Source organism: Plantactinospora sp. BC1, assembly GCF_003030345.1.
Taxonomy (GTDB): domain Bacteria; phylum Actinomycetota; class Actinomycetes; order Mycobacteriales; family Micromonosporaceae; genus Plantactinospora.
The window spans coordinates 1605714-1661723 of the sequence record NZ_CP028158.1; the positions used below are offsets into that span (position 1 = coordinate 1605714).

Annotated in this window: 55 protein-coding genes and 1 pseudogene (1 of these 56 cut by a window edge); 25 read left to right on the forward strand and 31 right to left on the reverse strand. The window is 73.1% G+C overall.

Translation table 11 applies throughout. From position 1 onward, the window contains the following. The 3 genes in view from C6361_RS06810 to C6361_RS06820 are tightly spaced (at most 33 nt apart) and all read left to right on the forward strand, a layout consistent with a single transcriptional unit that may run on beyond the window. Positions 1 to 314: the 3' portion of a cupin domain-containing protein gene (locus tag C6361_RS06810; RefSeq protein WP_107267154.1), read on the forward strand. The gene continues 439 nt to the left of window position 1, outside the view; only the last 314 of its 753 coding nucleotides appear in the window; its start codon lies beyond the left edge, outside the window; the stop codon is at positions 312 to 314. A gap of 33 nt (positions 315 to 347) precedes the next feature. Next, a complete protein-coding gene (locus C6361_RS06815) occupies positions 348 to 1427 on the forward strand; it encodes a Gfo/Idh/MocA family protein (protein ID WP_107267155.1) in 1080 nt (359 codons plus the stop codon). Then, positions 1421 to 2500: a PmoA family protein gene (locus C6361_RS06820; RefSeq protein WP_107267156.1), complete on the forward strand. Its 1080-nt coding sequence runs from the start codon at positions 1421 to 1423 to the stop codon at positions 2498 to 2500. Before C6361_RS06815 ends, C6361_RS06820 begins: the two co-directional genes overlap by 7 nt. A 24-nt stretch (positions 2501 to 2524) precedes the next feature. On the opposite strand, the gene C6361_RS06825 is transcribed toward C6361_RS06820, so the two are convergent. Next, positions 2525 to 2998: a nitroreductase family deazaflavin-dependent oxidoreductase gene (locus C6361_RS06825; RefSeq protein ID WP_107256437.1), complete on the reverse strand. Its 474-nt coding sequence runs from the start codon at positions 2996 to 2998 to the stop codon at positions 2525 to 2527. 252 nt (positions 2999 to 3250) lie between these two features. Further along, the gene (locus C6361_RS06830; RefSeq protein WP_159079218.1) at positions 3251 to 3778 is read right to left on the reverse strand and encodes a DUF5994 family protein; all 528 of its coding nucleotides are present in this window, start codon (positions 3776 to 3778) and stop codon (positions 3251 to 3253) included. A gap of 938 nt (positions 3779 to 4716) precedes the next feature. Between C6361_RS06830 and C6361_RS37540 the strand changes: the two genes are divergently transcribed. Together C6361_RS37540 and C6361_RS06835 are read left to right on the forward strand one after the other, a co-directional pair. Continuing rightward, the gene (locus C6361_RS37540) at positions 4717 to 4890 is read left to right on the forward strand and encodes a hypothetical protein (protein WP_199853276.1); all 174 of its coding nucleotides are present in this window, start codon (positions 4717 to 4719) and stop codon (positions 4888 to 4890) included. Between the two features lie 81 nt (positions 4891 to 4971). Beyond that, a complete protein-coding gene (locus tag C6361_RS06835; protein ID WP_107267158.1) occupies positions 4972 to 5643 on the forward strand; it encodes a sulfotransferase family protein in 672 nt (223 codons plus the stop codon). Positions 5644 to 5647: 4 nt separating this feature from the next. On the opposite strand, the gene iolC is transcribed toward C6361_RS06835, so the two are convergent. From iolC to C6361_RS06895, 12 genes are all read right to left on the reverse strand, one after another. Then, positions 5648 to 6604, reverse strand: coding sequence for a 5-dehydro-2-deoxygluconokinase (iolC, locus tag C6361_RS06840; protein ID WP_234359374.1), 957 nt, complete (start codon positions 6602 to 6604; stop codon positions 5648 to 5650). A 121-nt stretch (positions 6605 to 6725) separates the two neighbouring features. Then, positions 6726 to 7472 carry a cyclopropane-fatty-acyl-phospholipid synthase family protein gene (locus tag C6361_RS06845; protein ID WP_107267159.1) on the reverse strand — a complete coding sequence of 249 codons (747 nt, stop codon included), beginning with the start codon at positions 7470 to 7472 and terminating at the stop codon, positions 6726 to 6728. A 169-nt stretch (positions 7473 to 7641) separates the two neighbouring features. Beyond that, a complete protein-coding gene (locus C6361_RS06850) occupies positions 7642 to 8073 on the reverse strand; it encodes a VOC family protein (RefSeq protein ID WP_107256444.1) in 432 nt (143 codons plus the stop codon). Positions 8074 to 8163: 90 nt separating this feature from the next. Beyond that, positions 8164 to 9060 carry a biotin-dependent carboxyltransferase family protein gene (locus C6361_RS06855; RefSeq protein ID WP_107267160.1) on the reverse strand — a complete coding sequence of 299 codons (897 nt, stop codon included), beginning with the start codon at positions 9058 to 9060 and terminating at the stop codon, positions 8164 to 8166. Beyond that, positions 9057 to 9803 (reverse strand): 5-oxoprolinase subunit PxpB, encoded by a 747-nt coding sequence (gene pxpB / locus C6361_RS06860; RefSeq protein WP_107270785.1) that lies wholly within the window; start codon positions 9801 to 9803, stop codon positions 9057 to 9059. Before pxpB ends, C6361_RS06855 begins: the two co-directional genes overlap by 4 nt. Positions 9804 to 9829: 26 nt before the next feature. Further along, the gene (locus tag C6361_RS06865; protein WP_107256448.1) at positions 9830 to 10531 is read right to left on the reverse strand and encodes an ABC transporter ATP-binding protein; all 702 of its coding nucleotides are present in this window, start codon (positions 10529 to 10531) and stop codon (positions 9830 to 9832) included. Continuing rightward, positions 10532 to 11254 (reverse strand): ABC transporter ATP-binding protein, encoded by a 723-nt coding sequence (locus tag C6361_RS06870; protein WP_107256450.1) that lies wholly within the window; start codon positions 11252 to 11254, stop codon positions 10532 to 10534. It lies immediately after the preceding gene. A 19-nt stretch (positions 11255 to 11273) separates the two neighbouring features. Then, positions 11274 to 12359, reverse strand: coding sequence for a branched-chain amino acid ABC transporter permease (locus C6361_RS06875; protein WP_107267161.1), 1086 nt, complete (start codon positions 12357 to 12359; stop codon positions 11274 to 11276). A gap of 22 nt (positions 12360 to 12381) precedes the next feature. After that, entirely contained in the window at positions 12382 to 13242 is an 861-nt protein-coding gene (locus tag C6361_RS06880) for a branched-chain amino acid ABC transporter permease (protein WP_107267162.1), read from the reverse strand. A 37-nt stretch (positions 13243 to 13279) separates the two neighbouring features. Further along, the gene (locus C6361_RS06885) at positions 13280 to 14545 is read right to left on the reverse strand and encodes an ABC transporter substrate-binding protein (protein ID WP_107267163.1); all 1266 of its coding nucleotides are present in this window, start codon (positions 14543 to 14545) and stop codon (positions 13280 to 13282) included. 129 nt (positions 14546 to 14674) lie between these two features. Beyond that, positions 14675 to 16006, reverse strand: a complete 1332-nt coding sequence (locus C6361_RS06890) for a hypothetical protein (RefSeq protein ID WP_159079219.1) — start codon at positions 16004 to 16006, stop codon at positions 14675 to 14677. 226 nt (positions 16007 to 16232) lie between these two features. Continuing rightward, positions 16233 to 16994 carry a LamB/YcsF family protein gene (locus C6361_RS06895; protein WP_107267165.1) on the reverse strand — a complete coding sequence of 254 codons (762 nt, stop codon included), beginning with the start codon at positions 16992 to 16994 and terminating at the stop codon, positions 16233 to 16235. Positions 16995 to 17142: 148 nt separating this feature from the next. Between C6361_RS06895 and C6361_RS06900 the strand changes: the two genes are divergently transcribed. Beyond that, complete coding sequence (locus C6361_RS06900) at positions 17143 to 17850, forward strand: GntR family transcriptional regulator (protein WP_199853277.1); 708 nt, start codon at positions 17143 to 17145, stop codon at positions 17848 to 17850. 28 nt (positions 17851 to 17878) lie between these two features. On the opposite strand, the gene C6361_RS38105 is transcribed toward C6361_RS06900, so the two are convergent. From C6361_RS38105 to C6361_RS06915, 3 genes and pseudogenes are all read right to left on the reverse strand, one after another. Beyond that, the gene (locus C6361_RS38105; protein ID WP_234359375.1) at positions 17879 to 19378 is read right to left on the reverse strand and encodes a hypothetical protein; all 1500 of its coding nucleotides are present in this window, start codon (positions 19376 to 19378) and stop codon (positions 17879 to 17881) included. 142 nt (positions 19379 to 19520) lie between these two features. Next, positions 19521 to 19721 (reverse strand): annotated as a pseudogene (locus C6361_RS39160) (VOC family protein); the annotation flags it as partial. After that, the gene (locus C6361_RS06915; protein ID WP_107267167.1) at positions 19655 to 20842 is read right to left on the reverse strand and encodes a metallophosphoesterase; all 1188 of its coding nucleotides are present in this window, start codon (positions 20840 to 20842) and stop codon (positions 19655 to 19657) included. The gene C6361_RS06915 and the pseudogene C6361_RS39160, both read right to left, overlap by 67 nt. A 208-nt stretch (positions 20843 to 21050) precedes the next feature. On the opposite strand from C6361_RS06915, the gene C6361_RS06920 reads away from it, so the two are divergent. From C6361_RS06920 to C6361_RS06965, 10 genes are all read left to right on the forward strand, one after another. Further along, a complete protein-coding gene (locus C6361_RS06920) occupies positions 21051 to 21437 on the forward strand; it encodes a DUF1992 domain-containing protein (RefSeq protein WP_107267168.1) in 387 nt (128 codons plus the stop codon). A 627-nt stretch (positions 21438 to 22064) separates the two neighbouring features. Continuing rightward, positions 22065 to 23354 carry an ABC transporter substrate-binding protein gene (locus C6361_RS06925; RefSeq protein ID WP_107256470.1) on the forward strand — a complete coding sequence of 430 codons (1290 nt, stop codon included), beginning with the start codon at positions 22065 to 22067 and terminating at the stop codon, positions 23352 to 23354. A gap of 120 nt (positions 23355 to 23474) precedes the next feature. Next, the gene (locus tag C6361_RS06930) at positions 23475 to 24440 is read left to right on the forward strand and encodes a carbohydrate ABC transporter permease (protein WP_107267169.1); all 966 of its coding nucleotides are present in this window, start codon (positions 23475 to 23477) and stop codon (positions 24438 to 24440) included. Beyond that, a complete protein-coding gene (locus C6361_RS06935) occupies positions 24437 to 25336 on the forward strand; it encodes a carbohydrate ABC transporter permease (protein WP_107267170.1) in 900 nt (299 codons plus the stop codon). The genes C6361_RS06930 and C6361_RS06935 overlap by 4 nt, the downstream gene beginning before the upstream one ends. A gap of 95 nt (positions 25337 to 25431) precedes the next feature. After that, positions 25432 to 26253, forward strand: coding sequence for an RNA methyltransferase (locus tag C6361_RS06940; RefSeq protein WP_107270786.1), 822 nt, complete (start codon positions 25432 to 25434; stop codon positions 26251 to 26253). A gap of 91 nt (positions 26254 to 26344) precedes the next feature. Further along, entirely contained in the window at positions 26345 to 26872 is a 528-nt protein-coding gene (locus C6361_RS06945; protein WP_107267171.1) for a MauE/DoxX family redox-associated membrane protein, read from the forward strand. A 146-nt stretch (positions 26873 to 27018) separates the two neighbouring features. Continuing rightward, the gene (locus C6361_RS06950; RefSeq protein WP_107267172.1) at positions 27019 to 28323 is read left to right on the forward strand and encodes a sensor domain-containing protein; all 1305 of its coding nucleotides are present in this window, start codon (positions 27019 to 27021) and stop codon (positions 28321 to 28323) included. Beyond that, positions 28275 to 28919, forward strand: coding sequence for a response regulator transcription factor (locus tag C6361_RS06955; RefSeq protein WP_107256481.1), 645 nt, complete (start codon positions 28275 to 28277; stop codon positions 28917 to 28919). The genes C6361_RS06950 and C6361_RS06955 overlap by 49 nt, the downstream gene beginning before the upstream one ends. A 156-nt stretch (positions 28920 to 29075) precedes the next feature. Continuing rightward, positions 29076 to 30281 (forward strand): cytochrome P450, encoded by a 1206-nt coding sequence (locus tag C6361_RS06960; RefSeq protein WP_199853445.1) that lies wholly within the window; start codon positions 29076 to 29078, stop codon positions 30279 to 30281. Continuing rightward, positions 30278 to 30505: a ferredoxin gene (locus C6361_RS06965; RefSeq protein ID WP_107256485.1), complete on the forward strand. Its 228-nt coding sequence runs from the start codon at positions 30278 to 30280 to the stop codon at positions 30503 to 30505. Before C6361_RS06960 ends, C6361_RS06965 begins: the two co-directional genes overlap by 4 nt. Positions 30506 to 30612: 107 nt before the next feature. On the opposite strand, the gene C6361_RS06970 is transcribed toward C6361_RS06965, so the two are convergent. After that, positions 30613 to 31464 carry an alpha/beta fold hydrolase gene (locus C6361_RS06970; protein WP_107256487.1) on the reverse strand — a complete coding sequence of 284 codons (852 nt, stop codon included), beginning with the start codon at positions 31462 to 31464 and terminating at the stop codon, positions 30613 to 30615. Positions 31465 to 31699: 235 nt separating this feature from the next. Between C6361_RS06970 and C6361_RS06975 the strand changes: the two genes are divergently transcribed. Together C6361_RS06975 and C6361_RS06980 are read left to right on the forward strand one after the other, a co-directional pair. Then, positions 31700 to 32464: an alpha/beta fold hydrolase gene (locus C6361_RS06975; protein WP_107267174.1), complete on the forward strand. Its 765-nt coding sequence runs from the start codon at positions 31700 to 31702 to the stop codon at positions 32462 to 32464. Positions 32465 to 32484: 20 nt separating this feature from the next. Next, positions 32485 to 33375 carry a class I SAM-dependent methyltransferase gene (locus C6361_RS06980; protein ID WP_107270787.1) on the forward strand — a complete coding sequence of 297 codons (891 nt, stop codon included), beginning with the start codon at positions 32485 to 32487 and terminating at the stop codon, positions 33373 to 33375. A gap of 198 nt (positions 33376 to 33573) precedes the next feature. On the opposite strand, the gene C6361_RS06985 is transcribed toward C6361_RS06980, so the two are convergent. Beyond that, on the reverse strand, positions 33574 to 34971 hold the full coding sequence (locus C6361_RS06985; protein ID WP_107267175.1) for a PLP-dependent aminotransferase family protein: 1398 nt from the start codon (positions 34969 to 34971) through the stop codon (positions 33574 to 33576). On the opposite strand from C6361_RS06985, the gene C6361_RS06990 reads away from it, so the two are divergent. Next, positions 34970 to 35902, forward strand: a complete 933-nt coding sequence (locus C6361_RS06990; protein ID WP_107267176.1) for a DMT family transporter — start codon at positions 34970 to 34972, stop codon at positions 35900 to 35902. The genes C6361_RS06985 and C6361_RS06990 overlap by 2 nt on opposite strands. A 45-nt stretch (positions 35903 to 35947) precedes the next feature. On the opposite strand, the gene C6361_RS06995 is transcribed toward C6361_RS06990, so the two are convergent. Further along, entirely contained in the window at positions 35948 to 36214 is a 267-nt protein-coding gene (locus tag C6361_RS06995) for a GlsB/YeaQ/YmgE family stress response membrane protein (protein WP_107256494.1), read from the reverse strand. A 185-nt stretch (positions 36215 to 36399) separates the two neighbouring features. Between C6361_RS06995 and C6361_RS07000 the strand changes: the two genes are divergently transcribed. Both C6361_RS07000 and C6361_RS07005 read left to right on the forward strand, forming a co-directional pair. Further along, positions 36400 to 36837 carry an RpiB/LacA/LacB family sugar-phosphate isomerase gene (locus C6361_RS07000; protein WP_107267177.1) on the forward strand — a complete coding sequence of 146 codons (438 nt, stop codon included), beginning with the start codon at positions 36400 to 36402 and terminating at the stop codon, positions 36835 to 36837. 61 nt (positions 36838 to 36898) lie between these two features. Next, positions 36899 to 38146, forward strand: a complete 1248-nt coding sequence (locus C6361_RS07005; RefSeq protein WP_107267178.1) for an NAD(P)/FAD-dependent oxidoreductase — start codon at positions 36899 to 36901, stop codon at positions 38144 to 38146. Between the two features lie 12 nt (positions 38147 to 38158). On the opposite strand, the gene C6361_RS07010 is transcribed toward C6361_RS07005, so the two are convergent. From C6361_RS07010 to C6361_RS07025, 4 genes are read right to left on the reverse strand one after another with little or no spacing between them, the layout of a single operon-like run. Beyond that, a complete protein-coding gene (locus tag C6361_RS07010; protein WP_107267179.1) occupies positions 38159 to 39946 on the reverse strand; it encodes an ABC transporter ATP-binding protein in 1788 nt (595 codons plus the stop codon). After that, entirely contained in the window at positions 39946 to 41904 is a 1959-nt protein-coding gene (locus C6361_RS07015; protein WP_107267180.1) for an ABC transporter ATP-binding protein, read from the reverse strand. The genes C6361_RS07010 and C6361_RS07015 overlap by 1 nt, the downstream gene beginning before the upstream one ends. Next, positions 41901 to 44117 carry a hypothetical protein gene (locus C6361_RS07020; RefSeq protein ID WP_107267181.1) on the reverse strand — a complete coding sequence of 739 codons (2217 nt, stop codon included), beginning with the start codon at positions 44115 to 44117 and terminating at the stop codon, positions 41901 to 41903. Before C6361_RS07020 ends, C6361_RS07015 begins: the two co-directional genes overlap by 4 nt. After that, positions 44114 to 45154: a hypothetical protein gene (locus tag C6361_RS07025; RefSeq protein ID WP_107267182.1), complete on the reverse strand. Its 1041-nt coding sequence runs from the start codon at positions 45152 to 45154 to the stop codon at positions 44114 to 44116. The genes C6361_RS07020 and C6361_RS07025 overlap by 4 nt, the downstream gene beginning before the upstream one ends. Positions 45155 to 45320: 166 nt before the next feature. Here C6361_RS07025 and C6361_RS07030 point away from each other — a divergent pair, with 166 nt between their 5' ends. Beyond that, positions 45321 to 46466 (forward strand): hypothetical protein, encoded by a 1146-nt coding sequence (locus C6361_RS07030; RefSeq protein ID WP_107267183.1) that lies wholly within the window; start codon positions 45321 to 45323, stop codon positions 46464 to 46466. A 109-nt stretch (positions 46467 to 46575) separates the two neighbouring features. Here C6361_RS07030 and C6361_RS37545 read toward each other — a convergent pair whose 3' ends face one another. The 4 genes from C6361_RS37545 to C6361_RS07045 all read right to left on the reverse strand — a co-directional run bounded on the left by C6361_RS37545 (position 46576) and on the right by C6361_RS07045 (position 47974). After that, entirely contained in the window at positions 46576 to 46740 is a 165-nt protein-coding gene (locus C6361_RS37545) for a hypothetical protein (protein WP_199853278.1), read from the reverse strand. Between the two features lie 112 nt (positions 46741 to 46852). Further along, positions 46853 to 47059 (reverse strand): helix-turn-helix transcriptional regulator, encoded by a 207-nt coding sequence (locus C6361_RS07035; RefSeq protein ID WP_107256509.1) that lies wholly within the window; start codon positions 47057 to 47059, stop codon positions 46853 to 46855. After that, positions 47059 to 47493: a DUF2975 domain-containing protein gene (locus tag C6361_RS07040; RefSeq protein ID WP_234359376.1), complete on the reverse strand. Its 435-nt coding sequence runs from the start codon at positions 47491 to 47493 to the stop codon at positions 47059 to 47061. Before C6361_RS07040 ends, C6361_RS07035 begins: the two co-directional genes overlap by 1 nt. Before the next feature lie 76 nt (positions 47494 to 47569). Beyond that, entirely contained in the window at positions 47570 to 47974 is a 405-nt protein-coding gene (locus C6361_RS07045; RefSeq protein ID WP_107267185.1) for an ATP-binding protein, read from the reverse strand. A gap of 207 nt (positions 47975 to 48181) precedes the next feature. On the opposite strand from C6361_RS07045, the gene C6361_RS07050 reads away from it, so the two are divergent. Beyond that, complete coding sequence (locus tag C6361_RS07050) at positions 48182 to 48547, forward strand: STAS domain-containing protein (RefSeq protein WP_107256515.1); 366 nt, start codon at positions 48182 to 48184, stop codon at positions 48545 to 48547. A 116-nt stretch (positions 48548 to 48663) separates the two neighbouring features. Here C6361_RS07050 and C6361_RS07055 read toward each other — a convergent pair whose 3' ends face one another. Both C6361_RS07055 and C6361_RS07060 read right to left on the reverse strand, forming a co-directional pair. After that, a complete protein-coding gene (locus C6361_RS07055) occupies positions 48664 to 49920 on the reverse strand; it encodes a PP2C family protein-serine/threonine phosphatase (protein ID WP_234359377.1) in 1257 nt (418 codons plus the stop codon). Between the two features lie 9 nt (positions 49921 to 49929). After that, the gene (locus tag C6361_RS07060) at positions 49930 to 51207 is read right to left on the reverse strand and encodes a glycosyltransferase family 1 protein (protein ID WP_107267186.1); all 1278 of its coding nucleotides are present in this window, start codon (positions 51205 to 51207) and stop codon (positions 49930 to 49932) included. Positions 51208 to 51283: 76 nt separating this feature from the next. Between C6361_RS07060 and C6361_RS07065 the strand changes: the two genes are divergently transcribed. Continuing rightward, positions 51284 to 53944 carry a hypothetical protein gene (locus C6361_RS07065; protein WP_107267187.1) on the forward strand — a complete coding sequence of 887 codons (2661 nt, stop codon included), beginning with the start codon at positions 51284 to 51286 and terminating at the stop codon, positions 53942 to 53944. Between the two features lie 148 nt (positions 53945 to 54092). Beyond that, on the forward strand, positions 54093 to 55007 hold the full coding sequence (locus tag C6361_RS07070) for a phosphotransferase (protein ID WP_107267188.1): 915 nt from the start codon (positions 54093 to 54095) through the stop codon (positions 55005 to 55007). Here the strand turns inward: C6361_RS07070 and C6361_RS07075 are convergent. Further along, positions 54889 to 55992: an NAD(P)-dependent oxidoreductase gene (locus C6361_RS07075; protein ID WP_159079220.1), complete on the reverse strand. Its 1104-nt coding sequence runs from the start codon at positions 55990 to 55992 to the stop codon at positions 54889 to 54891. The two genes, C6361_RS07070 and C6361_RS07075, sit on opposite strands and share 119 nt — an antisense overlap. Between the last annotated feature and the right edge of the window lie 18 nt (positions 55993 to 56010).

The window sequence follows — 56010 nt, forward strand, 5'->3', positions numbered from 1 at the left end:
GCGACCTGGCCATCGAGGGCTTCGCCGAACTCCGCCGCCGCTGCGCGGCCGGGGACACCGCCGCGCTCGACGACTTCTACACGGCCGCCGCCGCCCTGGTACGCCCGCAGCTCGACGCCTGGCAGGAGCGCTGGGAGCAGGGGCCGGCGGCGGCGAGCCGGCAGACCGGGGAACAGCTCGACGCGCTGCGGCGCGGCGACCACAGCCACCTCGGCGACGCCACCGTCAGCCGGATCGTCCAACCCGAGCAGACGACCCTGGGGATGTGCGGCTTCCTCTCCCCGTACGACCCGCTCCGCGCCCGGCGCGACTGAGCACCGCTGGCACCACCTCGCTAAGGAGCACCTGTGGAACCCATCCGCGCCGCCGTGGTCGGGACCGGAAACATCGCCCGGCTGCACGCCGAGGCGCTGCGGCAGCTCGGCGACGAGGTACGCCTCGTCGGCGCCGTCGACACCGACGCCGGCCGGCTGTCGGCGTTCTGCGACCGCTACGACGTACCGGCGAGGCATCCCGACGTGGCCAGCCTGCTGGAGAAGGAGCGGCCCGAGCTGGTGCACGTCTGCACCCCGCCCGGCGCGCACCACGAGCTGGCCCTCGCCTGCCTGCGGGCCGGCGCCAACGTGCTGGTCGAGAAGCCGCCGACGCTGAACCTCGGCGAGCTGGACGAGCTGGCCGAGGCGGAGCGGCGACACGGGGCGGCGCTGGCCACCGTCTTCCAGCACCGGTTCGGCACCGGTGCGCTGCGGCTGCGCGCCCTGCTCGACGCCGGAGTGCTGGGCCGGCCGCTGATGGCGGTCTGCCACACCACCTGGTTCCGCCCGCAGTCCTACTTCGACGTCGAGTGGCGGGGGCGCTGGGACACCGAGGGCGGCGGTCCGACGATGGGGCACGGCATCCACCAGATGGATCTGCTCTGCGCGATCCTCGGCGACTGGACCGAGGTCTCCGCCCTGGCCCGGCAGCAGGCCCGGCGATCGGAGACCGAGGACCTGAGCATGGCGCACGTCAGCTTCGCCAACGGGGCGGTGGCCAGCGTGGTGAACAGCCTGCTGTCGGTCCGCGAGGAGAGCTACCTGCGGTTCGACTTCGAGCGGGCCACGGTCGAGCTGACCCACCTGTACGGCTACGGCGACGACGACTGGCGGATCACCCCGGCAGCGGAGTACGCCGACGAGGTGCTGGCGGCCTGGCGGACCGGTGCCGCCGGGGTACGCAGCAGCCACCGGGCGCAGTTCGCCGAGGTGCTCCGGAGCCTGCGCGCCGGCAGCCCGCCACCGGTCACCTCGGCGGAGACCCGGCGGACGATGCGACTGGTCGCCGGGGTGTACGCGTCGGCGTTCACCCGCAGACCGGTCCGGCCGGACGAGCTGGGTGAGGAGTCGCCGTTCTACCGGCGGATGCAGGGGGACGGGCCGCGATGGTGAACGGTGGTCCACTGGTGCCCGCCGCGGCACCGCCTCCGCCGGCCGTACCCGTTGCCTCGGCCCGTCCGCCGCTGCCCACCGGGGCCGTCCCGGCGCAGGGCGCGGCGGCCGGCGGCGCCGGGAACGGGCTGGCCGTCAGCCACGACGTCGGCCGGTCGGTGCGGGTCGGCTGGCGCGGTGCGGAGCTGTTCCACTACGTCTACACCCCGCAGGAGCCCCGGGAGGAGGCGCCGCGACCCTACCTCCACCCGCTGCGGACCCTCGCCGGCAACGTCGTCAGCCTGTACCGGCCGCACGACCACCTCTGGCACAAGGGACTCTGCTTCGGCATCTCCAACTTCGGGCCGGACAACTTCTGGGGTGGCGGGACCTACCTTCGCGGCCAGGGGTACCGCAGGCTCGACAACATCGGGGTGGTCGAACACCTCGACTTCCCGGTGCTGCGCTGCGACCCCGACGCCGTACGCCTGGTCGAACGGCTGCGCTGGGTGACCCGCGACGGCCGCCGGGTCGGCTCCGAACAACGTCGGCTGGCGGTGGCGGTCTGGGCCAACCAGAGCGCGTGGCGGCTGCGGTTCGAGACCGTACTGCGCAACGACGGCGACACGGTGATCATGATCGGCAGTCCGACCACCCAGGGGCGGGAGAACGCCGGCTACGGCGGACTGCTCTGGCAGGGGCCGCGCTCGTTCCGGGGCGGCCGGGTGGTGACCCCGGCCGGGGTCGGCGCGGACGAACTGATGGGCTGGCGGGGCCCGTGGCTCGGCTTCGTCGGCCGGCACGACGGTCTCGGGCCGGCCGAGACCCTCGCGTCGACGCTGGTCTTCCGGGACGACCCGACGAATCCGGGCGCACCCACCCGGTGGTTCGTCCGCACCGAGCCGTACGCCTGCCTCGGCCCGGCCCCGTTCTTCGACCGGGAGTACCCCTTCGCACCCGGCACCGAACTGCGGCTGCGCTACGACGTCGTGGTCGCCGACGGCGAACGCGACCCGGCCGGCTGCGCCCGGCTGGCCGACCGGGCCGGCGAGACCGAGCTGCTGACCGACCCGGCCGGGGAGGGCTGGTCCTGACGGGCCGCCGGGGGTGCGGGCGGGTCAGCCTCGCGGCGTGAACCGCACGAAGGGGATCCGCCTGCCCACCTCGCGATAGTCCGAGACGCTCCCGTCCACCTCGAACCCCATGATCCGGCAGAGCCTCCGGGCCGCCGCCGGGTGACGCGGCGCGTACCTGGCCATGATCTCCGCACCGTCGTCGGCGGGGATCGGCGCGGCGGTCACCTCGATCGTCCGGTTGCCGACCTGGACGGTGGCCGCCGGGGTCTTCATGACGTTCCGGTACCAGTCCGCGCGCGGACCGAACCCGGAGGCGGCCACGTAGGCGTACTCGTCGTGTTCGACGACCTCGACGACCGCCTGCCGCCGCGCGCCGGAGACCCGGCCGACGTGGCTGAGCAGCATGACCCGGTCGCCCAGCAGTCGGCCGAGCCGCATCCGGTAGAGCCAGATCGGTAGCCGCCAGAGCCGGCGGCGTAGTCCGGCCGGCGGGTCCGGCCTTCGAATGATCTCCATGGTCCGGTCCGTTCTGGGGTCGCTGGTCGAGTCTCGGAGGTCACGTGACGACCTCCGAGAGCCTGCCACGTCCGGCCCGGCGCTCAAACCGGCGAGACAGCCGTCCAGGGACATGCCCGCCTAGCAGAACACTCTGCTCGTCGTCGTCTCCGTCCTGTGCAACGTTCTCCCGTACGGACGGAGCCGGGCGGCCGCCGCTCGACATCGCGAAGCGGACGACCGACCGGACACCCGGGACGGCGACACCGGTCGTCAGGCGGTGACGGGCTCGGTGGCGTACCCGTCGTGGTCCGCGCGACGGTCACCGCCCGGCGACCCGGTGTTCTCCGTCCGGGCATTCCCGTCGGCGGCGAGAATGGCCGGTGCCCGCAGGGTGTTGGCCGGGTCGGCCGCCATGGTCATCACCCGCTCGGCCGCCGCCGCCGTGGTGCCGGGCGGCACGACGAGCAGGTCGATCTGGTCTCCGGCCTCGGTGGTGGCGACCAGCAGGGCGGGCTCCAGCGAGCTGAACCAGCCCGCTCGGATCACGTCGTCGCCGGCCACGAACCGGCGGAACCGACCGTCCCAGGCGGCACTGTTGAGTACCACGTTGCGGACCCGTCCGTAGCGGGCGGAGAGCGCCACCATGAGTCCGGGAAGTTCGGCCAGCGGATCCCAGGACCGGGGCCACCAGGCACCGTCCAGAACCGCTCCGCTGGCGCGGGCCGGGGGAAGGGACAGGCGGGGCTGCGAGGGCGGTGTCGACGGGATCCTCGTGGCGCGTTGGCCTGCGGTGAGCATGATCATCGATCCTTCCTGGACCGGGAGGTGGGCGGAGGAGTCGTTCGGCCGGTACCCGGACGTCGTCCCGGCACCGGCCCGGAGTGGCCGGGCGTCTTGCGCGCCCGGCAGACGTGGTGTCGTCGTCCCAGCGGCGGATGCCGGCTCGCCGCGCGGTCGCTGCCGCGCCGCCGGTGCGGTTCGACGAAGGTGGACGGGATCCTGGGCTTCGAACCGAGGCCCAGGATCCCGTACCGTCCGGCCCGGGCGGCTGGCGTGCTGCATCCGGGCCGGTGCTGTGGGCCGCCGGGTGTCGGCAGCCGCGATGACGACAACTGCCGAGGCGGGGCGGCCGGCGACACGGGTTTCCGCCGACGGCTGGCTGCGCGCTCAGGGAGCGACGGGCGGGCTACGGCTCAGGGAGCGGAATCGGTGCCGCTCAGGCGTCCGGTCGGCCACACCGGGCTGACAGACCCTGTCATCGCTGGACCCTCATTTCGGCGGTGGTACGCGGAGTCCGTAAACCCGTAGCGCCGGGGTCCAAGAACAGTTTCAGCCTAGCCCTTAATCAATTTCCCCTACGCGCACGATGTCGGAATTCCCCGCCCGCCGGAGAACGAGCCGGTGGATTCGGGATTCGCGTCGATCGGGGGTACGCGCCCGGGCGCGATGTGATGTGCTCACCGGGGCGCCCCGCCCGCAGCTCCGGGCGGGCGATCGTCCGGTCGCCCGGAACCAGTGCACGACCGCCGGCGGATCCACGCCGCCGGTGGATGCCTCCGGCACCGCGTACTGTTGGGGGTTGGCCCGTCGACCGACGCGTGCCCCGACGCCAACGGAACGTCGGAGGTCGCCACGCAGGCGACCAGGCTCCACGGCACTACATCGGCGGGGCCGGCGAGGATCCGGCCAATGACCTACGGCAGCCGACCGGAATCGCATGCGAGGAAGAGGGATCAATGGAAATCGACAAAGTGAAAATCGTCGAATGGCTGCGCGGTCGCGGCCAGGACGTCAGGGCCGACTGGATCGACCGGGAGTTGCCGGGCCGGGTCGACAGCGTCCGCCACGCGGGTCTGCTCGCGACCCTCGGCCTCGATCCCGCCGAGCTGGCCGACCGGCCGGCACCCTGAAATCGCGCGCCGCCGGTCGTTCCGCCCGGCCGGCCGACCCTGTTGACTGGGACCGGACGATATGGAGAGGGAGGCGGCGAGTTGCGGGTCATCGGGGTGGGCTTCGGGCGTACCGGCACCAGGTCGACGAAGGAGGCGCTGGAACTGCTCGGCTTCGGCCCGTGTCACCACATGGCGGAGTTGTTCGAACACCCGGAGACGATCGGTGACTGGCTGCGGGCCGCCCGGGGCGGGCCGGTGGACTGGTCCCGGCTGCTCGACGGTTATCACTCCACGGTGGACTGGCCGAGCGTGTACTTCTGGCGAGAGCTGATCGACGCCTACCCCGAGGCGAAGGTGCTGTTGACCGTACGCGACCCGGAGCGCTGGTACGACAGCGTCCGCAGCACCATCTACCAGTCCCGGACCATCGACGTGGAGTCGGCGCCACCCGGGCTGCGGCAGGCGTTCGAGACCCGCCCGGAGTTGCTGGACCAGCCGAGGCTGACGGACGCGCTGATCTGGCAGGGCACCTTCGGCGGCCGGTTCGACGACCGGGAGCACGCCCTCAAGGTCTACGCGGACCACCTCGCGGAGGTGCGGGCCACCGTACCGGCCGACCGGCTCGGCGAGTTCGACGTGGCACAGGGCTGGGAGCCGCTCTGCGAGTTCCTCGGCGTCGACGTGCCGGCCGAACCCTTTCCGCTGCTGAACACGACGGCCTCGTTCCGGGAGCGGCTCGCCGACCCGGCCGGGCTGCGCGTCGAGCGCTGAGCGGTCAGCCGACCGGGTGCCGGGGTCCGGCGAGCAACTCGTCGACCTCGGCGCTGGTCGGCATCGCGGCGGAGCAGGCGAGCCGGGACGCCACGAGCGCGCCGGCCGCGTTGGCGAACCGGACGGTCCGGTCCAGCGGCCACCCGGCGAGCAGCCCGTGGCAGAGCGCCCCGCCGAAGGCGTCCCCGGCGCCGAGCCCGTTGCGCACCTCGATCGGCACCGGCGGTACCTCCACCACCTCGTCGGCGGTCCGGGCGAGCACGCCGGCCGGCCCGCGTTTCACCACCGCCAGCCGTACGCCCCGGGCGAGCAGCGCCTCGGCCGCCGCGTGCGGCTCCCGCTCCCCCACGGCGGTGGTGCACTCGTCGAGGTTGCCGACCGCCACGGTGGCGTACCGCAGCGCCGACTCGTACGCCGCCCGGGCCTCCTCCCGGGAGGACCAGAAACTCGGCCGGTAGTCGAGGTCGAAGACGGTGTTCGCGGCGCGTCCCCGGGCGCCGAGGGCGGCGAAGTGGGCGTCCCGGCTCGGCAGCTCGCAGAGCCCGGTGCCGGTGAACCAGAAGACCCCGGCGGCCCGGATCGCGGGCAGGTCCAACTCCTCCGGGCGGATCTCCAGGTCCGGCGCCTTGGGGTAGCGGTAGAAGTAGATCGGGAAGTCGTCGGGCGGGAAGATCTCGCAGAAGGTGACCGGGGTCGGCAGCCCGGGGACCGCGCTCACCCAGCGGTCGTCCACCCCGAAGTCGCGCAGCGCGCGGTGCACGTACTCCCCGAAGGGGTCGGCGCCGGTCCGGGTCACCAGGGCCACCCGCCGGCCGTGCCGGGCCGCCGCCACGGCGACGTTGGTGGCGCTGCCGCCGAGAAACTTTCCGAACGTCTCGACGTCGGGCAGCCGGGCGTTGGTCTGGAGTGGATAGATGTCCACCCCCACCCGCCCCATGCTGACCACCTCGAACGAGGTCACCGAATCATGTAACCCCGGTACGTACCGGACGGTCAATATCTGGCGTACCCGCAGCGACGCCCGGGCGTGGCGCCCGCCCGGCGGGCCGTGCCCCGGCGCGCGGAGCACGGCCCGCCCGGCCTCAGCGGTCGATCAGCACGAAGACGCCCCAGCCCAGATATTCCCGCTGGTATCTGACGTGCCGGGCCGGCGCCGTGTCGAGTTCCGCGCGCAGCTCGGCGTGCAGCTCGTCGTCGGGGTTCTCGTCGAGCCAGCGCCGGAGGTTGAGCCACTGCGCCGCGCCGTAGCGGTCCCAGCCGTCCTGGTCGGCGAGGACCATCTCCACCACGTCGGCGCCGAGCGCGGCGAAGCGTTCGACCGTCTCGGGCAGCGGCAGGAAGTCGTCCCGACTGGTCGCGTGGCAGGCCTCGACGCAGTCCTGGTCGACCGGCTCGCGCCGCCAGTACGGCTCGCCGACCAGCATCATCCCGCCGGGGCGGAGGCTGCGCCGCAGGAGTGCGACGGTGCCGGGGACCCCGTCGCCGATCCAGGTGGCGCCGAGGCAGGCGGCGACGTCGACCGGGGTGTCGGCGACGTACCCGGAGGCGTCGCCGTGCACGAACGCGACCCGGTCGGCGACGCCGAGTTCGGCGGCCCGGGTCTCGGCCTGGCCGAGGAACACCGTGCTGATGTCCACCCCGGTACCGCCGACGCCGTGGTCGCGGGCCCAGGTGCAGAGCATCTCGCCGGAGCCGCAGGCCAGGTCGAGCAGTCGGGAGCCGGGCGGGAGCCGCAGCGCCTCGCCCAGGGTGGCGAGCTTGCGGCTGTCGAACGGGTTGTGGATGCGGTGGCCGCTCTCCCGGATGGTGAGGCTACGTGGTAGGTCCACTTCTGATGTTCCTTACGTGCGAAGAGGTCATGGGGGTTGCTGCGGTCGTCCCGGGGTTGGTGGTCGGGGCGGGCGGGACCCTCATGAAATGCACCTCTTCGCACGTCGCATCGGTACGGACGCGGCCGACGCTAGGTCGCTGGCCGCACGCCGTCCAGCGGTTTTCGGCTCACTTGGCGAAGATCTGCGACTCGTCCCGGAACGCCTTGAACTCCAGCGCATTGCCGGCCGGGTCGCGGAAGAACATCGTCCACTGCTCGCCCGGCTCGCCCGCGAACCGCAGGTACGGCTCGATCACGAACTCGGCGCCGGCGGCCCGGATCCGGTCCGCGAGGGCGTGGAAGTCGTCGACCGGCAGGATGAGCCCGAAGTGCGGCACCGGTACGTCGTGCCCGTCCACCGGGTTGCGTCCCGCGTCGGCCTGCCGGGCCGCCGGTACGACGTGGGTCACCACCTGGTGGCCGTAGAAGTCCCAGTCGACCCACGCCTGCGCGGAGCGTCCCTCGGCGAGGCCGAGCACCCCGCCGTAGAAGTCGCGGGCCCGCGCCAGGTCGTCGACCGGGATCGCCAGGTGGAAGGCGGGACGGGTGGCCACGGTCATCTTCTGCTCCTCTCCGCCGGGCAGGCCCGGCCTCTGCTGCCATCCAAGCATGATCTTCCCGGCGGGGCCGAGGTAAGGGGTGCCGGCCGCCTACGGCCGTTTCGGCGGCGGCCGGTGGCGGGGCTCGACGATCCGGAACCGTACCGGCTTGCCGGGTGCCGCCTGGGCGACCTGCGGGAGGTCGTCCGGGTGCAGTACCCCGATCACCGGGTAGCCGCCCATGGTCGGATGGTCGGCCAGGAAGATCACCGGCGAGCCGGCCGACGGTACCTGCACCGCGCCGAGCACCACCCCCTCGCTGCGCAGCTCCCCGCCGACCCGGCGGGGCAGCGCCGGCCCCTCCAGGCGTACCCCGATCCGGTTGCTGAGGGTGGAGACCCGGTAGCACTCGCTGCCGAGGATGCGTACCGCGTCGTCGGTGAACCAGTCCGCCCGGGGGCCGAGCAGGACCCGCAGGGTCAGCTCCTCGGCCAGGGTGCCGGTCGGGGCGACGTCGACCGGGCCGGGCGGCCCGGGTGGCTCGCCCAGCGGCAGCCGGTCCCCGGCGGCCAGCGGCGCGGGGCCGAGCCCGGAGAGCAGGTCGGTCGAGCGGCTGCCGAGGACCGGCGGTACCGCGATCCCACCGGCGAAGGCGAGATAGCTGCGCAGCCCGCGCCGGGCGGCGCGAACCTCGACCCGGGCTCCGGCCGGCACCGAGACCGGGGCCGACCAGCTCGCCGGCCGGCCGTCCACGGTGACCGGCGCCCAGGCTCCGGTCACCGCGACGGTGCCGGCCTGGCAGAACCGCACCGAGACACCCGTGACGGTCGTCTCGATCGTCGCCGCCCCGGGCGGGTTGCCGACCAGCCGGTTCGCCAGCAGGTGCGCCGGCAGGTCGAGGGCGCCGGAACGCGGTACCCCGAGATGTGCGTGTCCGGGCCGGCCGAGGTCCTGCACGGTGCTGAGCGCGCCGGGCCGGAGGATCTCGACGAAACGTCCGCCGGTCATGCCGGCGGCTCGCCGCGCCCGACACCGTGCGGCGCCCGCGCACCGCCCCGGCCGGTCCGCCCGCCGCGCCCGCCTGCGTCGGCGTCGGCGTCGGCGTCGACGGCCCCGTCGGCGTCGATGGCTCCGTCGGCGTCGACGGGCCGGAACCGGACCCGGGTGCCCGGGGTGAGCAGCGCGACCGGGTCCCGGTCCGGGTCGAAGAGGACCAGGTCGGTGCTGCCGAGCAGTTGCCAGCCGCCGGGCGAGTCCCGGGGATAGATCCCGGCGTAGCCGCCGGCCAGCGCGACCGAGCCGGCCGGCACCCGGGTCCGGGGCACCGAGCGCCGAGGCAGGTGGTAACGCTCCGGCAGGCCGGTCAGGTAACCGAAGCCGGGGGCGAAGCCGCAGAACGCGACCCGGTATTCCGGTGCGCTGTGGATCCGCCCCACCTCCTGCTCGGCGACTCCCCAGTGCCGGGCCACCTCGGCCAGGTCGGCGCCGTCGTAGCGGACCGGTATCTCGACCAGCGGCCCGTCCGGCGGGCGGGCCGTGCCCGGCCGCCAGCCGGCGAGCCGCCGGGTCAGCTCCGCCGGATCGTCCAGCCCGTCGACGAGCACGGTGAGTTCACCGGGTACGACGTCCTGCACGCCGCCGAGTTCGCCCCGGTCCCGCCAGCGGTGCAGTCGTGCCACCAGCGCGGCGGTCTGCGCCGGCTCGGTCAGCTCGACCAGGAGCGCGCGCAGCCCCACCGGAATGATCCGCACCGTCGCATCCGCCCCGTCGTACCGGCTCACAGCCCGAGGTACGAGCGGCGTACCTCGTCGGAGGCGGCCAGCTCGTCGGCCGGGCCGGCCATCACCACCTCGCCGGTCTGCAACACGTACGCCCGGTCGGCCAGCTCCAGCGCGGCCCGCAGGTTCTGCTCCACCAGCAGCATGGTGGTGCCGGCGCGGCGGATCTCGGCCAGCACCTCGAAGATCATTTTGGTGAACTTCGGTGAGATGCCGAGCGAGGGCTCGTCCAGCATCAGCAGCTTCGGCCGGCTCATCAGCGCCCGGCCGAGCGCCACCATCTGCTGCTCGCCGCCGGAGAGCGTGCCGGCGCGCTGCCCGGCCCGCTCGGCGAGGACCGGGAAGAGGTCGTAGACCCGGGCCAGGTCCGCCTCCCGCTCCGTCGCGGTGCGGTGGTAGCCGCCGAGCAGCAGGTTCTGCAGCACCGTCTGGTGGCCGAAGAGCCGCCGTCCCTCCGGCACCAGCACCGCGCCCCGGCGGGCGATCCGGTACGCCGGCAGCCCGCTCACGTCCTCGTCGAGGAAGGTCACGCTGCCGCGTACCGGGCGGTGCAGTCCGGAGACCGCCGCCAGCAGGGTGCTCTTGCCGGCCCCGTTCGCGCCGACCAGCGCCACCAGTTCGCCGGCCTCGACCCGCAGGTCGACGCCGCGCAGCGCGACGACCCCGGCGTAGTCCACGTGCAGATCCCGTACGGTCAGCATCTACAGCGCCTTCCCCAGGTACGCCTCGACCACCGTCGGGTCGTGCGCGACCTGCTCCGGGGTACCCTCGCTGATCTTCTGCCCGTAGTGCAGCACCACCACCCGATGGCAGAGCGGCATGATGACCTCCATTACGTGTTCCACCATCAGGATGGTGACGCCGCCCCGGTTGATGCCGCGGACGATCTCGACCGCCTCGCGCGCCTCGGTCGGGGTCAGTCCGGAGAGCACCTCGTCGAGGAGGAGCAGCTTCGGCTCGGTGGCCAGCGCCCGCCCCATCTCCAGCCGCTTCTTCCAGGCGGCGGTGAGCGACGCGGCCGGCGAGTCGAGCACCGGACCGAGCCCGGTCAGCTCGGCGACCTCGCCGGCCCGGCGCCGGGCGTCCCGCAGCCGGGGATGCCGGGCGAAGGCGGCCGTGGTGAGGTTGTCCAGCACGCTCATCGAGCCGAACACCCGCATCAGCTGGAAGGTCCGCCCCACCCCGGCCCGGGCGGCGCGGTGCGGCGGCCAGCCGGTGACGTCCCGGCCGTCGAACTCCAACCGGCCCGAGGTGGGCCGCTGGGCGCCGGCCACCATCGAGAAGAGCGTGCTCTTGCCGGCGCCGTTCGGCCCGATCAGCCCGACGATCGCGCCCTGCGCCACCTCGAAGCTGACGTCGCGGTTGGCCCAGAGGCCGCCGAACCGGCAGGAGAGGTTGTCGATCCTCAGCAGCGTTCCGGTCATGGCGCCTCCTCGCGCGCGGTCATGCCTTCACCTCAGCAGATCCGGCCGGCTCCGCACCGGCTTTCCCGCCAGGGGTACGGCGCAGCCGCCGGCCGACCGGCGCCCAGAGCCGCTGCCCGATGGCGAGCAGGCCGCCCGGCTCGGTGATCGAGACGAGCACGATCAGCGCGCCGTAGAGCAGCAGGTCGATCGAGCGGCCGCTGCCGGAGAACTCCTGCCGGGTGACGTCCTGGACGAAGACCAGTACCCAGGCGCCGAGCAGCGGCCCCCAGAACCGGCCGACCCCGCCGAGCACCGCCATCAGGGTGAACGACACCGACAGGTCCAGGCCGAGCCCGGAGGGCGGGTCGACGAAGAGGACGTACATCACGTAGTAGCCGCCGGCCAGCGCGGTGATCGCGCCGGAGAGCGCGGCGGCGGCGAGCTTGTAGCGGTGTACGTCGATTCCGACCGCCGCCGCGGCCTCCTGGTCGTCCCGGATCGCCCGGACGTAGTTGCCGGCCCGGCCGCGCAGGAAGAGCCAGACCGCCAGGGCGGCGAGGCAGAAGAAGCCGAGCGCCACGTAGTAGTACGGTCGCTTGTCCAGCAGCGAGAACTGGAGGTTGGCCAGCGAGGACTCGACGACCGGCAACTCCCAGCCGTTCGCCTGGCCGAGCCCGGGCAGGTTGGTGACCAGGATGAAGACGATCTCGGCGACCGCGATGGTGGCGATGGAGTAGTAGTGGTGCCGCAGCCGGAAGCAGGGCCAGCCGACGGCGGCGGCGAGCAGCGCGGCCAGCGGCAGCGAGAGCCCGATCGCCAGCCACGGCGACCAGCCCTGCCGGACCAGCAGCGCGGTGGTGTAGGCGCCGGTGCCGAAATAGAGCGCGTGCCCGAAGGAGATCTGCCCGGTGTAGCCGCCGAGCAGGTTCCAACCGGTCGCCGCGATCCCGAAGGTCAACGCCAGGATGCCGATGTTGTGTGCCGCCGAGTCCGCGAAGACCAGCGGGTACGCGGCCAGCACCGCCAGGATCAGCACGGCGGTACCCCAGGCCGGCAGCCGCCGGGCCGGTGAGGTGCCGAGCCGGGTCGGCGAGGGCCGGCGCAGTACGGTCGGGGCGCTCATCGTCCCCCCTCGATCGGATTGGTCATCTGGTCCCCAGCAGTCCCTGCGGCCGTACCAGCACGACCACCAGATAGAGGGCGAGTGCGGCGGCGAGGGTGTAGCTCGGGGCGTAGAGCCCGACGACGCCCTGGGCGACTCCGACGAGCAGTCCGGCCAGGGCCGCCCCGGTGATGCTGCCGAAGCCGCCGAACGCGACCACCACGAAGGCCATCAGCACGAAACTCACCCCGGCGGTCGGTGAGGCGGAGTAGGAGTTCATCAGCAGCGCTCCGGCGACGCCGGTGGCCAGGCCGGCGATCACCCAGCAGAGGGCGTACATCCTGCGCGGGTCGATGCCCATCAGCGAGGCCGCCGCCGGGTCCTCCCCGGCGGCCCGTACGGCGCCGCCGAGCCGGGTCCGATTCATGAAGTACGCGACCGCGCCGGTGGCGAGCAGCGCGCCGACGGCCATGATGACCTGTGGCCCGCCGATCACCACCGGGCCGATCTCCCAGCGCAGCCCGGCGGCCCAGGGCCGGGGTACGGTCCGGGTGTTCGGGGTCCAGAGGAACTGGGCCAGTCCGCGCAGGAAGACCTGTAGTCCGAAGGTGACGATCACCTGGGCCAGCGGGGACTTGCCGAGCACCCGGCCGACCGCGCCGAAGTACATCAGCGCGCCGGTGAGCGCGATCGAGACCCCGGCGAGCGGGATGGAGAGCAGCGGGTCGAGGCCGAGCAGCGACCAGGCGAAGAACGAGGTGTACATGCCGAGCATGACCATCTCGCCGTGCGCGAAGTTGATCACGTCCATCACGCCGTAGATGAGGGTCAGGCCGACCGCGACCAGCGCGAAGACCGCGCCGATCAGCAGCCCGTTGACCACGGACTGGAGCAGGTCGGTCATGGCGCCGACCCCCTCGGCCGCCCGCCGGTCCGCCGGCTCACCGCTGTGCCTGGTTCATCGGCCAGATCGGCTGGACCGAGGAGAGGTCGGCCGGGAAGACCACCCGGTACTTCCCCTCGATCATCTGCTCGACCACCCCGGCGGCACCGGTGTTCTGGCCCTTGTCGTCGAACGTGATCCCGGTCCACGGCATGATCGTCTTCTCGCCGGGGACGTTCAGCCCGCGCAGCGCGTCGCGGATCTTCGCCGGCTCGACCGACCTGGCGGTGTCGATCGCTTGCGCCAGCGTCAGTACGGCGGTGAAGGCCCGCGCGGAGTTCTCGGTCATCGGGGCGCCGTACCGCTGCTGGAACAGGTCCGCCACGGTCTTGGCCGCCGGCCGCTTCTCGGCGATCTCGCCGGACCAGGCCGCCCGGGTGGAGGCGCCGTTGGCGAGCGCGCCGAGCCCGGTGGCGAAGGCCGGGTCGGCGAATCCGGTGCCGTAGGCGAGCAGCGCCGGCGGGTAGTAGTCCAACTGGTCGAGCGTCTTCATCAGCTTGATCGCCGCGTCGGTGTAGGCGAGCACGAAGAGCACGTCCGGGTTCCTGCTCCGCACCTGCGCCACCTGGGAGCCGAGGTCGGCGGCGGTGGGGTCGAAGCCGACGTTGACGGTGACCGGCAGCCCGGCCTCGGCGGCGACCTTCTCGGTCACCCCGGCGCCGTCGTTGCCGAACTGGTCGTTGCTGTGGAAGACGCCGACCGAACGGATCTGGGCGCCGGCCGCCTGCCGGGCCTTCAGGTAGTCGAACATCGACCGGGCGAAGGTCTCGTCGGTCGGCCCGGTCCGGAAGAACCACTTCAGGCCCCGCTCGGTGAGCGCCACCGACGAGGACGCCTCGTTGACGAAGGGTACGCCGAGCCGCTCGGCCCGCTGGCTGGCGGTCAGCGTCACCCCGGACTGGTACGAGCCGATCACCGCGGCGACCTTCTCGCCGGTGACCAGCCGGTCGACCTCACCGGCACCGACCTCGGGCTTGCCCTGGGTGTCGCCGGTGATCAGCTTCACCGGTGCGCCGCCCAGCCCGGGCAGTCCCTTGCCGGGCCCGAGCGGCAGGTCCAGCCCGGGATGGTCGTTGTTGACGACGTCCACGGCGAGTTCGGCACCGTGCAGTACGTCGGTGCCCTGGGTGGCGTTGGGGCCGCTGAGCGGCCAGAGACCGGCGAGCTTGACCTCGTCGGTGGCACCGGCGCCGTCGGATCCGCCACAGCCGGCGAGCGCGGCGGCGAGGACGAGAGCGGCCGCGCCGCTGGTGATCCTGCGCATGGTCGAGCCTTTCTGGAGACGATGGCGAAGGCCCGGCGCCGTCCCGCTCGGGGCGCGCAACGGGGTCTTCGGGAGGCAGGTGTGCGGCCGGGCCCGGGGGTTGCCGGCACCCCGGGCCCGGCCGACGACTCAGGAGACGGCCGCGCCCGCGGCCTTCACCAGGGCGACGGTCTGTTCGATGGTCTGCGCGCGGTCGGACGCGAACGGCGGGTCGATGATGTCCAGCGGGTTCTGCGGGTAGACGAGCGAGGAGATGTGCAGGTGTCCGCCGGGGACGTCGGTGGCGCCGAGGGCGAGCCGGAGCCGGTTCGACCGGTACATGCTCTCGTTGGAGAGGTAGTTCCCGCCGCCGCCGGCCTGGGCCTGGGCGCCCGGGGAGGGACCGTTGTCGTGGCAGGAGACCTTGGTCGGGTCCGGCCGGGTGTTGCCGGTCCACTCGCAGATCCGCGGGTTGAGCGCCGTCGGCCAGGGCGTCGTGCCGGCGTCGATCATCGGCTGGTACGGCAGGGTCGTCTCGATGAACTCCGGGTTGCTGGCCGGCTGCGGCCAGTTCGTCACCTGCGGGACGAGTTCCGGCGTGCCCTCGTTGTTGTTGTCCGGGCTGCCGCCGCGCCAGGCGCCGGCCCACTGCTCGATGGCCATCCGGGCCCGGCCGCCCTGGCTGATCGTCATGATCAGGTCGGCGCGTTCCCGGCTGTTCCGGGTCAGGTGCGGTCCGAAGGCGTCCTCGACGTAGCCGAGGTCGAAGCCGCTCCAGGTGACCGGCAGCGAGACCGCCTGGATCTGCACCAGCCGGTCGCCGACCCGGTACTCCTGCCCGTCCAGTTGCAGCGCGGACGCGCCGGACGGGTTGGAGCGGCGGATCTCCCCGTTGAGCTGGTACGGGTCGAAGCCGCTGACCAGCACCCGGGTCACCGAACGGCTGGTGGAGAAGTCAGTGGAGGAGATGCCCCGGGAGGCGTACTCGAAGGTCTTCAGCAGGGCGGCCCGGGCGGTGTCGGTGAGCCGGAACCGGGGTGTCCACTGTCGAAGGTCACGGGTGGCGGTGAGCCGCGACCAGTAGAGCGGGCGGTCGTCGTACCGCTCGATGCTGCCCATCCAGCGCTTGCCCTGGGCCCGTTCGACGGCGGTACGCCACAGTTCGGCGCCACGGGACCGGAGCAGCTTGTCGGCCTGGCCGACCGACCGTGCCCCGCACAGCTCGGCGGTGAACCGGGTGACGAACGGGGTGAAGCCGCCGACCTCGATCAGCGTGCTCGGCACCTGCACCCCGCCCGGCTGGGCCGGGGTGTCGATCCGGGTCTCCTCGTACGTCGTCGGGAGGGTGCGGTCGTAGCACTCCCCCGCCGGTCCGGCCGCCCCGGCCGGCTGCGCCACGGCGGTGCCCGGCATCACCAGCAGGGCGGCACCGATGCTGGTGGCGGTGAGCAGCTTCAGCCGGCCGCGTACACTCTCAGTCAACTTCTGCACATCCAAGGTGATCTTCGACCTTTCCTCGACAGCGCGCCGCTTCCGCGTCTTTGGCCAACCAACCGGAAGGCGGAGCCGGCGCGTCACTGGGGTTGGGAGCGGCCGCCCGAGGCATCGGGTGGCCGCCGTTGAGGTGCGGGAGCCCGGTGACCGTCGGTCGGGTGGCAGCCCGGCCACGGTCACCGGTCCGGCGGTGGTGCCGGTGGTTTCCGGAGGATCAGACGAACGAGGCGAGGCTGACGCCCGCCTCCTGTAGCGCGGTGTGCACCTGGCGGGCCAGCTGCACGGCGCCCGGGGTGTCGCCGTGCACGCAGATCGATCGGGCGCGTACCGAGACCGGGGCCCCGTCGACGGCGGCCACCTGCCCGGTGGTGGCCATCTTCACGCAGCGCCGGGCGACCGCGTCCGGATCGGTGACCAGCGCACCGGGACTGCCGCGTTTCGCCAGGCTGCCGTCGGACCGGTAGCCGCGGTCGGCGAACGCCTCCCGGACGGCCTTCAGTCCCACCTCGGCGGCCTGGCGAAGCAGTTGTGAACCGGGCAGGCCGAGGATCGGCAGGCTCGGGTCGTACGCGGAGACGGCCGTGACCACGGCGGCGGCCTGCGCCTGGTCGGTCACGGTGCGGTTGTAGAGCGCGCCGTGCGGCTTGACGTACCGGACCCGGCCGCCCTCGCTGCGGGCGATCCCGTCGAGCGCGGCGAGTTGGTAGAGCACGTCGTCGGAGAGCCGGTCGGGTTCCATGTCGATGGCCCGGCGACCGAAGCCGGCCAGGTCGCGGTAGCCGACGTGGGCGCCGATGGAGACGTCCCGGCTGATCGCCTCGGCGCAGACCCGGCGCATGATCGTCGGATCGCCACCGTGGAAGCCGCAGGCGACGTTCGCGCTGGTCACGACGGAGAGCAGTGCCATGTCGTCGCCCAGCTCCCAGACGCCGAAGCCCTCGCCGAGGTCACTGTTGAGATCGAGGATCACCGACATCGCACCTCCTGCGGGACGTGGTGTACGTCGTGAGTTCAGGTTGGCAGACTGTTGAACAATCCGTCAATGGTCATGTTGACTTGTAACTTCGTCGTAGCATGGACCTTCTCTCGATTGTGGGCCCGACGGTATGAAGGACAATGACCGCGTGACGTGGCTGGCGAAGCTGCAGGACGACCGCTCGTTGATCACCCGGGCGAGCACCGCGCAGCGGGTGGCGGAGATACTGCGGGCGCGGATCACCGAGGGAGCCCTGCTACCGGGCACCCGGCTCTCCGAGGAGATGATCGGGGCGGCGCTCGGGGTCTCCCGCAACACCCTGCGGGAGTCGTTCCGGCTGCTGATGCACGAGCGGCTCGTCGTGCACGAACTCAACCGGGGGGTCTTCGTCCGGGTGCTCGACGTGCAGGACGTGGTGGACATCTACCGGGTCCGCCGGGTGCTGGAGTGTGCGGCCGTCAGCAACGCCCGCAACAGCCCCGCCGAGGCGATGGACGCGATCGAGGCCGCGCTGGTGGAGGGCGAACAGGCGGCGGCGCAGCAGCGGTGGTTCGACGTCGGCACCGCCAACATGCAGTTCCACCAGGCGATCGCCGGCCTGGCCGGCAGCCCCCGGATCGAGGAGATCATGCGGCAGGCGCTGGCCGAGATCCGGCTGGCGTTCCACGTGATGGCCGCGCCGCAGACCTTCCACCAGCCCTATCTGGACCGGCACCGGGAGCTGCTGGAGCTGATCCGGGGCGGTGAGGTGGAACGGGCGCACGCGGTACTCGACGACTACCTGCGGACCGCGGAGCGGCAACTCGTCGACGCGTACGTCGACGGGGTGCCGGAGAGCGTGGCCGCACGCCGCTGACGGGGTGCGGGACGTCGGCGACCGGCCGTCAGACGACGGTGTGCAGGGCGTACACCCCGTTGTCGGTGCCGACTCCGGCCGCGCCGCCGAGGGCGGACCAGGCGCTGCCGTTCCAGGCGGCGACGTGGTTCACCGCCACCCCGCCGGCCCGGACGAAGAAGCCACCGGCGACGAGTCGTCCGCCCTGCACGGCCAGCGCGAGCACGATGTCCTCGGTGCCACCGCCCAGCGCGGCCCACCGGGACCCGTCCCACCGGGCGACGTAGTTCGCCGCCGCGCCGCCCGCCTGGGTGAAGGTGCCGCCGACGACCAGCTCCGCGCCGAAGACGGTCAGCGCCCGCCCCTCGGCGTTGAGCCCGGCACCGAGGGCGACCCAGGCGCTGCCGGTCCACTCGGCCACGTAGTTCGCGGCGGTGCCGCCGGCCTGGGTGAACCCGCCCGTGGCGACCAGCGCGCCGTCCTGCACGGCCAGCGCCAGCACGTCGCCGTTGAAGCCGGTGCCGAGGGTCGACCACGCACCGCCGCTCCACCGGGCGATTCCGTTCGCCGCCGTGCCGCCGGCCTGGCTGAAGCCGCCGCCGACGATCAGCGCGCCGTCGTGCACGGCCAGGTCCCAGACCGAGGGTACGTCCACACCGGCGCCACCGGGCCCGGCCAGTGCCCGCCATTCGGCGCCGTCCCACCGGGCGATGTGGTTGACGGTGACCCCGCCGGCCCGGAGGAACTGCCCGCCGACGATCAGGTCCCCGTCGAAGACGGTCAGCGCGTCGACGAAGTCGAGCGAGTTGGTCATCACTCCGGTGCCGGAGGAGCCGGTCAACGCCGCCCAGCCGGTGCCGTCCCAGCGGGCGATGCCGTTCACCCGTACCCCACCGGCGGTGAGGAAGCTGCCGCCGGCGATCAGGTCGCCCTCGTAGACGACCAGTGCGGTGACCGAACCGTCCGGTCCGGCGCCCGATCCGCCGCCCGGGCGTGACCAGGCGGAGCCGTTCCAGGTGGCGAGGTGGTCGACGGCGGCGCCACCGGCCCGGGTGAAGGTGCCGCCGGCGTAGAGGCCGGGAGCGGCGGCCGCCCGGGTGTCGGTGGCCGTCCAGCCGAAGCCGGAGGTGCGCCGGAGCGCGTCGAGGTCCCGGGTCGAGGCGTGCAGCACCCTTCCGGCGGCGTCCCGGACCCACAGCCGGAGGGCGCCGGCCGCCTCGGCGGGCAGCGGCAGCGCGACCAGGTTCGCCCCGGTGTCGAGCCGCCGGCCGGCGACCAGCGGAGTGTCCCGCCCGGCGTCGTGCAGGGAGACGGTCAACGCCGCGCTCGGGTGGCCCGGCCAGCGGACGGCGAGTTGCGGGGTCTCGACCTCGCCGACGGCGGGCAGCAGCGTCGCGTACAGCGTGTCACCGGTGGCGGCGGAGCTGGGTGGTGCCGACTCCTCGGCGGCGGAGACCGGCTGGTGCGGCGCGAGGCTCCAGGCGCAGACCGCCGCCAGTGCGATCACGGAGAGTCCCCGCCGTAGGGTGGATGTGCCGAATCCGGACATGCGCGCTCCCTCCGCCGGGCCCGCCCAAACCGGTCGGATCCTGCCAGGGAAAATACACCAGCATCAATGTCTGGGCAATTCGGCGAGCACCGGACGGGCGCTCGGCTCGGGGGCGACGGGTGGGGCGATCCAGCAGGCAGAACTCGTTCCCCTCCGGATCGGCGAGTACGACGAAGGGCTCGGTACCACGCTGCCCCACGTCGACCCGACGCGCACCGAGAGTAATCAACCGGTCCAGTTCCTCGGCCGGGTCGCCTGCCGCAGCGCTCCGGCGGCTCAGCCGCGGCGCAGTGTCAGCAGGGTGATCTCGCTCGGCGCGAATATCCGCAGCGGCGGGCCCCAGAAGCCGGTACCACGGCTGGTGTAGAGCCGGGTCCGCCCGCCGTGCCGGGTCAGCCCCTGCACCGTCGGCTGGTCGAGCCGGACCAGCAGGTTGAACGGCCAGATCTGCCCGCCGTGGGTGTGCCCGGACAGTTGCAGGTCGACCCCGTGCGCCACCGCCGCGCCGACCTGCTTCGGCTGGTGGGCGAGGAGCACCACCGGCAGCTCCGGGTCGGCGCCGGCCAGAGCGGCGGCGGGGTCGGGGCGGTGCCCGGGACGTCCGGACGATCCGGCGGTCGCGTCGTCGACCCCGGCCACCACCAGCCGGGAACCGTTCCGCTCGACGACCAGGTGCCGGTTGTGCAGCGGCTCCCAACCGAGGTCCCGCATGTGGTCGAGCCAGCCCTGCGCCTCGCCGAAGTACTCGTGGTTGCCGGTCACGTACGTCCGGGCGAGCCGGGCGCGCACCTCGCCGAGCGGCGCGGCCTGGGCCCGGCGTTGCGCGACGGTGCCGTCGGCGATGTCACCGGTGTGGCAGACGAGGTCCGCGTCGAGTTCGTTGACGGCCGCGACCACCCGGGCCGACCAGCCGGCCCGGTCGATCGGCCCGTAGTGGGTGTCGGTCAGCAGGACGATCCGCAGACCGTCCAGCCCGGCGCCGAGTCGAGCGATCGGCACCTCGACGCGGCGGATCCGGGGCAGTCGCATCGCCTCGACGTACCCCCAGGCCAGCAGCACCACCGAGACGGCCGCGACCCCGCCGGCGGTGATCCGGGACCGGGTGGGATCGGCGACGCCGCCGACCGCGAGCCCGGCCCGCAGCAGGTTGCCGAGCACCGCCCAGACGAAGAGCACCCAGACCACGCCGAGCAGGGTGTCACCGGTCCGGGCCGCCCAGTCCCGACCCCGACCGTGCCCGAGGTACATCAGCACCGGAAACGCGGCCAGGGCCACCGCGAAGAGCGCCGTACCGGCGGCGAAGACCCCGGTGGGCCAGTGCGCACCGGCGGCGACCAGCGTCCACCAGGGCACGCCGAAGAGCAGCGCCAGGATGGCGGTCAGGGTCAGGCCGAACAGCAGTGGTCGCAGCAACCGCCGGGCGGGTGCGACCGGTACCGCGGGTGCCGCTTCGCTGGCTGACACGGCGGGGAACTCCTCAGCTCGGTTGACCGGTGCTCCGGCTCCGCCGACGGCGTCCTCGCCGCCGGTGCGTGCAGCATGACACGGGCGGCGCCGCCTCGACCACGTTGCTGAGCGCCGGCACAGCGAGGGGCGCGGCGCGGCGTCGGCCTAGAATCGGTACCGGCGACATCCGCGCAGGCCGGCGGGGGCGGGACGAGGAGGACGATCGATGCCGAGCAGGTACGAGTCCCGGATCGAACGCCAGATCCGCGAGGCGCAGGAGCGCGGCGAGTTCGACAACCTCCCCGGGGCCGGCAAGCCGCTACCCGGACACGGCGGCACATACGACGAGAACTGGTGGATCCGGGACTGGGTACGCCGGGAGAACCTGACCGACATCGGGCCGGCCTCGCTGATGATCCGCAAGGAGGCCGAGGAGCTGCCGCAGCGGCTGGCCCGGGAGTCGTCGGAGTCGACGGTCCGGTCCGTCGTGACCGCACTCAACGAACGGATCGTGCTGGCCCGGCGCGGCCTGGTCGACGGGCCGCCGGTGGTGCTGCCGACCTTCGACGTCGAGCGGGTCGTCGAAGCCTGGCGCGAGCAGCGGCGCCGGTAGCGGCTCGGCCGGTCGGCCACCCGCCGGGCGCCCGGCCCTGGCCGCACCCCCACCGGACCGGCCCGCCGGTTCCCCGTCCCGGTGCCGGGGCGGGCGAACGCCACCGCCTCGGGGACGCACCGTCCACGTCGCAGCCCGCCGGACGATTCGACGAACCATTCGGCATCGCTTCCGGGCCGAGTGTGCCGACACCGGCGCGACGCATTAGCCAGCCGAACGGACGTCTTGTCGTCGCCGCCGTACCGGCAAAGACATTGCGTCACCGTACCGGCAAAGACATAGCGTCGGCCGTCGCTGAGTACCGGTATGCGCGGGTGCGCTCTTACGGGCCGCCGGGCCACGCGGCGAGCCGGCCGGTCCTAAACCGGTTCACGGGCGCCGCCGTAGCCCCGCACAGACCGCCGTCCCCGGCATTCCGCTGCTGGTCACCTGGTACACACCGGACGTTGTGCCTGAACCGGTTTACCCGCTTAACAGTTCAGCTCCGGCAAGGGGTTGTGACGTCGTTGACACCGCTGTAACCCGCGTGTACGTTCCCTGCAAGTCGCGCCGCCTATCCCACCCTCCCCGAGGCGCGCCACTACGCATCGCAATGTCAATGTGGACACCGAAAGGTGGGACGCGCATATGAGAAAACACGGATTGACCGGCGCCGCCCTCGTGCTCGCGCTGGCCGTGGCGGCGGGCTGCGGCGGAGGCGACGACGGGAGCGGCACCGACGGCGCCGTCACCGGTGAGATCACGGTGCTGACCCAGCGCACCGACATCGTCGACACGGTCTTCCAGGACTACAAGAAGAAGTTCGAGGCGAAGTACCCCGGCACCACGGTGAAGTTCGAGGCGATCACGGACTACGAGGGCGAGGTCCGGATCCGGATGAACACCAAGGAGTACGGCGACGTGCTCCTCATCCCCAACTCGGTCACCACCGACCTGCTGCCGACCTTCTTCGAGCCGCTCGGCACCGTTGCCGAGCTGGAGAAGAAATACCGCTTCGTCCGCACCGAGCAGCGCCTCGACGACAAGGTCTACGGCCTCACCATCACCGGCAACGCGCAGGGCTTCGTCTACAACAAGAGGGTCTGGCAGCAGGCGGGGGTCACCGCGCCGCCGAAGACGCCGGAGGAGTTCCTCGGCGCGCTGGCCGCGATCAAGGAGAAGACCGACGCTATCCCGCTCTACACCAACTACAAGGACAAGTGGCCACTCGGCCAGTGGGAGGGCAACCGAGGCGGGATCAGCGGCGACCCGGACGCGGCGATCAAGCTGGCCAAGGACGACGCCCCGTGGGCGCCCGGCAAGGAACACCACATCATGGACTCGCTGCTCTTCGACGCGGTGCAGCGCGGGCTGACCGAGCCGGACCCGACGACCACCAACTGGGAGCAGTCCAAGGGCATGCTCGGCACCGGCAAGATCGCCACGATGATGCTCGGCTCCTGGTCGATCGTGCAGATGCAGGGTGCGGCCACCGACAAGGCGGACATCGGCTACCTGCCGTTCCCGACCCAGGTCGACGGCAAGTTCCACACCGTCATCAGCGGCGACTACGACAACGGCATCAACATCAACTCGAAGAACAAGGCGACCGCGCGGGCCTGGATCGACTGGTTCGCCGAGGAGTCCAACTACGCGGTCGACCAGGGCGGCATCTCGCCGGTGATCAGCCAGGCGATGCCGAGCACCCTGGCCGACCTGACCGCCGCCGGGACCGAGTTCATCGAGTACAACCCGGCGCCGAAGGGCGAGGAGGGGCTGGCCGACAAGATCGGCAATGCCGCCGAGATCGCGCTCTGGGACGGCACGTACCGGCAGCGGATCGTGGACGCGGCCCGGGGCGCGAAGAAGGAGACCAAGGAGCAGATCTTCGCCGACCTGAACAAGAAGTGGGCGGAGACGAGGTCGAAGGTCCGGTAGGGCACTGCCCTCGGATCCGCGTACCACCCGGGGCGGGCGGGTGACGGTGTCACCCGGCCGCCCCGCGCCACCGGCACGACGACGTACGGTCCGGCTCGACCCGGAAGGTTTGCGTTCCCCATGGCAACTCCGACGAACACCGCGAGTCGGTTCCCCGGGTCGGCCGGCGCGGCGCTGCGGCAACGGCTCGGACCCACCGGCCCGCGCCGGCCGGTGCCGCGCCGACGGAAGCCCCTCACCCCCTATCTCTTCCTGCTGGTGCCGGTGGCGCTGCTCGCGGTCTTCACCTACGTCCCGGTCGTCAACATGTTCGGCTACAGCGTCACCTCGTGGAACGGCCTGAGCCCGACCAAGGAGTTCGTGGGCGGCGGGAACTACGTCGAGATCGCCACCCGCCCCGAACTCTTCGAGGTGCTCCGGGTCAGCCTCTACTACATCGGCGCGTCGGTGCTGCAGATCGCGCTGGCGCTCTACTTCGCCACCGTGCTGAGCTTCAACGTCAGGTTCCGCAACCTCTTCAAGGGGATCATCTTCTTCCCGTACCTGATCAACGGCGTCGCCATCGCGATGGTCTTCCTCTACTTCTTCCAGCCCGGCGGCACCCTCGACTCGGCACTGCGGGTCTTCGGCCTCGGCAACCTGTCGCAGCAGTGGCTCGGCGACCCCGAGGTGATCAACTATTCGCTCGCCGGTACGTCGGTCTGGCGCTACCTCGGGCTGAACTTCGTACTCTTCCTCGGCGCGATCCAGTCGATCCCGGCCCAGCTCTACGAGGCGGCGGAGATCGACGGGGCGAACCGGTGGCACCAGTTCCGCTACCTGATCCTGCCCGGCATCCGGCCGATCGTCGGGCTCTCGTTCATCCTGGCGATCTCCGGGTCGCTCTCGGTCTTCGAGATCCCGTACATCATGACCGGCGGCGCGAACGGCAGCGAGACCTTCGTGATCCAGACCGTCGACATGGCGTTCAAGTACTACAAGGTCGGGCTCGCCTCGGCGATGGCCGTCGTACTCCTCGTGATCATCCTGCTGCTCACCTGGATCCAGCGCCGGGTCGTGCCCGAGGAGAAGGTGAACCTGACGTGAGCCTGACCGCCCTCCGCTCCCCCGGCACGCCACCCCGGCGACGGCCCCGGGCCGGCACCCCGCTCGGCACGTTCGGCGCCCGGGTCGCGGTGACCCTCAAGTACGTCTCCCTGGTCGTCGCCTCCCTGGTGGTGCTGGCGCCGCTGCTGGTCCTGCTGATGGCCTCGCTGAAGACCAACGACGAGTTCATCAACGGGGCGCCGTTCGACCCGCCCGGCAACTGGTTCAACCTCGACAACTACGTCACGGCGTTCACCCAGGGCGGCATGCTGCGGGCCTTCGTCAACACCTCGGTCATCCTGGCCGTGTCGCTGGCCGGTACGGTGCTGATCGGCTCGATGGCGGCGTACGCCCTGGACCGGTTCGAGTTCCGGTTCCGCAAGACCATCATCATGCTGTTCCTGCTCGCCACCCTGGTGCCCGGGGTGACCACCCAGGTGGCGACCTTCCAGGTGGTGAACGGTCTCGGGCTGTTCAACACCAGGTGGTCGGCGATCGTGCTCTTCCTCGGCACCGACATCATCTCGATCTACATCTTCCAGCAGTTCCTCCGGGGGATTCCCCGGGAGCTGGACGAGTCGGCCGCCCTGGAGGGCGCCAACCACTTCACGATCTATCTGCGGATCATCCTTCCCCTGTTGAAACCGGCGATCGCGACCGTCGTGATCATCAAGGGGATCACCATGTACAACGAGTTCTACATCCCGTTCCTCTACATGCCCGACCGCGACCTCGGGGTCATCTCCACCTCGCTGTTCCGCTTCAAGGGGCCGTTCGGGGCGCAGTGGGAGGTCATCTCGGCCGGGGTCATCCTGGTGATCGTCCCGACTCTGATCGTCTTCCTGCTGCTGCAACGCTTCATCTACAACGGGTTCACCAGCGGGGCGACGAAGTAGCCGGAGCGACGGTCCGGCCGGCCAGCGGCGGCACCGGGTCCGACCGGCGGTATCGTCGTGCGGTGCGTACGGACAGTGTCGGCAGCTCCGCCCGGGTGCCCCGGACGTTGCGGGTCACCACCCGCAACGCCAGCTTCCAGCAGTGGTCGGCGCTGCTGACCAACCGCACCAAGCGGCAGCGGGCCGGCGAGTTCCTGGTGCAGGGCGTCCGGCCGATCACCGTGGCGGTCCGGCAGGGCTGGCCGGTGCACGCGCTGCTGCACCCGGACGGCGTGCCGCTGTCCCGGTGGGCCCGGGACCTGCTCGACCAGACCACCGGCAACCGGGTCGCGGTCGCCCCCGACCTGCTGCACGAACTCGGCGGCAAGGACGAGGAGCTGCCGGAACTCGTCGCCGTGCTGGGTCTGCCGCCGGACCGGCTGGACCGGATCCCGGTCGGGCCCGACGCACTGGTGGTGGTCTTCGACCGGCCGACCGCACCGGGCAACATCGGCACCCTGGTCCGCTCCGCCGACGCGTTCGGCGCCGCCGGGCTGGTGGTGGTCGGGCACGCCGCCGACCCGTACGACCCGAGAGCGGTCCGGGCCAGCACCGGCTCGCTCTTCGCGGTGCCGGTGGTCCGCACCGGTTCGCACCGGGACGTACTCGACTGGGTGGCCGCGCTGCGCGAGCGCGGGTTGCCGGTGCAGATCGTCGGCACCGACGAGGCCGGCGAGGTCGAGATCGCCGAACACGACCTCACCGGCCCCACCGTGCTGCTGGTCGGCAACGAGACCTCCGGGCTCAGCGCGGCGTGGCGGCAGTCCTGCGACCGGATGCTCCGGATCCCGATCGCCGGATCGGCGAGCTCGCTCAACGCCGCGACGGCGGGCACCGTCGCCCTGTACGAGGCGTCCCGACAGCGCCGCCGGGTCTGAGGCGTTCGGAGGCGGATCGCCCGACCCGTCGCCGGTGTGCGCGGGGTCGCGGCGGTTGGCGTACGACGGCGGAGCCGATAGGTTCCCCGTTGTGCGGTATCTGGAGGTGGGCTGCCGAGTACTCCTCGCCGCGGTGTTCATCGTGGCCGTCGCCAACAAGGTCGCGTCCAGGGCCGCCTGGCGGGACTTCGTCCGGTCGCTGCGCGAGTTGCGGCAACTGCCGGAGGCTGCGGTGCGGCCGGCGGCGGTCGCGACGGTGACGGCCGAGGCGCTCGCCGCCGCGCTGTTTCTGGTGCCGCTGCGGGTGGCCGGCGTCCTCGGCTTCGCACTCGCGATCGGTCTGCTCGCCGCCTTCACCGTCGTGATCGGACTGGCCCTGGCCAGGGGCAACCGCGCTCCCTGCCGGTGCTTCGGCGCCTCCAGTACCCCGCTCGGCATCCCCCACCTGGTGCGGAACCTGACCCTGATCTGTGTGGCGGCGCTGGGCGTGCTCGGACTGTCCACGGGGACCGCCCTCGACCCGGCGTACGCGATGATCGCCGGCATCACCGGCCTGGTCCTCGGCATGTTGACGACGGCGGCCGAGGACATCGTCGCCCTGGTCAAACCGGTCCGGTAGCCCGGCCGGCGACGAACCCGGTCGGGGGCATCACGTTCGGCGGGCCGGGGCCAGCGACGCCGGGTACGCAGCGGGGTGGCACCTCCCGAGCGGTGGTGGTCGTAGCACCACAGATCGGAGTCGGGCCGGTCGACCAGAATGGCGGCATGGACCCCGCGACCAGCACCCGGCCACCACCGCACCGGCTCCGCCGCCGGCTCGTCCAGGGCGGCGAGGGGCTGCTGCTGGCCGTACTCTCGGTCAGCGCCAACATCGTCCTGCTGGTGCTCTCGGTGCTCTCCCTCGGCTTCACGGTGCTCGGCGTGGGCCTCCTCGCCTTTCCCGCGGTGACCGCCGTGGTACGCCACGTCGCCGGGCTGAACCGCAGGATCGCGGGGCGGTGGACCGGCCGGGAGGTGCCCAGCCCGTACCGGCCGGCGCCGGAGCGGACGACCGTCTGGGCCCGGTACCGGTGGGTGGTGACCGACCCGGCCACCTGGCGGGACCTGCTCTGGCTGCTCACGTCGATACCGGTCGGGCTGGTACTCGGGCTGCTGCCGGTCTGCCTGGTGGTCTACGGCCTGGAGGGGCTGCTCGGAGTGCCGGTGCTGCTCTGGGCCCTCGACGCCTGGTACGGCTACGGCGCGGTCTGGCCGGCCGACACCCTCGGCAAGGCGCTGCTGGCGCTGCCGCAGGGTGCGCTGATCCTGCTCTTCGGCGGTGTCGTCGGTGAGCTGATCCACCGGACGCACGCCGGCTTCATCCGGGCGCTGCTGGCGCCGACCCGGGCGGCGGCGCTGCACCGGCGGGTCCGGCAGCTCACCGAGAGCCGGTCGGAGGCCGTCGACGCGCAGGCCGCCGAGCTGCGTCGGATCGAGCGGGACCTGCACGACGGGGCCCAGGCCCGGCTGGTGGCGCTGAGCATGAGCATCGGGCTGGCCGAGGAGCTGATGAGCCGCGACCCGGCGGCGGCGCGGCGGCTGATGGCCGAGGCCCGGGAGGCCAGCGGGCAGGCCCTGGGCGAGCTGCGGGACCTGGTCCGGGGCATCCATCCGCCGGTACTCGCCGAACGCGGGCTGGCCGGTGCGATCCGGGCGCTCGCGCTGAAACTGCCGCTGCCGGTCGAGGTCGACGTCGAACTTCCGGGCCGGCCACTGGCCCCGGTCGAGTCGGCGGTCTACTTCACCGCCGCCGAGCTGCTGGCCAACGTCGCCAAGCACAGCTCCGCACGCAACGCCTGGGTACGGCTGCGGCACGGCGACGGCCGGCTGGTCATGGTGGTCGGCGACGACGGGGCCGGCGGGGCCGACCCGGCCGGCGGGACCGGCCTGCGGGGGATCGAGCGCCGGCTGGCCGCCTTTGATGGCACGATGTTCGTGGCCAGCCCGCCCGGCGGGCCCACGACCGTGACCATGGAGCTGCCGTGCGAGTTGTCATCGCCGAAGACCTCGCCCTGCTCAGGGACGGATTGACCCGGCTGCTCCAGGCGTTCGACTTCGAGGTCGTGGCCGCGGTCGACAACGGACCGGCGCTGCTGCCGGCGCTGGTCGAGCACCGTCCGGACGTGGCGGTGGTCGACGTACGGCTGCCGCCGACCTTCACCGACGAGGGGCTCCAGGCGGCGATCGAGGCCCGTACCCGGATGCCGGGACTGCCGGTACTCGTGCTCTCGCAGCACGTCGAGCAGCTCTACGCCCGGGAACTGCTCGCCGACCGCAGTGGTGCGATCGGCTATCTGCTCAAGGACCGGGTCTCCAACGTGGGCCAGTTCGTCGACGCGGTGCGGCGGGTGGCGACCGGCGGCACGGTGATGGATCCGGAGGTCATCGCCGAACTGCTGGCGAACCGCTCCGGCGCGGAGCCGCTGCACGCGCTCACCGCCCGGGAGCGGGAGGTGCTCGGCCTGATGGCGGAGGGCCGGTCGAACGCGGCGATCGCGGGCCGGCTCTTCGTCACCGAGAAGGCGGTCAGCAAGCACATCAACAGCATCTTCAGCAAGCTGGGCATGCCGCCGTCGGAGGACGACAACCGGCGGGTACTGGCGGTGTTGGCGTACCTGAACGCCTGAGACCGTCCTATGTGACCAATGGAATTGATCAGTGTAGTTCGCTACTATCCGCCATCAGTGCCTTACCCGGCGCCGATGGCCGATCGGATCACCACGGTCAAGCCGATCGTCACCGACCGTCGCGCCGACCGCGCCCGCTCGACGGAGGGATCCGAGATGACGGACAGCCGGCAGGTGACCGCCCGCCCCTACCCGTTCGCCGCCCCCGACCGGCTCAACCTCGACCCGCACTACGCCCGGCTGCGCCGCGACGAGCCACTGATCCGGGTGCAACTGCCCTTCGGCGAGGAGACCTGGCTCGCCACCCGCTACTCCGACGTCCGGGTCGTGCTCGGCGACGCCCGGTTCAGCCGGGCCGCCGGGGTCGGGCGCGACCAGCCCCGGACGATGCCCCGGCAACCGGATCTCGGCATGCTCGGCATGGATCCACCCGACCACACCCGGCTGCGCCGGCTGGTGGCGAAGGCGTTCACCGCCCGCCGGGTGGAACTGCTGCGCACCCGCGCCCAGGAGATCGCCGACGGGCTGGTCGACCAGATGGTCGAGGCCGGTCCCCCGGCCGACCTGGTGGAGCACTTCGCCACCCCGCTGCCGATCCAGGTCATCTGCGAGCTGCTCGGCGTCCCGTTCGCCGACCGGGACAGGTTCCACACCTGGTCGGAGGCGATCGTCTCGACCACCTCGCTGAGCCCGGAGAAGATCCAGGAATACCTGGAGAGCCTCTGGGGCTACATCGGCGCGCTGGTCGCGGTCCGCCGTCGCGAGCCGATCGACGACCTGCTCGGCGCGATGGTGCGGGCCCGGGACGAGAACGAGGACCGGCTCACCGAGCAGGAGCTGGTGCAGCTCGCCGCCGGCCTGCTCGCGGCCGGGCACGAGACGACCGTGACCCAGATCCCGAACTTCGTCTACGTGCTCCTACAGAACCCGGCGGAGCTGGCCCGGCTCCGCGCCGATCCCACGCTGATCCCGAGCGCCGTCGAGGAGCTGATGCGCTACGTGCCGCTCGGCGCCGCCTCGGCCTTCCCCCGGTACGCGACGGAGGACGTCGAACTCGGCGGGGTACTCGTCCGGGCCGGCGAGCCGGTACTCCCGGCGATCGGCTCGGCCAACCGGGACGGTACGGTCTTCGCCGATCCGGACCGGCTCGACCTGGGTCGGGAGGTCAATCCGCACGTCGGCTTCGGTCACGGTGTGCACCACTGCGTCGGCGCGCAGCTCGCCCGGATGGAGTTGCAGGTGGCGATCGGCACCCTGGTCGCTCGCCTGCCCGGACTGCGGCTGGCGGTGCCCGAGCCGGAGGTGCCGTGGAAGAGCGGCCTGCTGGTACGCGGACCGCTCGCCCTTCCGGTGGCCTGGTGAGCGCCGCCTGGCGGGTCAGCGTCGACCCGCACCGCTGCATCGGCTCCGGGATCTGCGCCGGCATGGCGCCCGGGCACTTCCGGCTCGTCGACGGGCTCTCCACTCCGCTGGCCGAGACCGTCGACCCGGCCGACCCGGTGGTCGACGCCGCCGAGTCCTGCCCGGTCGAGGCGATCCTGGTGCGGGACGCGGAGGACCAGCGACTCATCGCGCCCGAGGCGTGACGCGGACCGTCCGGCGCCCGGGTGGCGCCGGACGGGCTCGGCGAACCGGTCGACCGGGTCCCGCCCCGGCCCGGCCGACGGCCTGGCCCGGGTCGGGCCGGGCCTGGTCAGAGGAGCGCGTCGACCGGGGTCCTGATGAAGTCCAGCAGCGCCTGGTTGATCTCGTCGGCGTGCGTCCACGGGATGCCGTGCGGTGCGCCCTTCAGGGTGACGAGTTGGCTGTTGGGCATCGCGGCGTGCATCCGCTGCCCGGTCACCGGATAGGGCAGGACCCGGTCCGCGTCACCCTGGATGATCAGCACCGGTACGTCGATCCGGGGCAGGTCCTGCCGGAAGTCGGTCAGCCAGGCGGGGATGGAGGCCAGGGTGCCGATCGGCGAGGCGCTCACCGCCACGTTCCAGTTCATCCGGACCACCTCGTCGCTGACCCGTTTGCCGAGGTTCTCGTCGAGGTTGTAGAAGTCGTGCAGGAACGACGTCTGGTACTGGGCCCGGTCGGTGATCACGCTCTGCATGAAGCCGTCGAAGAGGCTCTGGTCGACGCCCTCCGGGTTGTCCTCGGTCTTGAGCAGGAACGGCGGGATCGGCGAGATGAAGACGGCCCGGTTCACCCGGGCGGAGCCGTAGTTGGAGATGTACCGCGTCACCTCGCCGGTACCCATCGAGTGGCCGACCAGGATGGTGTCGGTGAGGTCCAACTCGTTCATCAGGATGCTCAGGTCGGCGGCGAAGGTGTCGTAGTCGTAGCCCACCGCCGGCTGGCTCGACGTGCCGAATCCCCGCCGGTCGTAGGTGATGGTCCGGTAGCCGGCGTTGAGCAGCGGGTTGATCTGCTTTTCCCAGGCCGAGCCGCTGAGCGGGAAGCCGTGGATGAGCACCACCGGCTGCCCGGCGCCGTGATCCTCGTAGTGCAGGTCGATGGGCGCGGAGTTCTCCACGCCGACAGTCAGATAGGGCACCCGACTCTCCCCTTCCCCCGTGGTTCGCCCGCCGGGCCCGGCGGCCGTCGACCGGCGGCTCAGTCACGGCACCTCGCCGACAATTGCGTAAATTGTCGACTTTGCCGGCCTCGGTCAGCCTATCGAGTCCGTCCCCGCCGCACCGATGGGATGGCGTAATTCCCACACCCGCAACGACCGCCAGCCGGAGATATTCGATGGTGGGCCGGCCGGGCCCGACCTAGGGTGGGCCGCGATGACGCTCGCACACGATGTCGCCGGAAACGGCCCCGCCGTCCTCCTGCTGCACTCCTCCGTCTGTGACCGGCGGATGTGGGATCCGCAGTGGCCCACCCTGCTCGACGCCGGCTACCAGGTGATCCGCTGCGACTTCCGGGGCTTCGGCGAGACCCCGGTGCCGGACCGCCCCTACGCCGAGGCGCAGGACGTGCACGACCTGCTGGACTCCCTGCGGGTCGACCGGGTGGCGCTGGTCGGCGCCTCCTTCGGCGGGCGGGTCGGGTTGGAGGTGGCCGCCCGATGGCCGGACCGGGTGACCCGGCTGGCACTGCTCTGCGCCGGCATGCCCGGCCACGTGCCCGGCCCGGAGCTGCGGGACTTCGGCCGGCAGGAGGACGAACTGCTCGAGGCCGGCGACGTCGCCGGGGCCGTCGAGCTCAACGTCCGGACCTGGCTGGGGCCCGAGGCCGACGAGGCGACCCGAAATCGGGTACGCGAGATGCAGCGGCACGCCTTCGAGGTGCAGCTCGCCGCCACCGAGGAGGTTCCGCCCCTCGATCTCGGCGAGCCCGACCTCGGTAAGATCACCGCACCCTGTCTCGCCCTCTCCGGCCGGTACGACCTGCCGGACTTCCGGCAGATCGCCGCCCGGCTGCCCACACTGCTGCCCGACGCCCGACACCTCGAACTGCCCTGGGCCGGCCACCTGCCCAGCCTGGAACGCCCCGCCGAGACGACCGCGCTGATCCTCGACTTCCTCGGCGAGACCCGGCCGGCCTGATGGGCGGGACGGAGCACCCGATGATCTACCAGCACCCGCTGGCGTTCCTGCTCGGGTTGGAAGGTGTCGCCCTGCTGCGGGCCTTCGCCGGGGAGTACGACCGCGAGTTCACCGAGGCGCGCATCCGCGAGATCCGGCACCTGCTCGACAGCCCCGCCCTCGCCGGTGCAGGTGTCGCCGCGAGCCGCGTCGACACGGTCGACGGCTACCGCGTCTGGTCGGCGACCTACGACCAACCGGGCAACGGGCTCCTGGAGGTGGAGGAGCCGGTCGTACGGGAGATCCTCGACGCACTGCCGCCCGGCACCGCGTTGGACGCCGCCTGCGGCACCGGCCGGCACACCGGCTATCTGGCGGCCCGGGGACACCGGGTGATCGGGGTGGACAGTTCCGCCGAGATGCTCGCCCGGGCCCGCGAACGGGTCCCCGACGCGGAGTTCCGGCTCGCCGACCTGCACCGGCTGCCGTTGCCGGACGACCACGTCGACCTCGTCGTCTGCGCGCTGGCCCTCACCCACCTGCCCGCGCTCGAGCCGGTGTTCGCGGAATTCGCCCGCGTCCTCCGCCCCGGCGGCCACCTCGTGATCTCCGACGCCCACCAGGAACGGGTGGCGCTGGGCTCGGTGCCACGGGTGCGTACCGGCACCGGGGAGCCCGGCCTGCTGCCGGCGTACCGGCACCGGGCCGGTGACTACCTGCGGGCGGCCCTGCCGCTCGGTCTTCGGGTACGGCGCTGCGAGGAGCCGCGCACCCGGGTGAATGCCGACGACGCCGGACCCGCCGCCGACGTCGTAATCGGCCCCTGGGACACCTGGCCCTGGTCGCTGCCGGGGATCGCACCGGCAGCGACCGCCGCCGTCGTCGACGACATGCCCACCCTGGTCGTCTGGCACTTCCAACTGGACGGGTGAGGACGACACTTCCCACCGGACGGGTGAGGACGACACGTCCACTGGACGGGTGACGACGACACTTCCCACTCGACGGGTGACGACGGCACGTCCCACTGGACGGGTGAGGACGGCGCCGCCGTGACCGGGACGCGGATCGGGCGCGGGTCGACGCCGGGAGGGTCACCGATCCGCAGGGTGCCGGGGACCGGCGGGGAGTCAGGAGGGTCGGCGGAAGGCGCGGGCCAGCCGGCGGACGGCCTCGTCCATCAGCTCGGCCGGGGCGGCGGCGTAGCTGAGGCGCAGGTGCGCGGCCGGGGGTTCGGCGGCGTACCAGGGACGGCCGGGAAAGACGAGGACCCCCTCGGCGGCCGCGGCGGCGGCCAGCGCGACGTCGTCGGTGCCCTCGGGCAGCCGGATCCACAGGTGCATGCCGCCGCGCGGAACGGGCTGCCCGGCGAGTTCGGGCAGATGCCGGCGGAGCGCGGTCAGCAGCGCCTCCCGACGGGTCCGCAACGCGGTACGCAGCATACGGCGGTGCCGTGCCCAGGCGGGGGCGCTGACGAACTCCAGTGTGGCCTGTTGCAGTGGGCCGGCGACGAAGAGGTCGTCACGCAACCGGGCCGTACGCAGCCGGGCGCCGGCCGGGCCGCGGGCGCCGATGGCGGCCACCCGCAGCCCGGGAGCCGTCGACTTGGTCAGCGAGCGCAGGTGGACGACGTGTCCGTCGGGGTCGTCGGCGGCCAGTGGTGGCGGGCTCTCCCCGTCGATGGTGAGGTCGCGGGCGTAGTCGTCCTCGATCAGGAACGCGCCCGCGTCGCGTACGGCCTCGACGACCCGGGTCCGGCGGTGCGCCGCCAGGGTCGCGCCGTGCGGGTTGGCGTGCAGCGGCTGGCAGTAGAAGAGCCGGGCGCCGGTACGGGCGAAAGCGGCGGCGAGCTGGTCGGGGCGTACTCCGTCGACGTCGACGGGCACCGGCACCACCCGCAGGCCGGCCGCCCGGGCGGTGGCCAGCGCACCCAGGTAGGTCGGCGACTCGACGAGCAGGGTGTCGCCGGGCGTGCCGAGTGCGCGCAGCGCCGTCGACAGCGCCGCCTGTCCCCCGGGGCAGATCACCATGTCGTCGGCGCGCAGCCCGCCGCCGGCCTCCCGGGCGAACCAGGCGCGCAGGTCCTCGCGCCCCTGCGCCGGTCCGCGCTGCCAGGAGGCGGGCTGCCGGGCGGCGCGGGTGAGCGCGGCGCCGAGCGCGGCGGTGGGCTGAAGATCCGCGTCGAGATAGCCGCCGGAGAGCGGGATCGCGCCCGCGGGCGGTAACGCCAGTAACGCCTGCATCTCCGCCTCACCCGGTCGGCTGGGGCCGAGCGCGACGGTCTGCCAGGAGAGGTCGGGTGCGGCCCGCCGCTGCGCCGGTTCGGCGACGAAGGTGCCCCGGCCGGATCGCGCCTCGACCAGCCCCTCCGCCACCAGCTGCCGGATCGCCTGGGCGACGGTGACCGGCGAGGCCTGGTGCCGGGCGGTCAGCTCGCGTACCGAGGGGAGCCGGGAGCCGGGGGCGGCGACAGTCACGAGGTGACGCAGATCTTGGATAACCCGCTCCGCGGCGTTACCGTAATTCATGAAAGGACAGAGTAGCGTTACTGCCACCAGCACGGTAACGGCGGAGCGGCTGGTCGGCCTCGTCCTCGGCGCCCTGGGCGTGCTCGCCTTCAGCATGTCGCTGCCGGCCACCCGGGTCGCGGTACAGCAGCTCGACCCGTGGTTCGTCGCCTTCGGCCGGGCCGTCGGCGCGGCGCTGCTGGCCTGGGCGTACCTGTGGATCACCGCCGCGCCGCGCCCCACCCCCGACCAGTGGCGACGGCTGTCGGTCGTCGCCCTCGGCGTCGTCGTCGGCTTCCCGCTCTGCACGTCGCTGGCGCTGGTCACCCAGACCTCCGCGCACGGCGCGGTCGTCATCACGGTGCTGCCCGCCATGACCGCCGTCTTCGCGGTACTGCGGGCCGGCGAGCGCCCCCCGCCGCTCTTCTGGCTCGCCAGCACCGCCGGGCTGCTGGCGGTGCTGGCGTTCCTCGTCGCCAGCGGTGCGGTGCACGGTGCCCTCTCCCCGGCCGACCTCCTCCTGCTCGCGGCGGTCGTACTCTGCGGCCTCGGGTACGCCGAGGGCGGCGCACTCGCCCGCGAGTTGGGCGGCGCCCGCACGATCTGCTGGGCACTGCTGCTCTCGCTGCCGGTCACCGGCCCCGTCACGGTCGTCGTCGCGGTGGCCGATCCCCCGCGGGCCGACGCCGTGAACTGGTCGGCGTTCGGCTACCTCACCCTGGTCTCCATGTTTCTCGGCTTCTTCGCCTGGTACGCGGGCCTGGCCCGGGGCGGCATCGCACAGGTCGGTCAGATCCAGCTCGCCCAACCGGTGCTCACGCTGGTCTGGTCGGCACTGCTGCTCGGCGAGACCGTCACCCCGGCATCGATCGGGGCCGCGCTGGTGGTACTGACCTGCGTCGTACTGATCCAACGCACCCGGTCCCGCGCACCGGCCGTGCCGGGTCGTTGAGAGTGGACCGTACCGTCCGCGCCGTTCCGGGACGGATGCCGCGTCCTAGACGCGGCGCCCGTAGAGCCCTGCGGCCAGGCTGACGCCGATGGCGGCGAGACCGACCTGGAGGGCGAGTTCGATCCAGTCGATGCCGGGGGTCTCGGCAACGTCGAAGGCGGCGGCGAAGACCGTGCCGAGCAGGGCGGCGAGGATGCCGATGAGCAGGGTGAGCCAGATCGGGATGTTCTGCCTGCCGGGTACGACGAGCCGGCCGAGGGCACCGATGATCAGACCGATGATGAGGGCGGTGAAGATGCCGCTGATCTCCATGCTGAGTCTCCTTCGCGTGTCGTTGAACCGGGGACGCAGTGCCCGTTGGCCGGCTCGCAGAAACCTTCCGCCGGCCGGTACCCGCCTGCCGGGCGCCGCGTCCGGTCTGCCGCCGAGCCTCGCTCGACCCCTCCCCGGTTATCGCCGGGCACCCGCCGGCGGTGACGCGGTCCTATGCTGACCGGATGCGAATCGCCTTCGGCGCCGACGACGAGAACGAGGCGACCAGAGCGGTGCTGGGCTACCTTTCCGAGCTCGGCGAGGTGGTTCGGGTCGGTGCCGACGCACCGTGGCCCACGATCGGCGCCGAGGTGGGCCGCGCGGTGACCGGGGGACGGGCGGACTTCGGCGTCGTGATGTGCTGGACGGGCACCGGCACCGCGATCGCGGCGAACAAGATTCCCGGGGTACGGGCCGCACTCGCCTGGGAGCCGTGGATCGCGACCGGCGCGCGACTCTGGAACGACGCGAACGTGCTGGCGCTGAGCCTGAAGCGGCTCGCCCCGGACGTCGCCGTCGAGGTCACCCGGGCGTTCTTCGCCACACCCCGGCCCGACCCCGACGAGGCCGGGAACATCGCCCGGATCTCCGAGCTGGAGCCGGGGCAGAACCCGCCCCGGTGAGCTGGTCCACCGGCCGGGCGCCCCGCTCCGGCCGTCCCTCTGCTGTGGAAGGTGACGCCGAGTGCCGGCACGGGGGTACGACGTCATCGTCGTCGGCAGCCGGGTGGCCGGTGCCGCGACCGCCATGTTGCTGGGCCGGCGGGGCCTGCGGGTGCTCGCGGTCGACCGGGCCCGGTTCCCCAGCGACACCCTCTCGACGCACCAGGTCCAGGTGCCGGGGGTCGCCCGGCTGCACCGGTGGGGTCTGCTGGAGCGGCTGGCGGCGGCCGGCACTCCGGCCTCCCGCGACATCCGGCTCGACACCGGCGACGTCGTACTCGCCGGCCGCTACCCCGGCTACCAGGGCGTCGACGCCCTCTACAGCCCGCGCCGCACCCTGCTGGACGCGCTGCTGGTCGACGCGGCCCGCGAGGCGGGTGCCGAGGTGCGCGAGGGGTTCGACGTCGACGAACTCGTCCGGGACCGGGACCGGGTGGTGGGGGTGCGCGGACGGCAGCGCGGCGGCTCCCCGGTGACCGAGACCGCGTCGCTGGTGATCGGCGCCGACGGCAAGCGTTCGACGGTCGCCGCCGGGGTACGGGCGGCCGTCTACCGGGAGCGCCCGGCGAGTACGTTCGCCTGTTACACGTACTGGTCGGGGGTCGCCGTCTCCGGCGGAGAGTTCTACCAGCGCCCCGGGCGTACCGTGGCGGTCTTTCCCACCAACGACGGCCTGACGATCGCCTACGTCGCCGGCCGGGCCACCGACTTCCCGGCGTTCCGGGCCGACGTCGAGGGCCAGTACCTAGGCACCCTCGACGGCTGCGGTGATCTCGGCGCCCGGGTCCGGGCCGGCGAGCGGGCCGAACGCTTCCGGCTGACGCCGGACGTGCCGAACGCGTTCCGGGTGCCGCACGGCCCGGGCTGGGCACTGGTCGGCGACGCGGGCCTGGTGATGGACCCGATCACCGGCCAGGGCATCGGCAACGCCTTCCGGGACGTCGAACTGCTGGTCGAGGCGGTCACCACCGGCCTGGACAGCGGCGGCCGGCTCGACGCCGAACTCGCCGGGTACCGGGCCCGCCGGGACGCCGCCGCCGCCCCGATGTACGACCTCACCCTCGACCTGGCCTCCTTCCGGCCGCCCCGCGCGGTGGACCGGGAACTCTTCGCCGCGCTCGGCGAACGGCCGGCCGCCGTCGACCAGTTCCTCGGGGTACTCTCCGGGGCCGTCCCGATGTCCCGGTTCCGTTCGCCGGGCAACCTGCTGCGGCTGCTCGGCCCCCGGGCCCTGGTCCGGATCGCCGCCGCCGACCTGCTGCGCCGGTGATCCCCCGCCCGCTCAGCGGTAGGAGCGTTCCTGGATGGTGTACAGCTCGGCGTAGAGTCCACCGGCCGCCATCAGCTCGTCGTGGTCGCCCGCCTCGACCAGCCGACCGGCCGACAGCACCAGGATGAGGTCGGCCATCCGCACCGTGGAGAACCGGTGCGAGACCAGCACGGTGATGGCGCCGGTCTTCGCGGCGGCCCGGCCGGCGCTGGCGGCGTAGCGGGCGAAGAGCCGGTGTTCGGCCTCGGCGTCCAGCGCCGCGGTCGGTTCGTCGAGGACCAGCAACAGCGGCGCCGGCCGCATCATCGCCCGGCCCAGCGCGATCTTCTGCCACTGCCCCCCGGACAGCTCCCGCCCGTCCCGGTGCGAGCCGCCGAGCGGGGTGTCCAGTCCCCGGTCCAGCTCGTCGACCAGGTCGACGCCCTCGGCCCGGTCCAGTGCGGCGAGCACGGCCTCGTCGGAGTCGACCCGGGGCAGGTCGCCGACCCCGACCGCCTGCCGGGCGGCGAGTTCGAACCGGACGAAGTCCTGGAAGCCGACCGCGATCCGGGCCCGCCAGTCGTCGAGCGGAAACCGGGCGATGTCGACGCCGTCGGCCTCGATCCGGCCCCGGTCCGGCTCGTACATCCGACTCAGCAGCTTGACCAGGGTCGTCTTGCCGGCGCCGTTCTCGCCGACCAGGGCCACCGTGGAGCCGGCCGGCAGCAGCACGTCCACGCCGTCGGCGACGGTACGCCCCGTGCCCGGGTAGTCGAACCCGACCTCGCGCAGCCGGATCCCGTGCCGCAGCCGCGCCGGTACGGCGGCGTCCGCCACCGGCCGGGGCGCCCGGGCGGTCAGCTCCCGCAGCCAGCGGAAGCCGGCCAGGGCCAGCGCCACCCGTTGCAGGTCCCGCAGCAGGCCCACCATGGCACTCACCTGCTGGTTGACCAGCGCCGCCAGCGCGATGACGAGTACCACGTCCCCGACGCTGCGCCGACCCGCCACCGCGTCGCGCAGCACCAGCAGCGCCGCAGCGGCGTACCCGAGGGCGAAGCAGGACTGGCCGGCCGTACGCAGCAGCGCCGCCCTGATCTCCGCCGGCCACAGCTCGCGGATGGTGGCCCGCCACAGGGTGCGGTGCCGGCGGCGGATCTCGGCGGTCATCCCGGAGACCCGCAGTTCCTTGGCGGAGCGGGGGTCCGTGGCGAGGTCGAAGAGGTGCCGCGCGCGGCGGGCGGTCTCGGCCGTGCCGTCCCGGGCCCGGGAGAGCAGGATCTCCGCCCGCTGCCCGAGCAGCATCGGCGGTACGGCGGCCAGCGGCAGCAGGAGCAGCGCCGGATGGAGCCGGGCGAGCAGCACGGCGGTGACGGCCACCGCGACGGCGGTACCGAGCCCGGACAGCAGTGACTCCATGCTGCGCCAGCCGACCCGCTGCAACTCCTGGGTGAGCGTCTGCATCCGGTCCGCGTAGTCGGGGCGCTCGTGGTGCTCGATCGACGGGGAGCCGGTGACCACGTCGATGAGCTGCCGGTCCTTGGTGAGGAGGTTGACCTCGCCGAGTTCGAAGTAGGCGATGTGCGCGAAGTGCCCGAGGGTGAGCGCCGCGACGGTCCCGGCCGCGGCGGCGCAGCCGGCGAGTACGGCGGTCGCCCGGTCGCCGCGCAGCACCGCGTCGGTCAGCGCGCCGAGCGCGGCGGCGACCAGCGGCAACGCGGCTGCCTCGGCCAGTTTGAGGAGTACCGCCAGGATCAGCTTGGCCGGCCGCTGCCGCCAGGAGAGCCGGACGAGTTCGACGCAGCCGCGTACCGTCTCGGTCATCACCGGTCACCGCCGTCCGGCGCCGTACCGCTGGGCTCGGCGGCGAACCGTTCGGCCTGCAACTGGAAGAGTTCGGCGTACCGGCCGTCGGCGCCGACCAGCGTCTCGTGGTCGCCCTCCTCCACCACCCGGCCGTCGGCGAGTACCACGATGTGGTCGGCGTGCCGCACGCTGGAGAAACGGTGCGAGATGAGCAGCGAGGTCACCCCACGGGTCAGCGCCACGAACCGGGAGAAGAACGCCGCCTCGGCCCGCACGTCGAGCGCGGCGGTCGGCTCGTCCAGGACGAGCAGCCGGGCACCGCACTCCACCCCGTAGAGGGCGCGGGCGATCGCCACCCGCTGCCACTGTCCACCGGAGAGGTCGACGCCGTCCGGGTAGGTGCGGGACAGCGGCGTCTCCAGGCCGGCGGGGAGCCCGTCGAGCAGGTCGGCCAGGTCGGCCCGGTGCAGGGCCCGCCGGATCCGGTCCGGGTCGCGCGGCGCGTGCACGGCACCGAAGGCGACGTTGTCGGCGATCGACAGCTCGTACCGGACGAAGTCCTGGAAGACCACGCCGATCTGCCGGCGCCAGGCCGCGACGTCGAAGTCGCGGATGTCGACGCCGCCGAACCGGACGGTCCCGGCGGTCGGTTCGTGCAGCCGGGCGAGCAGTTTCACCAGGGTCGTCTTGCCGGCTCCGTTGAGGCCCACCAGGGCGGTGCAGCGGCCCGCCGGCAGCGTCAGGTCCAGGTCGGTGAGCACGTCGTGCCCGCCACCCGGGTAGCGGAACGTGACCCGGTCGAACCGGACGGTCGGCTCCGCCACGTCGGCCGGATCCGGCCCGTCGACGCGGGGGCGGCCGGCGTCGGGTCGGTCGCTGCGAACCCGGGCGGGCCCGGCCGGAGCGGCGGCGACCGGCGGGAGGGCGGCCGGGCCGGCGACCGGCGGGAGGGCGGTCGGCCTCATCGCGTGCTCGAACCGCGCCACGGCACCGGCGACGAGCATGCCGAACTGGCTCGGCGAGTCCGCCTCGGGGTAGTACTCGCCGAGCAGCAGCGCCGCGACCGTCGCCTGGAGGGCGAGCGCCAGCTCGGTGAGGGTGATCCCGGCGGTCGCGGCGTCCGCGATGGCCGTGAAGACCCCGACCGCGATCACCAGACCGACCAGCGTGTACCCGAGATAGGGCCAGAGGTAGACCCGGCGGCGGGCCCGCCACACCGGCGCCAGCCAGTCCCGGTAGGTGCGCTCGTAGCGTTCGGCGAGCCAGCTGCCGAGCCCGAACACCCGCAGCTCCTTGGCGGCCCCCGGCCCGAGGACGAGCCCGCGCAGGTAACGCCCCCGCCGGATCAGCGGGGTCACCGCCACCCACACCTGCGAGTACTTCCGCAGGCCGCCGCGCTGACCGTACCGGAACAGCAGCGTGGTGACCGCCAGCAGCACCGCCGGGAGCCAGCCGACCACGACGCCGACGAGCAGCGCGAATCCGGCCAGCCGGACGTACCGGGCCAGCAGGGCGAGCAGCCCGGCGCAGCCCATCCCCGGCGTCTCCCAGTTGCTCTCCAGCCGGCGGGCCGCGTCCGCGAGGGCGTCCAGCGCCGCCGGATCCTCCATCCGGGCGATCCCGGCGCCGCCGAGCGCCGCGCCGATGACCCGGTCGTGCACGGCACCGTCCACCCGCAACCGGACGAGTTCGCCGAGCGCGACCTGCACCGGCGTGAGCGCCTGCTGGGCCAGGAACAGGGTCGCCGCCGCCGCGAACGCCGAGAGCAGCCCGGTCGCGGCCGGCGAGCCCGGGCCGGCGTCGATCGCCGCCGGAAGCCGCCCGACCATGACGCTGCTCGCGACGACGAACGCCACCGGCAGCACCCCGAGGGCCAGGTTGACGCCGATCAGGGCGCCGACCAGCCCCGGGCCGGCCGACCGCAGCTCGCCGAGGAGCAGCAGGCGCGGCCGGACCGCCTCCGCCCGCCAGCTCACCGGGTCGCCCCGTCCAGCGCCGGCAGCGCCGACCGCAACCGGTAGGCGTACGGCAGCGCCCGGAGGAAGAGCCGGACCTCGTCGCGGACCCGCGCGTGCACGCCGGCGGCGAACCGGGTACCCGCCGCAGCCCGGCTCCGCTGGTCGGGCGGTTGGTCGGCGGGCGCCGGTGCCAACCCGAGTTCGGTGTCGATCTCGCCGATCAGTCGACGGGTCCGGGCCGCCTTCGCGGTGACCCGGCCGGCGAGTTCGACCGCCGTCGTGGCGCCGTCCGCGAGGACCGGACCGGCCCAGCGGCCGTCGGACCAGCCGGCCTCCCGCTCCAGTACGGCGATCGCGGCGGCCCGCTCGTCGGCGGTCAGGGTACGCAGTCGTCGCCGGGTCGACCTGACGTCCATGAACGCGATGATTCCCTCCGGGACGAGTACCTGCACGCAGGCGGTGAGCACCGGTGCCGGCAGTGGACGGCGCTCCCGCAGCAGCCGGGCGGCGGTACGCAGCAGCGCGGCGGCCGGGGTGGCCTGGTCGGCGTACCAGCGGGACCGCAGCCGGGTCAGCGCCCGCCCGGCCGCCGGCACGCCGATCCGGGCCTCGACGGTCGAGAGGAACCGCAGGTGCGCCACGGCCCGCCCCCGGTACGCCAACCCGTCCCGGAACAGTTCGGCGGCGAGCCGCCCGGTCGCGTCGGGCAGGTCCCCGTCGAGCCGGGCCAGGCCGTAGCGGCCGAAGGCGTCCGGGTCGAAGCGGTCCGGTGAGGTCTCCGCGTACCCCCGCCGCACCTCTTCGAGCAGCCGGTTGACCAGGTCGCCCTCCCGTTCCTGCCGGTGCGCCAGGAACGGGCCGGTGTGCCGTGGCCCGCGCTCGTGCAGCAGGAAGGCGGCACCGGACTCGCGCGGCCGCAGCCGCCCCCCGGTGCTGACGACCAGGCTGAGCGCGAGCGCGAAGTCCTCGTTGCGTCCGTGCCGGACCGCGAACTCGACCCCCTCGTCGGTGCCGCTGGTCACGAACGCGCCGCCCCGGAACTTCCGAGACCCGCCGGCCAGCGCCGCCTGCCGGACGTGCCGCACCGGCGGATCGCTGTCGCAGACGTCGATGCTGCGCTCCGAGGCCACGAAGAACCGTTCCAGCAGCAGCGCACTGCGCCGGTCCGGATGTCCGGTGTACGCGGCCGAGACCAGGGTCGGTTCGGTCTCCTCCAGGATGCCGAGCAGGTCGGTGGGGTACGCCCGCAGTGCCGCCCGGGTCGTCCGGCCGGTCAGCCGCCCGGCGAGCAGCCGCCCGGCCGGCAGTGCGCTGCCCCGCTCCCCGGTCGTGGCCGTACCGGCATCCGGCCGGGCGGTCCGCTCGACGTCGCGTACCACCGCCTCGGCGGCGCGGCGCTGCTCGGGGAGCGGGACGTCGAGCGCCGCCGGCCGTACGTCGTCGTCGCAGACCAGTACCCGCCGGCCGGCGGCGGAGAGGATCGCCCAGTTCCGCTGTTCGGCGGCGGACCCCGCCCAGGTGCCGTCGGCCCGCCAGGCGCCGAGCAGTCGGTCGAGGACCGGCCGGTCGACGTCCCCGCCGGGAAGGCTCCGCTCGAACGCGGCCCGCACGGCGTGCTTCTCCGCCGGCCCGACGTAGCGGATCCGCAGGCCCGCCGATCCGGCCTCGTGCACCACGGACCGGACCCGGGGCCGGTGCACCGGACCGGAGTCGTCGTAGACCACCACCTCGACGTGTTGCCGCCCGAAGCGGCGCAGGTTGTCGTGCAGGGCGGCCAGGCAGCCGGCGAGGGTGTCGGGGCGGTCGTGGGTGATCACTGCGATCCGGTCGATCCGCCCCGGCCAGGGCCGGTACGGCACCGCCCGCCCCGCAACGACCCGGTCCGCGAGGTCGTGCACGAGCGACCGGGGCAGCGCCGGAGTCACCGTCGAGGCGTCGCTGAGCCGGTATTCCCGGCCGCCCCGGGGCGTCACGAAGAGCTGCCGCCCGCCGTACAGGGCAAGCTGGTCGAGCAGCACGAACAGCTCGGCGGCGACGCGGGCGTCGGGTACCCGGACCACCGCCTCGCCGCGCGCACCCGCCAGCAGTTCCACGGCCTCGCCGTGGTCGCGCAGTCGGGTCGCCAGCTCGGGTGCGAGCACGCCGGCCAGGCAGGTCCAGCCCCGGATCCGCCGCAGCACCGCGTTCACCAGCGCGGCGTGCGGGGGTACCGTCGATCCGGTCACCGTCATCGCCGCGCCGTGCCCCGACCGGCCGGCGCGGCCGCCGCACCGCCCCAGGCGACCGGGTCCTCCGGCGAGAGGCAGGCCGGATGGCTGAGCAGGGCGCGATAACTCTCCATACTGGACGACACCGCGTGCTGGGCGACCGGCGGCAACGTGCGGGGATCGCACGGCACCGGACGGGACGCGTAGAGGCGGGTCGCCGTCCAGGCGCGGCCGACCCACCGGCGTCCCTCGTCGCGGTCCAGGCCCTCCTCGAACCACCGGCCCGGCGGCTGCCACGGCCCGGTCACCATGCGCTCGTCGAAGCGGACCGCCAGCCGGTCACAGACCTCGGCGATCCGTCGCGGCCGGGTCTGTAGGTCGCCGAAGTCGACGACGGCGAGCTTACGGACGCCCGCCCGCGTCAGCGCGGCGACGAGGTCGACCGCGCGGAGCCAGCAGAGCACGCCGACCCGGAAGATGGCCCGGTTGAACCACTCGGTGTCCGAGGCACAGCCCTGCCGCTGCGGCTGCACGTCGTAGAGGTCGCCGATCAGCCGGTGCACCGGACGGAAGTCGCGGGTCCGCCGCAGGTATGCCAGCACGTCCTGCCAGCAGCCGCGCACCCCGGAACGGACGATCGGGAAGTCGGCGCAGGCGGCGACCGCGTACCGGTCGAGCAGCCGGGCCGTCTCCCGCCGTCCGACCGGGACGCCGGTGCGTTCGACCAGCTTGTCGCGGAGCAGTTCCCGGTTGCCGAGTACGGCGAGCAACTCCGAGGCGACCTGTTGCACCGGGTCCCGGACGACGACCAGGAACCGGTCGTACGGGGCGAAGAGCTCGTCGGGATGGTCGGGCAGGAACGCGGCCTGCTCCTTGACGTACGGCAACCGGCCCGGCGCCTCCCGCTCGACCTCGCGCAGGGCCCGGAACAGCCCGTCCCGGCCGTCCTCCAGCAGTCGGGACCGGAGTACCGCGGCGACGTCCGGGCTCTGGCCCATCATCCGGGCGACCGCGTTGGAGCCGCCGCGCGGCACCGAGATCTGTAGGACCTTCGGGCTCATCGGCCCACCGCCGGCGGGCACAGCCATGGTGCGTCGCACACCCGTCTCACGCTCCCCCGTGACACCCGCGCGACGGCCTGACCGGCGTCGGCGGCAAACACCGAGACGATCTATGCGAGTCTATGTACCCCGTTCGACGTCCGTCCATGCGTTAAGCTCCGGTCACATGGCCGTCGATGATCGGAAGTCCCCCGGGTCCGCCGCCGAGGAGCCCGTGCTGTCGGCCGCCGTGATGACACACCCGAGGCGGCTACCCCAGGCCCGCGCGGTCGCGGCCGGTCTCGCCCCGCTGGATGCCGCGCTCGCCGTCGACCCGGAGCCGGACGGGCCGCCGAGCACCGTCCGCAGCGCCCGGCTGGCCTACGCCGCCGTCTCCCCGGCGGCCACCCACCATCTCGTGGTGCAGGACGACGTCCGGCTGCCGGCCGGCTTCGCGACCGCGGCCCGGCAGAGCCTGGCCCGGCAGCCCCGGGCGGCGGTCAGCTACTTCGTCGAGTGGGGCTCCCGGACCGCGTCGCTGGTCCGGTTCGCGGCGCTGACCGGCGCCTCCTGGGTGCCCATGGTGAATCCGTACGTGCCGACCCAGGCCCTGGCGCTACCGGCCGAGACGGCGCGCGAGTTCGCCGCCTTCCTCTCCACCCAGCCGGAGACCGGCAGGGCCGACGACGAACTGGCGCTGGACTTCCTCCGCCGGGCCGGGGTGCCGTGCCTGGTGACCGTGCCGAACCTCGTCGAGCACGACGACCGGTCCAGCCTGATCGGCAACCACGACCACGGCGTGCGGCTCTCCGCCTGCCTCCTCCCGGACGGTCCCGGGCCGGCCGGCGAGACCGCGCCGCTCACCGGGCCGGTACTCGACGTACCGGCGATGCTGCCCTTCCTGGCCTGGACCGACGGCACCGCCACCACCATCGACACCACGGACGGCTCCTACTCGACCCGGCTGCCCACCGGCCGGGTGCTCGCCGCCGAGGGCTGGGACGAGACCGGGCTGACCGGCGCCTACCGGGCGGCCGTCGACGGGATCCCGGCCGGCGACACGGTGCGCGCCGAGATCGGCGACCGGCACCTCTACGCGCTCTGGCAGACCTCGGTGGCGATGGGAGCGGTACTCCGCAGCACCTGGCCGGGCACCGCCGCGCGGCTGGCGGCCCGCCTGGAGACCCCGCTGGTCGAGCGCGCCCTGCGCACCATGGGCCCGGGGGCACTGCGGACGTTCCACGACTTCGACCTGTTGACCGGCCGCGAGGAGGAGTTGGCCGCGCTGGTCCGCACCGGCCTCCGGCACGGCGCCGCACGACCGCCTGGCTGACCGGCGCGGCAGCGGCGCGGCGAGGCGGTCGGGCTGACCGGGGCGGTAGCGGCGCGGCGAGGCGGTCGGGCTGACCGGCGCGGCAGCGGCGCCGCGAGGCCGTCGTTCGCTACCGGCTGCGCCGGGCGACCCGCACGCCGTAGGCGATCGTGCCGACGACGAGCAGCACGCCGATGAGCTGGAGGCCGGGCGAGTCGTCGGCTCCCCCGTACAGCACGGCGGCGACGCCGAGGGCGACGACGAGCAGGGCGACGACGACGAGGACGTACTTCATGGGTTCTCCGTTCCGGGGCCGGACCCTCCGCCGATCCCGACGGTGCGCGGGTCGACGTGGTCGGTCTGTTCGGTGTGTTGGGCGCCTGGCAGGCGGGCGGCGCCACGACGGTTCATTCCTCGACCCACTCGAGCAGGTCACCGGGCTGGCAGCCGAGCACCCGGCACATGGCCTCCAGGGTGCTGAACCGGACGGCCTTGGCCCGGCCGTTCTTCAGCACGGCCACGTTCGCCGGGGTGAGCCCGACCCGCTCGGCGAACTCACCGACGCTCATCTTGCGCTTGGCCAGTTCGACGTCGATGCGCACGACGATGGGCATCAGATCACCGCTTCCATGTCGGTCCGCAGCGTGGTGGCCTGTCGCAGCAGCGCACGCATCACGACCATCAGCAGTCCGAGCACGGCGACACCGATCGACATCAGGAAGAGCAGCAGAGGTAGCCCGGGGTCGTCCGACCTGAAACCGACGTAGAGGAGCACGCCGACCAGGACGATCCAGGCGGCGGCGATGGCCCAGAGGATCGCGTCCACCCAGGCCAGCGACGCCTCACTGAAGATGCGGTCGTTCTTGACCATGGTGAGCAACTTCCAGGTGGCCACGATCACCACCTGGACGCAGAGCACCCAGAAGACCGAGACGGCGGTCATCGGCCACCTCAGGTACGCGAGTTCCGGGGACTGCTCGGCCATGTACGCGAACTGTCCGGGCAGCGAGAAGGTCTGGAACATGACCAGCACCCCGAACAGCAACACCAGGAGGACTCGGAGTGGGGCGACCGCTCGATGTTCGGTAAACATGCATCGACTATCACTCGCTACCTATCGAATGTCAATAGGCTTGGAGTCGTCCGGGCGCCGGGGAACGGTCGACAGGGTGTGGGAGGGGCCGGCCGACGACGTCGTACTCCACCAGCACCGGGGCGTGCTCGGAGCCGGTTCGGGAGCTGAACGGGTCACCGGGGGGGGCACGCAGCCCGGCGCGGTCCGGGGTGCTGCCCCGGTTGCCGACCTCGATCAGGCAGGCGTGCTCGTCGATCACGATGGTGATGTCGACCGTGCTCTCCGGCTCGGCGTGCACCACCGCGTTGGCGCATGCCTCGCTGATGAGTACGGCGAGGTGCCCGCAGGCCTCCTCGGTCGCGTCGGTCAGGCTCAGCAGGGTGGTGAGGACGTGACGGGCGCGGGTCACCGAGGACGGCTGCCGCGGAAGCGACAGCGTCGTGGTCACGCGCATTCCGCAGCTCCTTCTCGGTCCAGCCGTGACCCCGCTGGACCTGGGTCACAGGCTGGCCGGGATGTACAGGTCGTGATTGTGATCAAAACTACCCGAGGTTGCCGAGCTGAAACGGTCAGGGTGCCGACTCACGGTACGGCTCGCCGGCGGCGGTTCGGCCGTCGGCCGCATAGGGTGGGTTCGGATCATCGGAGTGGGGAGGCTGTCGTGAATCTGCTGGTGGCGGTCCGGCCAGGCCGGGGTTGCACCGTACTGGAGGTGGCCGGTGACCTGGACATGGCGACGTCTCCACAGCTGCGCGACAGCCTGCAACAACTCGTCGACGCAGGGCACCGCCAGGTGGTGGTGGACCTGTCCGGGGTCGGATTCATGGATTCCAGTGCGCTGGGCGCACTGGTGGTGATGTTCAAGGCGTTCCGTGACCTCGGCGGCCGGTTGTGCGTCGCCGCGGTGCAGCCGGCGGTGCGGAGCGTGCTGACGATCACGTCGGTCGACCAGGTGCTCCGCGTCTACGACAGCGTGCAGGCGGCTGAGGACGACGTGCCGACCGAGGACGGCACCGCACGCGGGTAGCACGGGCACCCGGGTGGCACCGGCACGGGCACCGCACCCGGGATGGCGCGCGGGCAGCCGGGGCGGTACGGCAGCCGGGACGGTACGGCAGCCGGGGCGGTACGGCAGCCGGGACGTCAGTCGGGCAGCGGCGTGCTGACCCGGGTCTGGTCGGCCCCGGCGCTGGTTCGCCGGTTCTCGCCGTGCCCGCCGTGCCAGTCGAGGATCAGCAGGGTGGCGTCGTCGGCCAGGGTCGGTCCGCTGACCTCGATCACGGCATCGGCCAGCGCCCGGACGGCCTCGCGCGGGTGCAGTTCGACGAACGACCGCAACAGGGCCGGCAGGTCGAGGCTGGCGGCGTTGCGCTCCCGCATGCCGTCGGTGAGCACCACCAGCCGGTCACCGGGTCGCAGCGCGAGTTCACCGGCGCGGTAACCGGCCTCGGCGAACATGCCGAGCGGGAAGTTGCCCGGCAGCGGCAGCGGCCGGGTGGCACCGTCGCGGACCAGCAGCGGCGGCACGTGTCCGGCGTTGACCAGGGCGCAGACCCCGGTGCGCAGGTCGAGCCGGCCGAGCAGCGCGGTGATGTAGCTGCCGGGCACGATGGCGTCCTCGGCCACGGCGGCGTTCGCGGCCTCGGCCTGCTCCACCAGGCCAGCCGCGCGGCGGCGGCTGTTACGCAGGCTGCCCACGCCCAGGGTGGCGGTCAGCGCGCTGGTCACCCCGTGTCCCATCGCGTCGGTGACGCTGAAGTGCAACAGGTCGCGGGCGAGGCTGTAGTCGAAGGTGTCCCCGCCGATGCTGGCGGCCGGTTCGAGCCAGCCGGAGAGGGTGAAGGCACTGGCCTCACAGGTGAACGCGCCGGGCAGCAGGCGGCGCTGGATCTCCGCCGACAGGGTGAACGGGGTGGTGCGCTGCCCCCATTCGAAAAGGTCGGTGTGCCGCCGGTTGGCGATCACCACGAAGGCCAGCGCGTGCGCCGTACGGGCGATCTCCGCCAGCGCGGCCTCGGCGGGTTCCTCCGGCAGCACCATCTCCAGCAGGCCGATCGCCTCACCCCGGTCGGTCACCGGCGCCAACACCGTCCAGCCGTCGGGCTTCCCGGCGACCTGCACCGTCTGGCTGCGTAGCGCCTGCTCGGCGGGACCGCCGTCGAACGGCATCACCGTGGCGGTCTCGTCACCGTTGCGGCGCCCCTCGCCGGTGCCCCCGATCGGCACGTGAGCCAGCCGAACCAGCGCCCGGCCGCTGAGGTCCGCGATCAGGAACGTGACCGTACGCGCCCCGAGCGCCATACCAAGTTCCCGGGTGACCGCCTCGACCGCCTCGACCGGCGAGGCGTTCTCCGCCGCCTCCAACAGGTCGGCGAGAACCTGCCCTCGACTAGTCTGCACGCCGGAAGCCTACGAGACCGACCGCGACGGGTTCGACGACCCTGCAACCGGAGGCAGTCGGGCCGGGGGTGGGGTGCCGGCACGCCCGGCCAGCGATCGGCGCATCGAGTCGACCAGCGCCCGGGCGGAGTCGGACCAGCCCGGCACCGGGAAGCCGGCGGCGGCCGGCGGCAGCGTACCGCCCAGCGCGGAGCCGACCAGTTCGGTCAGCCGGCCGGCGTCGGCCAGCGGATAGAAGTGCGCGTGCCCGTCGACCGTCTCGCGCAGCGGCGCGATGTCGGTGCAGATCACCTCGCAACCACAGGCCAGCGCCTCCAGCGGGCCGAGGTGGTTGCCCTCGTTGCGGGAGGCGACCAGCAGGGCGGCGGCACCGGAGTAGAGCGCGGCCAGGGTGTCGTCGTCGATCCTGCCGGTGAAGACCACCGAGCCGGCTGCGGGCGCGTCGCGGAGCAGCGCGACGACCTCCGCACGCGCCTCGGCGTACCCGCCGACCACGACGAGCCGGGCGCCGGCCGGGAACCGGGGCGCGGCGTCCAGCCAGCGGGCGAGCAGCCAGTCGAACCGCTTGATCGGACCGGCGAGCCCGACGTAGAGGCAGTACGGGCCGGAGAGCGCGTATTCGGCCCGCACGGCGGCCACCTCGGCGGCGGGGCGCCGGTGGAACGTCTCCGTGCGTACCGCGCACGGCACCAGGTCGATCCGGTCGGCCGGGACACCGAGCAACTCCACCAGGTCGTGACCGGTCGCCCGGGACACCGCCACGATCCGGGTGGCATCCGCCGCGAGCACCCGGTTCAACGCCCGGAAGTAGCGCTGGAACGGCCCGCCCCGCCCGTCGTCCCAGTCGGCGAGCGCGGCGAGTTCGGCCCGGACCGCCGTCCACTGCGCGGCACCGAAGTGCCGGACGAACTGCTCCCGGCCGTAGTCGTGCTCGGGGAAGCGCAGCCGGGTCAGGTCGTGCACGGTGAAGCTGTACGGAACCGGACAGTGCCGGTCCACGGTGTAGTGGGTGGTGTGGTAGAGGTCGAATCCGCCCGTCTCCAGCAGGCCGCGCAGTTCGGCGCTGCGGCGTACGAAGCCGTCCGGCTCGGTGGCCACGAGCAGCCGTACCGGTGCCGTCCCGACCGCCTCCCGCGCCGACGTGACCTGCACCGGGTCGACGAAGGCGGTCAGCCGTGGCGTGTCGCCGGCCCCGGCCGACACGGCCAGCTCGCGCAGCAGGTTGGTGCCGTAGCGGGCGATCCCGGTCTGCTGGTTGGCGCGAACATCGACAAGGATTCGCGTCATGCCGCCTCCCCCGCGCCGTACGTCTCCACCGGATCAGTCGATGTCGACCGATGTAGTCAGATGATTACATGACGAAGTGGACCTCGACGACTACTTCGTTTTCGGTGCCGCCGGACCGTACCGGCGCAACGAGGTGTTCACCGACCGGGAGGACTACACCCGGATGCTGTTGAACCGGGCCCGGGACCTGGCGGCCGAGCCGCTCGGCACGGCGGACCTGCTCGACTTCGGCCGGCCCGCGCAGAACGTGATCGTGATTCACGGCCAGGGCGGCATCGGCAAGACCACACTGGTCAACCAATTCTGCGCCGAGCTGACCGGGTCGTCCGCGCCGGAGTTGCCGAAGCGGCGAATGGTCGCCAGTTTCGACTTCGCCGACGGCAGCAACCTCGGCTTCGAGACCGTCGTGCTGCGGGTCCGCGCGGCGCTGGGCAGGCTCGGCCGGCCGTTCACCGCCTTCGACACCGGCCTGTCGGTCTACTGGGAACTCAAGCATCCGGGCGTCAGCCTGACCGACTTCGTCGAACGCAGCGGCTTCCTCGGCCAGGAGGATCGGGAGCAGACGGCGCAGCAGATCGCCGGGGTCGTCGACGAACTGCTCGGCTCGGTGGCGGTGGTGGAGGTCGGCTACCGGATGGCCTCCGGGCTGGTACGCCGGCTGCGCGAGGCCACCGAGGTGCGCCGGCTCCAGCGCGAGTTCCCGCCGTTCGCCCTCATCCTCAAGGAGAACGACCCGGACCGGATGCTCGGCTACCTGCCGATCCTGCTCGCCTGGGACATCGAGCGGATCCGGGCCAGACGGCCGGCGCTGGCCGTCTGCCATCTGGACACCTTCGAGGCCGTGCAGGGACTGCCCCGGGAGAAGGGGCTGCTGGAGGACCTGCTCGCCCGGATGGTCTACCTCATGCCCAACGTGCTCTTCGTGGTAACCAGCCGGCGCCCGCTGCGCTGGCACGACCCGGTCCGCGCGGTCACCCTGACCTACGGCGGCACCCAGCGCTGGCCGCGTCTCGCCGGGGCGGACGGGCGCGGCGACCAGCACGCCCTCGCCGGGCTCACCCCCGACTACGCCGACACCTTCCTGCGGGAGAGGCTGACGGTCGCCGACGGGGAACCGGCGATCGAGGAGGCGGTACGCCGGCGCATCGTCGACGCCTCGGCGGGCTCCCCGCTCTATCTGGAACTGTCGGTCAGCCAGTACCGCAGCGCGGCGCTGCGCGGAGAGCGGCCGGACCCGGCCCAGTTCGGCGGTCCGCTGCCCGAGCTGGTTCTGCGGATCATGCGCGACCTCTCCCCCGCCGAACGCAACCTGCTGCGCGCCTCGGCACTGCTGGCGGCGTTCGACGCCGACATCCTCCGCGCGGTGCTGCCGGACGTGGCGATGGCGACGATCCACCGGTTCCTCACCAACAGCTTCGTCCGGCACGCGGCGGGCACCTGGCCGGAGTACCGGATCCACCAGACCCTCCGGCAGAGCATCAACGCCTGCGACGAGTACACCGACGACGGCTGGGTCGGCGCCGAGCGCGCCGAGCGGGCGGCCCGGGCGACGGCCCGGGTCACCGAACTCGGCCTGGAGGTGTGGCGACCCGACGACGGCGACACCGTGGTCTCCGCGCAGCGCAGCCAGTGCGCGGTGGCGGCGATGCTGCTGGTCCTACAGGCGGCGGTCGAGCACGAGCTGCTCCCGGACCGGCTGGGTGACCTGACCTACACGCTCAGCCAGCTCGGCCACTGGCAGGTGCTGGCCGCGCTGCCGCCCGCCGACGGTGCCGCGCCGGCACTGCGCCGGCTGGTCGAGGCGGCCCGGCTGGCGTCCACCGCGCAGGTCGACGCCCGCCCCAGGTACCAGCGCCTCAAGACGCTGGCGCAGGCGCCGTGGCAGCACCCCTACGACGCGTACGTCGCCTACGAACTCGGCTCGCTGACCCAGTCGACCGGCCACCACGCCGAGGGCGACGCGTTCTTCGCCTCCCTGGAGCAGGCCGGTCCGCTGCTGCGCAGCGCTGGTGCGTGGGGCCGGGCCGGGGTGGCGCTGCGCCGCAGCCGGCTGGCCGAGGTACTCGGCTACGCGCCCCCGTCGGCCGGCCAGCCGCTGGAGGACGCCCGGACCTGGGACCTGCTCGGGCACGTCTACCAGCACGGCGGCGACTTCACCCGGTCGGCCGGCTTCTTCCGGCAGGCCCTCGACCAGGCCCGGGCCACCGGCGCGCCGCTGTGGGGGGCGCGGGCCGCCCGGCACCTGGCCCTGGCCACCATGTGGACCGACCCGGAACTCGCGGCGTCGATGCTGCCGGAGGCCCGGGAACTCAACCAGTCGCTGGGTGACCTGATCGGGCTCGCCCAGTGCGACCTGGCGGCGGCGGTCGCGGCGGCCGCCCGGGGCGACCGCGCGGAGGTGGACGAGCTGCTCGCCCGCGCCCACCGGCTGACCGAGGAGTCCGGGGTGGTCGGCCAGCTGCTGCCGGTCGACGCGATCACGGTACTCGCGGCGCTCGCGACCGACCGCCCGGAGCTGGCCCGGACCGCGGCGGCCGCGCTCGCCGCCGACGCCCGGGCCGACCAGCTCGCCCCACCGGTCTGGGCGGCGGTCGCCGGCCTCTGGCTCGGCGACGACGAGCTGCACGACTTCGCGGCGGTCGGCTGGTACGACTCGGCCGAGCTGGCGCGGGAACGCTGGCGCGGACCGCTGCGGATGCTCCGGGCCCGGCGGGCATCGGCCGAACCAGGTGGATGAGCAACAGGTGGACGAGCGGCAGGCGGACGAGCGGCCGGCAGGCGAGCGGCCGGCAGGCGAGCGGCCGGCAGGCGAGCGGCCGGCAGGCGAGCCACCGGCGGATGAGTGGTCGGCGGGCGAGCCACCGGCGGGCGCGCGGAGGGCGAGCGTGCCGCCCTGCGGGCCGCTCGACCTGAGCGACGCGGCGACGCCGTCGGCCGGCGAGCTGCCGGGCGAGGTGGTCGACGCGCTGGTCCGGGCGGCGGCGCGCAGCCCCGCCTACGACGGTCCGGCGCCGGACCGTACCGGCGTGGCCGTGGTGCCGGGCCGCCGTACCCTGATCAAGGTGCAGCACCGTCGGCACGAGACGCTGGCGGTCTGCCTCGGCTACGAGCGGGTACGCGTCGCCGCCGGCATCCCGGCACCCGCCCTGCTCGACCACGGCGAGATCCTGGCCGGCGGCGAACGCCGGTGGTGGACCGTGCTGGAACGGGTACCGGGGTCGCACGGCGGCGCCGGTCCGCTGCTGCCCCGCCGCCAGCGGGCGGTCTGCGCGGCGATGCGCCGCTGGCACGACCGGGCACCGGTGCTCGGCCGTCGGCTGGACGCCCCGGGCACCGCCGCGATGTTCTTCGGCGAGATCCGGCTACGCGACCCCGCGTGCGCGCTGCGCCTGGTGGCGGCGCTCGACCGGGCCTGCCACGGGGCGCCGATGACGGCGATCCACGGCGACATGGCGGTCGGGCACAACGTGCTGTTCACCGGTAGCCGGCTGCGGGCCGTGCTCGACCCGGGCGCCATCCAGGTCGGGCCGCCCATGCTCGACCTGGCCTGGTGCATCGCGGTCGACCTCGGTCTCGGCGGCACCGTGGAATCGGCCGTCGCCGGTTACGGCGCGGGGGTCGACCACGAGCAGCTCGACCGGCTGCTGCCGCTGATGCTGGCCCGACGCCGGTTCGACCTGCTCAACCAGCGCCGCCCGGCGGCCGCCCGACGGCTGGCGGTGCAGTTGCGGGCCCGTCGGCCGGAGCTTTTGACCTGGCTGCCGGCGCCGGATCCGATGCCGTCCGGTACGCACCGCTGACCGCGCCGTGCCGAGGCTCGACCGCTGGCAGCCGTACCGTACGCGCCAGGCCCTCGCGGAGCGGAACCGGCCGCCACGCCGGCAGCAGCGCGCGGAGCCGACGGATGTCGGCGACCACGGTCGGGCTGTCCGACACCCGGGTACGGGCCGGATCGCGCGCGACCGTGCCGGAGAGCCCGAGCACCTCCAGGATTCCGGCCACCACCTCCCGGCCGGTGCTGCCCCGACCGGTGCCGACGTTCACCCGGCCGGTGGCGCCCCGGGCCAGCAGCGCCACGACCGCGTCGGCGGCGTCCTCGACGAAGACGTAGTCGCGTACCGTCCGCAGGTCGCCCAGGTGCAACCCGCCACCGGCCCGGGCCTGGGCGATCGTCGTCGGGACCAGATGGTCGGCGGTCGGGGCCGGGCCGTAGAGGTTGAAGAGCCGGACCGAGAGCGCGGCCACCCCGTGCCGGGCCGCGTGCCGGTGCACCAGCCGCTCCCCGGCCAGCTTGGTCTCGCCGTAGACGGTGCACGGCGCGCACCGGGAACGTTCGGAGAGCGGCCCGGTGGAGTCGGCGTAGACGGCCGCGGAGGAGGCGAAGACGAACCGCCGGGGACGGTGGGCCCGCCAGGCGGCGAGCAGGCTGGCCGTACCGGAGACGTTCACCCGGGCGGTCTCCTCCGGATCGCGCTCGCAGTCCGGGATGAAGTGCTTCGCCGCCAGGTGGACCACGGCCCAGGGCCGTACGGCACGGTGCAGCTCGGCCACCGTGTCGGCGTCGCAGATGCTCGCCCGGTGGTGCACCACCCCGGCGTCGTCGGCGAACGCGTGCAGCCGGCGCAGCGTGCCCGCGCTGCCGTCGTCGAGGATGGCGACCGACTGGCCGGCGGCACGCAGCCGCCGGACCACGGCGATGCCCAGAAAGCCGGCTCCGCCCGTGACGAGCACCGGAGAACCGGCGACGGTCACCGGGCGGGCCGTGCTGGCGCGACCCGGCCCCATGCCAGGAAGGATAGATGG

Bases quoted from the DNA above. Each gene is read 5' to 3' on its own strand.
- C6361_RS06830 (WP_159079218.1), bottom strand. From the start codon at position 3,778: ATGCTCACCGCAGGCCAACGCGCCACGAGGATCCCGTCGACACCGCCC.
- C6361_RS07030 (WP_107267183.1), top strand. From the start codon at position 45,321: ATGGCCGTCGATGATCGGAAGTCCCCCGGGTCCGCCGCCGAGGAGCCC.
- C6361_RS06995 (WP_107256494.1), bottom strand. From the start codon at position 36,214: ATGGAGATCAGCGGCATCTTCACCGCCCTCATCATCGGTCTGATCATC.
- C6361_RS07025 (WP_107267182.1), bottom strand. From the start codon at position 45,154: ATGAGCCCGAAGGTCCTACAGATCTCGGTGCCGCGCGGCGGCTCCAAC.
- C6361_RS06930 (WP_107267169.1), top strand. From the start codon at position 23,475: ATGGCAACTCCGACGAACACCGCGAGTCGGTTCCCCGGGTCGGCCGGC.
- C6361_RS07020 (WP_107267181.1), bottom strand. From the start codon at position 44,117: ATGACGGTGACCGGATCGACGGTACCCCCGCACGCCGCGCTGGTGAAC.
- C6361_RS06820 (WP_107267156.1), top strand. From the start codon at position 1,421: ATGGTGAACGGTGGTCCACTGGTGCCCGCCGCGGCACCGCCTCCGCCG.
- C6361_RS06875 (WP_107267161.1), bottom strand. From the start codon at position 12,359: ATGAGCGCCCCGACCGTACTGCGCCGGCCCTCGCCGACCCGGCTCGGC.
- C6361_RS07035 (WP_107256509.1), bottom strand. From the start codon at position 47,059: ATGCCCATCGTCGTGCGCATCGACGTCGAACTGGCCAAGCGCAAGATG.
- C6361_RS06865 (WP_107256448.1), bottom strand. From the start codon at position 10,531: ATGCTGACCGTACGGGATCTGCACGTGGACTACGCCGGGGTCGTCGCG.
- C6361_RS07075 (WP_159079220.1), bottom strand. From the start codon at position 55,992: ATGGGGCCGGGTCGCGCCAGCACGGCCCGCCCGGTGACCGTCGCCGGT.
- C6361_RS06855 (WP_107267160.1), bottom strand. From the start codon at position 9,060: ATGACCGGCGGACGTTTCGTCGAGATCCTCCGGCCCGGCGCGCTCAGC.
- C6361_RS06885 (WP_107267163.1), bottom strand. From the start codon at position 14,545: ATGCGCAGGATCACCAGCGGCGCGGCCGCTCTCGTCCTCGCCGCCGCG.
- C6361_RS07010 (WP_107267179.1), bottom strand. From the start codon at position 39,946: ATGACCGAGACGGTACGCGGCTGCGTCGAACTCGTCCGGCTCTCCTGG.
- C6361_RS37540 (WP_199853276.1), top strand. From the start codon at position 4,717: ATGGAAATCGACAAAGTGAAAATCGTCGAATGGCTGCGCGGTCGCGGC.
- C6361_RS06895 (WP_107267165.1), bottom strand. From the start codon at position 16,994: ATGTCGGTGATCCTCGATCTCAACAGTGACCTCGGCGAGGGCTTCGGC.
- C6361_RS38105 (WP_234359375.1), bottom strand. From the start codon at position 19,378: ATGTCCGGATTCGGCACATCCACCCTACGGCGGGGACTCTCCGTGATC.
- C6361_RS07060 (WP_107267186.1), bottom strand. From the start codon at position 51,207: ATGACGCGAATCCTTGTCGATGTTCGCGCCAACCAGCAGACCGGGATC.
- C6361_RS06950 (WP_107267172.1), top strand. From the start codon at position 27,019: ATGGACCCCGCGACCAGCACCCGGCCACCACCGCACCGGCTCCGCCGC.
- C6361_RS06990 (WP_107267176.1), top strand. From the start codon at position 34,970: ATGAAAGGACAGAGTAGCGTTACTGCCACCAGCACGGTAACGGCGGAG.
- C6361_RS06850 (WP_107256444.1), bottom strand. From the start codon at position 8,073: ATGACCGTGGCCACCCGTCCCGCCTTCCACCTGGCGATCCCGGTCGAC.
- C6361_RS06975 (WP_107267174.1), top strand. From the start codon at position 31,700: ATGACGCTCGCACACGATGTCGCCGGAAACGGCCCCGCCGTCCTCCTG.
- C6361_RS06960 (WP_199853445.1), top strand. From the start codon at position 29,076: ATGACGGACAGCCGGCAGGTGACCGCCCGCCCCTACCCGTTCGCCGCC.
- C6361_RS06980 (WP_107270787.1), top strand. From the start codon at position 32,485: ATGATCTACCAGCACCCGCTGGCGTTCCTGCTCGGGTTGGAAGGTGTC.
- C6361_RS06985 (WP_107267175.1), bottom strand. From the start codon at position 34,971: ATGAATTACGGTAACGCCGCGGAGCGGGTTATCCAAGATCTGCGTCAC.
- C6361_RS07000 (WP_107267177.1), top strand. From the start codon at position 36,400: ATGCGAATCGCCTTCGGCGCCGACGACGAGAACGAGGCGACCAGAGCG.
- C6361_RS06925 (WP_107256470.1), top strand. From the start codon at position 22,065: ATGAGAAAACACGGATTGACCGGCGCCGCCCTCGTGCTCGCGCTGGCC.
- C6361_RS07045 (WP_107267185.1), bottom strand. From the start codon at position 47,974: ATGCGCGTGACCACGACGCTGTCGCTTCCGCGGCAGCCGTCCTCGGTG.
- C6361_RS06825 (WP_107256437.1), bottom strand. From the start codon at position 2,998: ATGGAGATCATTCGAAGGCCGGACCCGCCGGCCGGACTACGCCGCCGG.
- C6361_RS06870 (WP_107256450.1), bottom strand. From the start codon at position 11,254: ATGACCGGAACGCTGCTGAGGATCGACAACCTCTCCTGCCGGTTCGGC.
- C6361_RS06880 (WP_107267162.1), bottom strand. From the start codon at position 13,242: ATGACCGACCTGCTCCAGTCCGTGGTCAACGGGCTGCTGATCGGCGCG.
- C6361_RS37545 (WP_199853278.1), bottom strand. From the start codon at position 46,740: ATGAAGTACGTCCTCGTCGTCGTCGCCCTGCTCGTCGTCGCCCTCGGC.
- C6361_RS06920 (WP_107267168.1), top strand. From the start codon at position 21,051: ATGCCGAGCAGGTACGAGTCCCGGATCGAACGCCAGATCCGCGAGGCG.